Raw genomic sequence first — 54,530 nt, 5'->3', positions numbered from 1 at the left:
GGCCGCAGTCGAGCGCCATTCCCTCCGCGACGCGGGCGACGTAGTCGGCACCGATTCGGTACCAGTCGGCGAAGTCCTCGGCCGTTCGCAGCGTCGCGAGTCGGAAGACGGTCACACCGCGAGTAGGGACCGCCGCGACATGAACGGACGCATTCGGCGAGTAGGGGCCGCCGCGACGTGAACGGACGCATTCGACGAGTGTCGACGAGCGCGACTGTCCGGACGGTCGACCGGTGCGCGAAACTATAGCCGACGCCGTGGCACGAACCCCGATGACGGATTCACGAACGAACGCGCTCCGGGAGACGGTCGACGCCGGCGGCGTCGCGCTCGGCGTGCTCGACGGTCTGTACAGCCCCGACGTGGTCGAACTCTGCGGCGACCTCGGCGTCGACTTCGTCTGGCACGACCTCGAACACGCCGGCCCGAGTCCGTGGGACGCGACGACGCTCTCGAACCTCCTCCGCGCCGCGGACGCGACGGACACCGAACTGCTCGTTCGCATCCCGGTCACCGAACCGGCGCTGATGCGCAAAGTGCTGGACGCCGGGGTCCGCAACGTGTTCCTCTCGCGGGTCCGGTCGGCGGCGGAACTCCGCGAAGCGGTCCGCGCCGCGCGCTTCGAGTACGACGGCGAACCCGGTCAACGCGGACTGGCCGCACCGCGAGCGAGCCGCTGGGGTCTCGCCGACGACTACCCGACGACCGAGGACCAGGAGACCTTCGTCGGCGTCACCGTCGAGAACCAGCGAGCGGTCGACGAGATCGAGGAGATCCTCTCGGTGCCGGAACTCGGCTTCGTCTTCGTCGGCCCGTACGACCTCTCGGTCGACACCGGCCACCCCGGCGAGGTCGACCACGAGGAGGTGCAGGCGCGCGTGGAGACGATTCGAGACGCGACGCTCGACAGCGACGTGGCGCTCGGCGGCCTCGGCTTCGGGATGGACGACGTGAACGAGAAAGCCGAACAGGGTTACCAGATTCTCAACGTCGGCAGCACGATGGCCGGCGTCTCGGAGATGGTGTCGTCCCGACTCGACGCCTTCGAGGGCGAGCGGTAGCCTCGGTTCGGCCGCGCCTACCCCTCGTCGGCCAACTGGTCGGCGAGTCCCCACTGCTCGGCGCGCGCCTCGGCTTCCGCCCGCGCTTGCTGTCGAATCGCGTCGAGTTTCGCCTCGTCTTCGAGGAACGCCTCCACCGCGCTCGAACCGCTCTCGCTCCGCCGCAGCCACTCGTCGGGCGCGGCGTCGCGGGTCCGCGCAGCGAGGTCGGGTGCGTCCGCCAGCGTCTCCGCGGGCGACCCCGGCGGCACCCGTAACTCGTCGGTCTCGTGGGCCTCCGCGAGCGCCGACGCCGGGAGTTCGAAAGCGTCGACGCGAAACGGACCGGGGACCGCGAGTTCGACGAGCGCGTCGGTGCCGCCGCGGTCCGTCTCGGCGCTGTACGCCAACGCGGGGACGCCGGCCTCGAGCGTGAGGACGCCGCGCGTCTCGCCGCCGAGCAGCAACGCGTCTTGGGGTTCCAGAACGAGGTAGCCGGTCAGTTCGCGCGCCAGCGCCGCCGACAGCGCCTCGCCCGCGTCGGTGACGACCCGGGACCGAACGAGGTCGCCGCGGGGGATGGAGAACCGGTCGTCCGAGCGGTCGCCCGGCGCGGTCATGGCGTGTCGGGGACGACGGCGCTGCGGAAGCGGTCCGCCACGTCGCCTTCGTCGCCCGCGCGGACGTCGATTCGGTCGGCGGCGGCGCGGTAGGCGGCCGCCGAGGTCGATTCCGGCGCGTGTGCTAAGAGGGGTTCACCGGCGCGTCTGGCCGCGCGGACCGCGTCGCTGTCGGGGACCGTCGCGAGCGTCTGCCCGCCGAAGTACTCGCCCGCGCGGTCGACGATGCGGTCGATTCCGGCGTCGTCGCGAACCTTGTTGAACAGCACGCCCGCGGTCTCGGTTCCGTACGAGCGGGCGTACTCCTGTACCTTCAGGCCGTCCGAGAGCGCCGGCACCGTCGGTTGGAGGACGACGACGATGCGGTCGGCGAGGACGATGGGGAGAACCGCGCTCTTCGAGCCGAGCGCCGCGGGCGAGTCCAGAAGCAGCACGTCGGTGTCGGCGGCGAGGTCCGCGACCACGTCCCGGAGGCGCGCGGGGTCGGCCGCCTCGAACGCCGCGAGGCTCGTCCCGCAGGGGACGACCGACATCCCGAACCGCTCGTACGTCGCCTCCGAGACGTCGGTCCCGGTCTCCTCGACCAGCAGGTCGTGCAGCGTCACCTCCACGTCGTCGAGCCCGGCGTGAAACAGCAGGTTCGCCATCCCCGTGTCGGCGTCGACGACGGTGACGTCGTGTTCGGCGGCGAGCGCCATCCCCAAAGCGAGCGTACTCGTCGTCTTGCCGGTGCCGCCCTTCCCGCTGGCGACGGCGAACGCCTCGACCATGCGTTTCGTTACCCCTCTCTCCTAATTTAAAATCTCCGTCTCTCGCCGAGACGTCGACGACACCGGTCGGACGCTTCGGGTCGAACGAGAACGCCGGCACCGTCACCCGCCCGAACGCCTATGTCCGCGTTCGACGAACCCACGTCCATGCTCGAAGAGAGAGCGGACGGTGCGAGTCGCGGTCGGACCGTCGCCGTCCTCGGAGCGATGGTGTTCGTCGGAGTGGCCGTCTTCTGGTTGTGGCGCGAACACGCGCCGCTATCACGTCGCGTGCGGCGGAGAGGAGACGCGTCGGAGTCACACCGCGGCCGAAAACCGAGGCTCGCGCCGCCGTTCTAACTGTTGGCGACGAGTCGAACAGTCATCCAGTTCGGAGTAACCCTTTCGTGACACGGCGTCGCACGTACACGGGATGACAGACCACACGGAACCGAACGCCGTCGTCCGCATCTGCGTCGGGAGCGCCGGAGACGACGCGAGAGCGACGGCCGAGGCCGCACGGGCGGCCGCTGACGACGTGCGCGTGGTCGACACCGGCCCGACCGGTGTCGGCGGCGACGCGCCGCTCGTACTGGCGACACGGAGGGGTGAGACGACGTTCTATCGCGGCTGCGGACCCGAGCGTGTGACGCGCGTCGTCGAGGCGCTCGAAGGAGGCGAGGTCGAACCCGGCGACGCCACGGTCGAACACGACGCCGAGCGCCGGACGCTGCCGGTTCCCGAGGACGGCCCGCTCTCGGTCGGCCGGCGACGCGTTCTCGCGCGCTGCGGGTGGGTCGACCCCGTCGACGCCGCCGCGGTCGACGAGTGGGCGACCGACGTGGCCGGCGACGCCGACGCGAACGACGCGAACGACGCGATAGAACTGGTCCGGAGCGTCGGCCTCCTGGGCCGGGGACGCGGCGACGCGACGCCCGACGGCCCGATAGCGACCGAGTGGGACGCCGCCCGCGAGACGGACGGCGACCCGGTGCTCGTCGTCAACGCCAACGAGAGCGACCGACGGAACGAGACGGATAGAACGCTCGTCGAGGGCGACCCCGTCGCCGTGCTCGACGGCGCGCTCGCCGTCGCCGACCTCGTCGGCGTCGAAGCGGAGGATATCGTCGTCTACCTCAACGAAGCCGACGCGCTGGCGGGCGACCGGATGCGCGCGGCCGTCGACTCGCTGGCCGAGGCGCGCGACCTCGACGAGGAGCCGCAGGTCGTCACGGGGCCGGACAGGTACATCGCCGGCGAGCCGACGATGGCGCTCGAAGCGCTGGAGGGCAACGACCGGCTGGAGGCGCGGCTCCGCCCGCCGTCGCCCGCGCGACACGGCCTGTACGGGCGGCCGACGCTGGTTCACACGCCGCGGACGCTCGCGCAGGTCCGCGAACTGCTGCTCCGCCCCGAGAACTTCGACGCCGGCGACGCCGACCCCGGAACCCGTCTCGTGACCGTCACCGGGGACGTGGACGCGCCCGCGACGGTCGAACTGTCGACCGGCGGCTCGCTCTCTTCCGTTCGGGACGCCGTCGAGTTCGCGGGCCCGCTGAAGATGGCCTGCGTCGGCGGCCAGTTCGGCGGCTTCACGCGTACGCTGGAGCACACCCCGAGCGCCCCCGCGCTCGCGGGTGCCGAACTGGGGACGGAGGGCGTCGTCGAACTGTTCGACGACTCCCGCTGCGCGGTGGCGACGGCGGGCGGACGCTCGCGGTTCGCCCGCGACGAGAACTGCGGCCGCTGCGTCCCCTGCCGCGAAGGGTCGAAACAGCTACTGAACAAACTGCGAGGCGTCTACGACGGCGAGTTCGACGACGACGGCCTGCGAGAGCTGACGCGGGTGATGCGGACGACGAGCACCTGCGCGTTCGGGTCGTCGGCCGCGCGCGCGATCACGACGGCGATGGACCAGTTCGAGACCGAGTTCCGTGCACACGCCGACGGGCGCTGCCCGAGCGGCGCGTGCGAGGAGGCCTGAGATGAGTACCGACGAACACGAAGACATGAGCGACCACCCGAGCAGACCGGGGCCGGAGGAGTCCGCCCCCGCCGAATCGCTACCGGGCGTCCCCCGAATCGACGACCCGCGACCCGGCACGCCGCTGACCGAGGACTTCGTCACCGGCACCGCCAACGACCCGGAGGTAGGGTCGGCGGGACCGGAGATGAACACCGTCACCGTCGACGGCGAACCCATCGCGTTGCCGCCGGGGTCGACGCTGCTCGACGCCGTCGAGGCGCTCGACACCGAGGGCTACGTCCCGGCGCTCTGCAGCTACGACCGCGACACCGAGCAGGGCGACAACGTCGGCCCGCGCTCGGAGTGCCGGACGTGCGTGGTCGAGACCGACGAACACGGTCTCGTCCCCTCGTGCAGCTTCCCCGCCGAGGACGGCCTGACGGTCCGGACCGACGCCGCCGACGCGAAGGAGGCGCGCGACGTGAACCTCGACCTCGTGCTGTCGAACCACAACCTCCGGTGTACGACCTGCGGGCAGAACGGTCGGTGCGAACTGCAGGACGTCTCCATCGACAACGGGGTTCAGGAGCCGCGTTACGGCGTCTTCGACGACCGAGACGAGTACGAGCCGCTCGACGACACGTCGTCGGTCATCCAGATAGACCGCAACAAGTGTATCCTCTGTAACCGCTGCGTCGAGGCCTGCAACGACGTGCAGGTCGAGGGCGTGCTCCGAATCGAGGGGCAGGGACCGGATACCCGAATCGGCTTCCAGAGCGACGCGGAGACGATGGCCGACTCCACCTGCGTCTCCTGCGGCCACTGCGCGACGGTCTGTCCGACCGGCTCCCTGGTCGAGAAGGGACTCGCGGACACGACGACGCTCCCGTTCCCGGGGTTCACCCAGAAGAACTCCATCGGGAAAGTCATCGAACACGAGATGGCGGAGACGGCGGACACCTCGCCGTCGCCGAACCGCCGCGTCCCCGGCGAGTTCGAAGGACTCGACGACGGAGCGGACGCGGAACTGGCCGAGAAGTCCGGCGTGGCGCGCTTCATGGCGAAGGCGAAGCGGAGCGCGCAGTCGGCGGCGAGTCGCGTCGCCGAAGATTCGCTGGTGCGAGCAGAACACGTCGCCGAGGGAGCGGCGGCGAACACCCTCGAAGTCGGCCAACTGTTCGACGTCGCCAAGGTCGTCAGCACCGGCCGGATGCAGCGCGTCACGAAGGCCGAGACGACCTGTCAGTACTGCGCCGTCGGCTGTCGATTCGAACTGTACGGCAAGGACGGCGAGGTGCTCGGCGTCCGGCCGGCCGACACCGACGCCACCCCGGCGAACGACTTCTCGACCTGCGTGAAGGGGAAGTTCGGCTACGAGTTCGTCGACAGCCCGAATCGCTTGAAGACGCCGCTCGTCAAGGAGGACGGCGAGTTCCGCGAGGCGTCGTGGGACGAGGCGCTCGAGTTGGTCGTCGACCGACTCTCCGAGATACAGGCCGAACACGGCGACGACGCCGTCGCCGTCACCTCCTCCTCGAAGGCGACCAACGAGGAGAACTTCCTCAACCAGAAGTTCGCCCGACAGGTGCTCGGGACGCCGCACGTCGACAACTGCGCGCGACTCTGTCACTCCTCGACGGTGTCGGGACTGAAACAGACCGTCGGCTACGGGGCGATGACCAACAGGATAAACGAGGACGTCGGGAAGACCGACTGCTACCTCGTCACGGGGTCGAACACCACCGAGAGCCACCCCGTGCTGGCGACGCGCATCAAACAGAACGTCCGAGACGGTGCGGAGCTCATCGTCTTCGACCCGCGGAAGATCGGCCTCGCCGAGCACGCCAGCCAGTACACCCGGACGCAGCCCGGCCAGGACATCGCGTGGCTCAACGGGATGGTCCGCCACATCATCGCGGAGGACCTCCACGACCGCGAGTTCATCGAGGAGCGCACGACCGGCTTCGAGGAACTGAAGGCGAAGGTCGAGCCGTTCACCCCCGAGAAGGTCGAGGAGCTCGCGGGCGTCGCCCCCGAGGATTTGAAGCGCGCCGCCGAGACCGTCGCCAACGCCGACACCTGCATCTTCGGCTGGGCGATGGGGATGACCCAGCACGCCCACGGGACGCGGAACGTGCTCGCCATCACGAACCTCGCGCTCGTCACCGGCAACCTCGGCAAGCCGCGAGCCGGCCTCTCGCCGTTCCGCGGGCAGAACAACGTCCAGGGCGGCGGCGGCGACATGGGGCCCGCGCCCCACAACCTGCCGGGTTACCAGGACCTCACCGACGACGACGTGCTCGACAAGTTCGAGGACGCCTGGGGCGTCCGCCCGCCGTCGCAGATCGGCCTCTACCTGCCCGAGCAGTACGAGGCCATCCACGACGGGAACATCCGCGGGATGTTCGTGATGGGCGAGAACCCCGTGCTGTCGGAGCCGGACATCCGCGAGGCCGAGGAGGCCGTCGAGGAGCTCGACTTCCTCGTCGTGCAGGACATCTTCCTCACCGAGACGGCCGAGCACGCCGACGTGGTGCTGCCGGCGGCCTCCGCCGCCGAGAAGTACGGCACGTTCACCAACACCGAGCGCCGAATCCAGATGGTCCGCCCGGTCGTCGAACCGCCGGGCGAGGCGCGGACCGACATGGAGATCCTCTCGGAGCTCGCCGGTCGCTTCGGCTACGAGTGGGAGTACGACGGCCCGGCGGACGTGATGGACGAGATCGCGTCGCTCGTCCCCATCTACGGCGGCGTCAGCTACGACCGCCTCGAATCGAAGCCCGACGGCCTCCAGTGGCCCTGCGAGGACGCAGAGGACCCCGGTACGCCGTACCTCTACGAGGAGGAGTTCAACTTCGACGACGGCCTCGCACGGTTCGTCCCGGCCGACTACGCCGGCCCCGTCGAGATGCCCGACGAGGAGTTCCCGCTGATGCTCACCACGGGGCGGGTGCTCTACCACTGGCACACGGGGACGATGACCCGGCGCGTCGAGGCGCTGATGCACCACGTCCCCGAGAGCTTCGTCACCATCCACCCGAAGATGGCCGAAGACCTCGGCGTCTCCGACGGCGAGTACGTCCGCGTCGCCTCGCGCCGCGGCGACATCGTCGTGAAGGCGAACGTCGAGGAGACCTCCGACCCCGGCGTCGTCTTCATCCCGATGCACTTCGCGCAGGGGGCGGTCAACGAACTCACGCAGGCCGAACTCGACTCGACGTCGTTCATCCCCGAGTACAAGGTGACGAGCGTCCGCATCGCGCCGCTGGGAACCGACCCCGACGAGGAGCCGCTGACCCACGAGCGCCCCGACTTCGGGGCGGACGCCGACGAGGACCCCGAACGGGCCGGCGCGGACGATTAACTCGGCAACCCGAGCGCCGCGAGGTCGACGTGCTCGGCGACGAGGGCGGCGGCGCGGTCGTACGGCGACCGCGATTCGCCGTCCGTCGCCGGCGGTCGCTGCGTTCCGGCCGACGCGAACACCGAGTCCACGAACGCGCTTCTCGCGCGTTCGTTCTCGAAGAGGCCGTGGAGATACGTCCCGAGCACCCGTCCCGATGCCGCGCCCAGCGCCGCGGACGCCTCGCCGTCGCGCGAGAAGGGCGTCTCGACCGCCTGCGCGTCGGCGGCGGAGTCGACGGCGCGCGTCTCGCCGGCGTGAATTTCGTAGCCCGAAACCTCGCCGTCGACTCCCGAGAGCGGACCCGTACCGGTAACCGAGAGCGTCGACCGCTCGACGCGCTTGTCGGTCGTGAACGCGGTTTCGACCGGGAGGAGGCCGAAGCCCGCGAGTTCGTCGGGCGTCCCGTCGCCCGCGCCCTCGACGCCCGCGTTCGTGATTCGTTCGCCGAGCAGCTGGTAGCCGCCGCAGAGACCGACGACGGGGCCGTCGAACGCGGCGAGCGCCTCGTCGAAACCGGCCGCGCGGAGCGAGCGCAGGTCGTCGACGGTGTTCTTCGTTCCGGGCAGGACGATGGCGTCGGCGTCTCCGAGGTCGGCCGACGGCGGGACGTAGGCGACGCGGACGCCGGGCTCGGCCGCGAGCGGTTCGAGGTCGGTGAAGTTCGAGATTCGTGGCAGACGCGGGACGGCGACCGTCACGGTCGCCCCCGCCGGGAGTCCGTCGTCGTCGCCGACTGTCGTCCGCTCGCCCGCGGCGGGCAGCGAGACGCTGTCCTCCTCCGGGAGACCGGGGTCGTCGTAGGGGAGGACGCCGAGGACCGGGACCCCGGTGCGCGACTCGAAGGCGTCGAGACCCGGGTCGAGCAGCGAGACGTCGCCGCGGAACTTCGTGATAACCGCGCCGACGACGCGCTCGCGGAGGTCGTCGGGCAGGAGTTCGAGCGTCCCGACGAGGCTGGCGAAGACGCCGCCGCGTTCGATGTCGGCGACCAGAAGGATGTCGGCGCTCCGCGGCTTCGCCGCTCCGCCCCGGTTCGTCTCCGACGAGTCGCCCGCGAACCGAGCCGTCTCGACGTTCGCCAAGTCGCGGTGGTGGAGGTTGATCTCGGCGATGGAGCCGGCGCCCTCGGCGACGACCACCTCGTGGTCGGCGGCGAGGCGAGCGTGGGCCGCTTCGGCGGCGTCGCGGGCGCGCTCCCAGTGCTCCTCGTAGTAGCTTCCGGCCGCGAAGTGGCCGACCGCGACGCCGTCGACGACGAGTTGGGACTCGCCGTCGCCGCGGGGTTTCAAGAGGACGGGGTTGTGGTCCGTGGTCGGCGGAACGCGGGCGGCGCGCGCCTGCACGTACTGCGAGACGCCGACCTCGCCGAAGGCGTCGCGCCCGCGGGCGGCGTCCTCCCCGTCGACGACGGCGGGCGACCGGGGGACCGCACGCGCGTTGTTGCTCATGTTCTGCGCCTTGTAAGGTGCGACGGAGACGCCGCGGTCGGCGAGGTGACGGCAGAGCCCGGCGGCGACAGTGCTTTTCCCGACGTGGGAGGCGGTTCCGGCGACGAGGAGCGTTCGGGCCATCGTTCGACGTCTCGGGCGAGGCGGCGGCGGCCCAAGAACGTATCCCCCTCGTCGGAGGGGATACTGTGTCTTCTGTGCCACTAACTACTTAGGTGACAGCGTTAACGTGCTCACCTTCTCAGAAGTACCAATGAGTTCAGATGCGGTGGACCTGGCGGCCTGGGCCGGGGACGGGGTGCCGGACGACGACTCGCGAGACACGCTCTTCGCGACGCTCGCCCACGAACTTCGACGGGAGACGGTGTCTGCCCTCCTCGACGAGCGGGCGCCGCTGCAGGTAGCGGAGCTGGCGACTCGCGTGACCGAGGCGACGGCCGGGCGAGCCGAGGCGGACGACCGCACGCGCGTGTACGTCGCGCTCGTCCACAACCACCTGCCGACGCTCGAAGCAGCGGGGTTCGTCGTCTGCGACACCGACGCCGACTCGTCGACGGTGGAAGCGAGCGGGGAACTCGTTGCGTACCGCCGCGCGGTCGAGGCGGTGCTCTCGGCGGCCAGCGACCGGTCGCCCGACGACGCCTCCGGCGAACTGACGGCGCTCGCCGACCGCCGGCGGCGGGCCGTTCTCGCCGCGCTCGACGGCTCGCCGTCGCTCTCGTTGGCGGAACTCGCGTCGCGCGTCGTCGACCGTGAATCCGAGACAGACGCCGATGCGGACTCCATCGAGCGTCTCGAAGCCGAGGTTCGGACGGCGCTGCACCACGTCCACCTCCCGAAACTGGTCGGTGTCGACTTCGCTCGCTACGACCCCGAGACCCGGACGGTCGAGCGGGGCGACAGCGAGTTCGTCGACCGCCTCAGCGACGCCGCGTTCCCGTCGGTCGAGTGGTGATTTTGGCCACCGAGTGGTGATTTTGGCCACCGAGCGGTGATGCTGTCCGTCGAGTGGTGAACGGTCGCTACCGGCCAACATCGGCTCGGTGGCAACGGCATCTCGCCGGCCGAGGGAGATTTCGGTAGGTACGGTACGTTAGTACTCGGTCCCCCGCCGTGCCCGCTGCCCGGCGTCGATGGGGTGTTTCTCCTTGCCGACGCGCGTCACGAGGTCCGCGGCGTCGTAGACGTACTCGGGTTCGGTGTGGCTCCCCGTCAGCACCAGTTCGAGGTTCTCGGGTTTCGCGTCGACGAGGGCGAGCACGTCCGCCTCGTCGAGGAGTCCCTGGTCGACGGCGTACAGCACCTCGTCGAGGACGAGCAGGTGAACGCCGTCCTCGGGGGGGCCGTCGAGCGGGAGCGGCGAGTCGAGGTCGGCGTCGTTCGCGGCGGCGACGAGTTCCTGCGCGCGTTCGAGTCCGCCCCGCGCCTTCGCGCGGTGGTCGTCGTCGTCGCTGCCGTCTCTGAGGCCGTGCCAGCCGTAGTGGCCGGTGTTCTCGTAGCTGAAGCCGGGCATCGCCGCGACGGCGTTGTACTCGCCGCGGACGGCGTCGACGCTGTCCGCGCCGCCCTTCATGAACTGGAGCATGTGGACGCGGAAGCCGTGACCCGCGGCGCGGAAACCCATCCCCATCGCCGCCGTCGTCTTCCCCTTCCCGTCGCCCCACCACACCTGCACGAGGCCGAACTCCTCGGGGGCGCTCGGTTCGATGGTGCGGGCTTCGGGTGTCACGCCGCGGCCGGGGGTGTTCTTTCGCAGTTCGTCTTTCGAGGTGGTGTCGTCTGTCATCGATAATCGGTCATCGGTCGCCGGTCAGTTCGAGATAGAGCGCCGCGCTCCACGAGAAGCGGTCGCTTCCGCGCCCCGCGCCCGTCTCGGGGTTGAAGTACTCGCGGAACCCCTCGCGTTCGACGAGGCGGCGGCTGTCTCGGTCGATTCGGTCGGCGAAGTCGGTCGCGCCGTAGCGACGCAGGCCGTCGGCGACGAGCCAGTTCGTGTTTATCCAGACCGGGCCGCGCCAGTAGCGGTCGGGGTCGAACGCCTCGCCGACGTAGGAGGGGACGGCGAACTCGTGGGCGAAAAAGTCGTCGCGGAGCGTCCGACGGAGCCGTTCGAACTGCTCGTTCGTCGGAATCTCGCCGAACAGCGCGGCGAGTCCCGCGACGGAGTTCGCTTCGAGCTTCCGGTCGCCGACGCGGTCGTAGGAGACGAACGTCCCCGACTCCTCGTCCCAGAGTCGGTCCCGAATCGCCTCGCGGGACCGGTCGGCCTGCTCGCGCCACGTCGTCGCCGCCGTGTCGTCGCCGCGGGCGACCGACAGCGCCGCGAGGTCGTCGCAGGCGCGGACGAAGATGGCGTTCGTCAGCGCGTCTTCGACGAGGAACGGACACGACTCGCGGAGGGAGCGTTCGTCCCAGTCGGCGGCGCGGGCCGAGCGCACGAGCGAGACGTAGCGGTCGTAGTCCCAGTCGCTCGGTCGCTGGTCGGCCAACTCGTCGGACTTGCGGTCCTCGCGTTCGTACTCGACTTCGCCGGGGTCGAACGCCGCCAGCGGCTCGGTCCACGCGGGCGAGTCGTCCATCCCCGTCTCCCACGGGTGGCGGACGTAAACGACTGCATCGTCGAACGACCGCTCGCGGACCCACCACTCCAGGTGGCGTTCCAGCGCCGGATAGACGCAGTCGAGAAAGTCGTCGTCGCCGGTCGCCTCGTAGACGCGCCGGGCCGCGGGGACGACCATCGGCGGTTGGGTGATGCCGCTGGTGGCGACCCCGTCGACGTCGACGCCCCACTCTTCTGGCCCGGGGAAGTAGCCCTCGGCGTCGGTGTGGAAGACGATGTGCGGGAGCAAGCCGTTCTCCCACGTCGCCGCGCAGAGCGACTTTAGCTCCTCTTTCGCCGCCTCCGGTTCGACGCCCGCGAGGCCGAGCGCGATGAAGGCGGAGTCCCAGTTCCACTGGAAGGGGTAGAGCGTCGCCGACGGGATGGTGTAGCCCTCGGCGCGGTTCGACCGGAGCACGTCGAGTGCCTCGGTTCGGCGCGTTGCCGTGTCGGTCGTGCGGTCGTCTCTCATGAGTGCGTAGTGCACACCGTCCCGCGAGTAGCTATCGGTTCCGACGACCACGTTCGACCTCATCAGGGGAAAGTCAAGTAGCCATTTGACAGTACAGAAGAGGTTTATCACCTCCCCAAGACGGTCGGGCATGGACCTCCACCGACGCCGCCTACTCGGACTCTCCGCCGCCGGATTAGCTGGGTTAGCCGGCTGTGCGACGTTCGCCGCCGAATCCGCCGACCCTGCTGACCCCGCCGACCCCGCCGACCGAGCGACCTTGACGCCGCAGGACGGAGACGAAACGCCGACCGACGACGAGGAACGACCCGCGTACGCCGAAGGTATCCCGGATCTCGACTGGACGGACATCGTCGACCTCGAAACCGCGCCGCTGACGCTCGCACTCTCGTCGACGAGTTACAGCACCCACGACGAAGCACAGGTCTTCCTCTGGTTCGAGGAGACGGCGACCGAGGAACATCCCGCGAAGATTCGCGCGCGACTCGTGAACCAGAACGACTTCCCCAACACCTTCAGACTGCCAGAGACGCCGCCGTTCGGGCAGGTGAATCGGTTCAGCGACGAACCACGAAAGCCGGGCGAAGAGTACGCCGGCCACGAGGGCAGGAATCGAGTCGAACTCGTCCTCGCTCCGACCGAGAACCACGAACTCGTGGAGACCGCCACGAAGTACGAACTCGCCGACGACGGTACGTGGCGACTCGCGTCGGACTCGCCCAGAATCGAGTTTCCGAAGACGGTTCAACTCGAACCCGGCGAGTACGTCGACGGCGAGTACGTCCTCGTTGGGCGACCGCAGGGCGTCGAGTACGGCCGCCCGACCGGCACGTACAAGTTCTGGTCGCTCGACGACGGCTTCGAGATTACCGCGTGGGAGACCGACTCGCCGGGCCCAAACGAAGAATCCCGCTTCGCCGGAACGGACCTCCCGCCGCTCTCCGAGGAGTCGGAAGTCGCGTGGTACCACGATGCAGACGAGTCGACTCCCTCGTACGTACTGCCCGAACGCGAAGAGACCGACCTGCCCACAGCGGTTCGGTTTACGTTCGTCAACCACGACCGCGAGTCGACATCTTGCGGGCACTGGAACCTGTACAAGCTGGTCGATGACGAGTGGTTTCACATTGGACCACGAGCACACTTCACAATCTGTCACAGTCTTCGGGCCGGCGGCACGGTCACGTGGACGCTCCAGGCGTTCCACGGAGAATCAATTCCGCCCCACGAGAGCCGAAGTCTGAGTATCGGCCACATCGGCGGCGGGACGTACGCTGCGGTCGCGGGCTACGGTCACGCGACGCCAGAGAGCGGTGCACTACTCGAAATCGATGCGCCGAACGTGGAGATTACGCCGACCGACGACGTGGAACGCGAACGCGACGGTGAGACGATGACACTGACTGCCCCCGAGTACGGCGCGGCCCACGAACACACGGTGGACGCGACGCTCACCGTCACCGAGACGGAGAAGGAACCCGACCGGACGCTCGTCGCCGAGCAAGTGATGCAGGAGCCGTATGGCCCACTTCGCAATGTCGTCGCGGAGTTCGAGCGCGGAGACAACGTCGAACGCGTCGTGATGCGGACCGACGGTTACGGGGCCAAGGACGTCCTCGGGCCCGAGGAATCGCGTCAGCGTATCCGAGTCCGCGGAACGACGTACGAACTAGTGGCGGAGCGAGACGAGGAGTAAAGACGGCAGAGACGGCGTCAATCACCGGACGCTTCGCCGCTGCCGAGTCGTCGCCACCTCGTCGACGAACCGGTCGAACGTCCCGCTCTCGGGGTGGACGTGCGCGTAGGTGCCGAGCGTTCGATACTCCATCAGGCCGTCGTGGTCGCCGTCGATTCCCTTCCCGCGAACCACGTCGAACGCGTACCGGGCGTCGGTCGCCGGGTCGGCCTCCGAGTAGTGGAACTCGTGAGCGCGGAGCGTCCGCCCCTCGGGGCAGGTGAGCGCCTCTTCCTTCCCTCGGAGTTCGACGTGGTCGAGCGCCTGATACCGGTCGCGCATCGTCACGTCGGCGGGCAGGATACCGGCCATCTCGTGCGTCTCGCCGTCGACGGTCGTCAGCGACTCCGAGAGGGCCATCAGCCCGCCGCACTCGCCGAGCACCGGCAGTCCGTCGGCGGCCCGGTCGGCGAGCGTCGACAGCGCGGGGCCCGCCGAGAGGTCAGCGGCGTGCAGTTCCGGATAGCCGCCGGGGAGGTAGACGCCGTCGCAGTCGGGGAGGTCGTCGCCCGCGACGGGTGCAAACGTCACGACCTCGGCGCGCTCGCGGAGTCGCTCGCGCGTCGCCGCGTAGACGAACCGGAAGGCGTCGTCGCGGGCGACGGCGATTGTGGGCCGGCCGTCGGCGTGAGCGGCGTCGTCGGCGCGAGTGGACGCGTCGTCCTCGGCCTCGACTGACGCGAACCACTCCGGTTCTCGCGCCGCGTCGACGAGCGCCTCGACGCGGATACCCTCGGCCGCCGCGTCGAGCGCCTCGGCCGACAGCGGCGACTCGTCGCCCATCTCCAGCCCGAGGTGACGTTCGGGGATTTCGAGGCCCTCGCGCGGCGGAATCCGGCCGAAGTAGGTGAGGTCGTCCGGGAGCGCCTCGCGGATGCCCGCCTCGTGTCGTCCTTCGTGCGCGCGCGAGGCGAGGACGCCCGCGACGTCGGTATCGAACCCGGCGCGCGCGGCGTACTCGCGGAAGCCGAGCGCCGTCGCGGCGACACTCTCCATGCCGGCGCTGGCGTCGACGACGAGGACGACCGGCAGGTCCAGCGTCTCGGCGACGCGGGCGGTGCTGGTGTCGCCGTCGTAGAGACCCATCATCCCCTCGACGACGCAGATGTCTCCACTGCCGCGGGCGTAGTTGCGGCGCATCCCCGACTCGCCTTCGAGCCACGGGTCGAGCGTCCGCGAGGCGCGCCACGTCGCCGCCTCGTGGTGACTCGGGTCGATGAAGTCCGGCCCGGCCTTCGCCGGTTGGACGACCCGTCCGGTCCGCTGCAGCGCCCGACAGACGGCGAGCGTCGCGACGGTCTTTCCGACGCCGGAAGCGACTCCGGCGATGACGACTCCGTTCATATTCTACTCTAGTGGTTTTACTGCAACTGTATTTGAGTTGTTCGGTGGAGTACCGTTCAGGGGGGTCTGTTCGGTGGAGTACTGCTCGCGTGAGGGTTCTTCGGAGGGGCGGTTTAGGGAAGAATCGACGGCGACTGTCGGGCGCACCGAGATGCCTCACCCTCCCCAGCCGACTCCTTCGCTCGCGCTCCGCGCTCGCTCAGTCGCCCCTCGCGCATTTCTCGGGCGGACGGAACCGCCCTCCGGCGCGCGCCCGAGCGCCGGTTTGTCGGCGCGACCACTCGCGTGGGGGGAGCCGGACGCGTCTGTGTACCCGACGAGGTCGGGGGAGGTCCGAGGCGGGCGTGGCGGTGCGGGCTCTCGGTGTGCTTGGAAGCTGTGTCCGACTCGGTGAACGTACTCTCGAACTCGGTTCAGTCCCGAATGTTATGTCGTTTCCCCGTGAACTCGGTGTCGTGCAATTGAACGGACAGACGGCACTCGTCACCGGCGCGGCATCGGGAATCGGCAGAGCCACCGCTTCGAGACTCGCGGAGGCGGGCGCGCACGTCGTCGTCACCGACGTCGACACCCGCGGCGGCGAGGAGACGGTCGACCGAATCGAGAGCGACGGCGGGAGTGCGGCGTTTCACGAACTCGACGTGCGCGACCGCGAAGCGTTCGTCTCCGTGGTCGAAGCCGTCGACGAGGAGTCCGGTCTCGACGTGCTCGTCAACAACGCCGGCGTCGGTCACGTCCCGAAACCGGTCGAAGACCTCACCGAAGCCGAGCGCGAGTTCGTCTTCGACGTGAACGTCACCGGCGTCTGGAACGGTTGTGCCGCCGCCTTGCCGACGATGAAGGCCCGCGAGTCGGGCGCTATCGTCAACGTCGCGTCGCTCGCGGGCGTCATCGGGTCGCCGCACCTCGGCGCGTACTCGCTGTCGAAGGGCGCGGTCGTCAACTTCACGCGCACCGTCGCCGTCGAGGCAGGTCCCCACGGCGTCCGCGCGAACGCCGTCTGTCCGGGATTCGTCGAAGGCGGCCTCGGCGAGCAGTATTTCGACTCCTTCGACGACCCCGAAGCGGCGCGCGAACGCTCCCGGCGGGGCTACGCGCTCCGCCGCCTCGGCGAACTCGACGAAGTCGCCGACGCCATCGCCTTTCTCGCCAGCGACCAAGCCTCCTTCGTCACCGGCGAGTCGCTGATGGTCGACGGCGGCTTCTCGATTCAGTGACCGCGTCACTCGACGGCCGCCTCCGGTTCGAGAGCTCCAGACTCGCTTACGCCTCCGTCGCGTCGTCCTCCAGCGACTTCCAGAAGAACGTCGCGGCGACGACGGCCGAGAAGCCCCACACGAGCGTCTGCGCGGGTTTTCCCTCGATGACGAACAGTCCCGCGACGACGAGCGCGAGGAAGAACCAGACGACGTGGAGGAGACGCGTGACGTCATGGCGGTAGTCCGTGCTGAGTCGCCGCCGGTCAAATCCGTTTCGCTGAGCGGTGACGACTCGGTGGACGTCCCGACCCGCGCTCACTCGATTTTCGAGACGTCCGCCCGTTCGTCGGTGACGACGCCGTAGGGTGCGTCGTCGACGCCCGTCGGCATCGCCTCGTCGGCGTAGCGCGACTGCAGCGACGCGACGACGGCGTCGCGCACGCAGGCCCGCGTCGCCGCGCCGACGTCGGTCGAACTGCCCGAGAACCGCGACGGGTCGCCCGACGGGTCGCAACCGACGACGACGGCGTCGCTGGTCGTGCCCGGGACACCCGCCACCGCGAGCAGCGTCGCCGCCTTCGCCTCCGCGACGACCGTCAGGAGGTTGGTCAGCGCACCGGGTTCGAGCGCGCGCCTCGTCCCGACGAGGAGGTTCACCGTGCCGGGACGGGGCGGCGAGTCGGCGTCTGCGTCTCGGCCTGTCGTCGCATGAGTCGTCGCGGGAGTCGTCGCCGTCACCGGCAACGCCGCCGGATTCGACACGCCCGCAGTCGCCACGACGTCGACCGAACCGAGTCGGGCTCGCCGCGCGTGGCGCATCTCGACGCCCGTGAGAAGCGTCGGTCCGGGGTCGTCGAAGCCGACCGCATCGCGTCGCTCGCGGGCGAACGCCGCGAGGTCGGTCCGCGAGAAACCGTCGGGGACGGTGACGTTGTACGCGGCGGCGGCGCGCGACTCGCCGCCGTCGAAGCCCGACGAGAGCCAGCGCGCGTTCGGACGCGAGAAGCGGAGCACGCCGTCTCTGACCGTCGCCTCGAAACGGGGGTTAGACATCCGCCAGCGCGTCGAGCAGTCGATCGTTCTCGCGTTCGCGCTTGACCGCGACGCGGACGTGCGAGTCGAGGCCGCGGAACGTCGTCGCGTCGCGGACGGCGATGCCCTCTGCGCGCGCGGCGTCGACGACGTTCGACACCTCGCGCCGCCCGACGTCGAAGAGGAGATACGGCGCGTCGGAGGGGTAGACGTCGAACTGCCGAGAGAGCGCCGCGCGCATCCGTTCGCGCTCGCGCTCGACCCGTTTTCTCGTCTGCTCGACGAACTCGGTCTGTTCGAGGCAGTGCGCGCCGACTGCCGCGGCGGGCGTTCCGAGCGACCACGCCATCCGCGCGGTGTCGAGTCGCTCTCTGAGGTCGCCGGTCGCCGCCGCGAACCCGACGCGGAGCCCCGGAAGACCGTACATCTTCGTCAACGAGCGGGCGACGACGACGCCCGGTTCGCCGGCCATGCTCGAAAGCGAGGTGAAGTCGAGAAACGCCTCGTCGACCAGAAGCGTCGTGTCCGTCTCCCGACAGCGGGCGGCGAACGAGCGGAGTCGGTCGGGGTCGGCCGCCTCGCCGGTCGGATTGTTCGGCGTACAGACGACGACGGCGGCGTAGTCGACGGGGTCGGCGTCGAGCAGTTCGTCGTGGTGCAGAAAGCGCGGGTCGCCGCCCTGCAGGCGAACCTCGCGGGCGTACTCGCCGAAACTCGGCGCGGGAATCAGCACCCGGTCGCCGGGGCGCACCGTCACCGAGAGCGCGAGTCGAATCGCCGCGAGCCCCCCCGGCGTCGGAATCACCGACCGCGGTTCGCAGCCGACGGTTTCGGCCGCCGCGGTGCGGAACTCGCAGTAATCGGAGGGGTAGCGCCGAGCGACCGACAGCGCCGCGTCGTAGACGCCGACGACGCCCGGCGGGCGCTCCGGGTTCGTGTTGGCGCTGAAATCCAGAACGGTCGGGTCGTCGACGCCACCGTGCGGCACCCGCTCGACGGTTTCGACGGCCTCAGGGTCCATGTGCACCACCCGCGGCGTCGACCACCTTAACTGTTTTTTCGGCGACGCGTTCCAACTCGCCCGCGCGGTCGGCGAGCAGCAGCGCGCCGCCCATCCCCGCGCCTTCCTTGCCTTCCCCCGCGGCGTACCGCGAGAGCGCGTCGTCGCGTTCGCCGAACCCCGGGTCGGTGACGACCAGTTCCGCGTCGAGCGAGTCCGCCGCGGCCGTCAGTGCGGGAACGTCGTCGGCGAGGTAGCTCGTCGTCGCCAGCGTCAGCGGGCCGGTGACGCCCTCGTGTCGGACCACGGCGGCGGCCGCGAGCATCTGGGTTCCGCCGCCGAGAGTCACGTCCTTCCCGGCGTCGAGCGCGCCCGCGACGAGTCCGGCGACGACGGCCAACACCGGATCGCCCATCGCCCGCACCGCCAACAGCGGTTCGTAGGCGAACTCGCCGATGTCGATGCCGCTGGCGTCGAGTCCCTCCGCGACGACCGACGATTTGAGCTCCATCGGGTTCTCGGGGAACGACGAGGAGACGGTCCACTCCTCGCCGAGCGCGCGGAGCGTTCCGAGTGCCGTCGTCGTCCCGCCGGGAATCGTCTCGCCGACGACGAGCTCCTCGTCGGGCAGCGTCCGGCCTAGCCGGCGGGCGGCGAGAAACGACCCGGGGGCGGTCGGCACCGGGTCGGCCTCGCGGACGTCGCGGCCGCGCTTCGCACCGACGCTCACCGTCGGCGCGCCCGTCGGCACCGAGAGCCCGGCGTCGACGGCGAGGAAGTCGAGGTCCAAAAGCTCCCGAACCGCCCGCGTCACGGCCGCCGGCGTGGGACACCCCGTCGGACTCACCGGCAGTTCGGGCGCGCGGACGAGCGAGCCGTACTCGACGAGTTCGAGGTCGGCGCTCGGCGTGTGCGCCAGAAGCTCCGAGTCGGCACCGGCGGCGCTGATGCCGTCGATTTTCGCGGTGTCGGTCGCGCCGGCGACGAGTATCAGTCGCACAGCGCCTCCGCGAGGGCGATGTCCGGCGGGCGGTTCACGTTCACGGCGAGTCGGGCGTCGTAGCTCACGTGTACAGTCTCCTCTCCGACCGCGACGACGTTTAGCCCCGTCGGAGCGAGATTTCGTCCGTCGGAGTCGAACGTCGTGTCCGCGCTCGCCCCCAGACGCCGTTTCAGCGCCTCGGGAACGCAGACCGTGACCGAGCGAGCGTCGCCGCTCGCTTCGTCGGCCGTCGCGACTCCGAGCGCGTCGTCCACGTGCTCGGCGGCGAGAAGCGGCAGGTCGGCGGCGACGGTGACCACGGGTCTCCCGACGCGTTCGAGCGCGTACTGGAGGTCCTCGACGTAGCCGTCGCCGGGCGCGTCGAGAATCCGCAACTCGTCGGCGTCGGCGGCGTCGGAAGCGTCGGCGGCGGCCGCGAGGTGCTCGCGCGTCTCCGGCGCGTGCGGCGAGACGACGGCGCGAATCACGTCGACGCGACTCGCCGACAGCGCCGCGAGCACGCGGTCGACCATCGGACTCCCCGCTATCTCGACGAGCGGCTTCTCCGTCTCGCCACCGAGTCGCGAGCCTCGCCCGCCGCACATCAGAAGAGCGTCGAAGCGGCTGTCCACGCGACCACCCCCGCGTGGAGGCCGACGACGCGCCCGAGTTCGTTCGTCGCGCCGAGGGCGTCACCCGACACCCCGCCGACCGCACCCCTCGCCCACCGGCGGACCAGCAGCGCGACGGCCGGTCCCGACAGCAGCGCGCAGACGAGTGCGGGCGTCGCCGACGACGGCGCGACCAGCACTGCGGGGAGCGCGACGGCGGCGACGGGCAGCAGTCCGGCGGCGTCGTTCTCGGCGACGACGGCCGAACCCAGTCCCTCGTGAACGGGCGTGCCGAGACAGGCCAGAAGCGCCATCCCCGCTTTCGCGCCGACTTCCGCGGCGACGACGATGCGGAGGGCGACGGCCGGACTCCCCGTCGCGGTCGCGAGGCCGAACGCACCGAGCGCGAGCGCGACCACCGAGAGCGCGAGCGCGAGCGCGCCGCCGACGCCGGTCTGCGAGTCCTTCAGCGCGTCGAGGCGACGCGCTGTATCACCGTGGACGACCGCGGCGTCGCCGACGTCCGCGAGGCCGTCGGCGTGGGTGATTCCGGTCACGAGGTAGAGCGTCCCGAGATACATCGCGGCGACGGTGCCAGGTTGCGAAACTGCGGAGAGCAGGGTGAACGGGAGCGCCGCCAGCGCGCCGACGAGGTAACCGACGAGCGGAAATATCGCGGGCGTGGCCCGGAACGCGTCCCACTCGCGTTCGCCGCCGCCGACCGGCAGGCGCGTGAGGAACGCGACGCCGCCCCGCAGCGCGCTCAAACCCACGCTGCCACCTCCGATGCGAGGACGACGACGGGGACGCGGTCGGCCAACAGCGTCGCCGCGAGCGCGAGGCCCCAGGCGAACCCGCCCGCGACGGCGACGACGCGGATGCCGTAGTCGGCGTCGGCGGGCGTCGGGAGCGCGACGTTCCGGTTCAGCACGTAGACGTCCGGTTTGTCGAGGCGGACGTCCAGCACCGCCGCGAGCGTCGCCATCGGCCACCCCGAGTTCGGCGACGGAGGGGCCCGAGCCCACTCGCGTGCACGCGAGAGCGCACCCACGTCGCCCGCGGCGGCGGCGACGAGAACTGCGCTGAGGCGGGCCGGGAGCCACATCACCGCGTCGTCGAGTCGCGCTGGCGCCCAACCGACCGGCTTGTGTCGATAGCCGAGCATCGAGTCGAGCGTGTTCACGGCCTTCACCCACGCCGCCCCGGCCGCCGCGAGCGGGAGCGACAGCGGCGCGAGGAGCGCGAACGCCAGAAGCGGGGCGACGAGCCCGTCGGCGAGGTTCTCGGCGACGCTCTCGACGGCCGCGCTCCGCAGTTCGCCCGAGGAGAGGTCGGTCGGGTCGCGTCCGGCGAGCGCGCGAAGGTTCCGCCGAGCCGTCTCGGGGTCGGTGTCGCTGTCCTCGACGACGCCCCCCGCCGCGTCCAAGAGCATCCGGAGACTCGTCGTCGAGAAGAGCGCGAACCCGGCGGCGACGAGCGCGGCCGTCGACCCGACCAACGCCGCGAAACCGACGACGCCCGCCGTCGCCCCGGCGGCGACGAGCGGGAGCGCGAACGCCGCGGCGACGCCGACGAACTTCGGTCGCTGCCACCGTCGGTCGACCGGCGCGACGAGTCGACCGAACAGCGCGACCGGATGGCCGCGGGACGGCGGTTCGCGGAGCGTCCAGTCGAGGGCGGCCGCGAGTACGACGGCGCCGCTCGCGGCCGACAGCATCACTCCGCCCCCGTACTCGGGCCGTCGCCCGCGGGCGTTCGCTCACCGTCGCCCGTGGGCGTCCGTTGGAACCGTTCGACGAGCGCGGCGAGCGGCGTCTCGGCGACGTCGACGAACTCGCCGCCGAGGGCTTCGACGCCGCCGTCGGTCCGGGCGTCGTCGCCGACGTGGAGGAGGCTCTCGGGGGACGCGTCGAGCGCCGACGCGACGGTCTCGAACGCCCGCGCGTCGGGTTTTCGCCAGCCGCAGGCGACGCTCGTCACCGTCGCGTCGAAGGCGTCGTTCGGGACGGCCGACCGGATGAGCGTCCGGCGGACGAGTTCGGGGACGCTACAGTTCGACAGCAGACCGACGGGGCCGCGTTCGGCGGCGGCGGCGACGGCCTCGACCGCGTCCGGTCGGGTCCGCACCGCGGGGTCGAAGGCGTTGACGACGGCGCGGCGCGAGGCGTTGTTCGGCGCGTCGACGCCGCGGCTACCCAGCGCGGCGCTGACGTGCGCCGGGAGGGGAACCTCCGCGCCCTCGGGTGCGTCGATGTGGACCTCGCGGTACGCGTCGCCCCAGTCGTCGGGGACGGCGACGCCGGCGCGTTCGAGTTCGATGGCGACGGCGGCCGCGGGGTCCGACGGGTACTCCGCCTCGACGAGCGTCCCGAAGAGGTCGAACGTGACTGCCACTGCACGGTGATTGGCCAAATCGAACTTGAAGATACTGGTGCGAGGGCCTCGACCCGTCCGACAGGAACGACTGACAGACACGAGACGGATACAGACTCACGCCGGACACAATATTCCGGGTCAGAGTATGTGAATCTTAATCAACAGCTGCGGTACTACGTTTACGAGACAGATGTCCGGGAGAGCCAGGACGCGCCGGGTGGCGACGTGGGTCGTCGTCGCCGCGGTCGTTTTTTCGGCGGGGACGGTCGGAGCGACGACAGCGGAGACGCCGGACGGTTCCGGAGACGCGGTCGAACTCTCGGAGTGCACGTCGATATCGTCCGCCGGGACGTACGTAATCGGCGGAGACCTCCGAGCGAACGGGTCGGAGCCGTGTCTGCGCGTGACCGCCGACGACGTCCGAATCGTCGGCGACGGGCACGCGCTCTCGGGTGACGGCGACGGCGTCGGCGTCGTCGCCGACGGCGTGACGAACGTCACCGTCGAGAACCTCACCGTCACCGGGTTCGAGGCGGGCGTTCGCTTCCGCGGCGTCGACGGCGGGTCGCTCCGCGGCGTGGCCGCCGTCGCAAACGCCGACGACGGCGTCCAACTCCGTTCGACGACCGGCGTCCTCGTCGTCTCGACGCGCGCCGACGGGAACGTCGACGACGGCATCGTCCTCGACGACGCGGACGACAACCGCATCGAGAGCAGCGCGTTCCGTCGCAACGGCGGCGACAACGGCGGCGACGGCGTCCTCCTCCGGAACGGGTCCGACGACAACGTGATCCGACTCAGCGTCGCCGACGAGAACGTCGACGACGGCATCGACCTGGACAACGCCAGCGGCAACCTGCTGGAGTCGAACCTCGTCCGCGAGAACGTCGGGTTGGAGAACGCCGACGGTATCGAACTGCGCGACGCCGACGACAACGTCATCCGCCGCAACACGGTCCGGAACAACCTTGACGACGGCATCGACCTGGCCCGCTCGGACGGCAACGCCGTCTCCCGGAACACCGTCACCGGAAACCGGAACGACGGCATCCCGGTCGGCGTCGCCGATAACAACCGCATCGTCGGGAACGTCGTCCGCGACAGCGGCAGCGACGGTATCCTCCTGCGGGGCGAGGCGTCGAACAACCTCGTCCGGTCCAACACGGTGACCGACAGCGCCCGCGACGGGATTCTGCTCCGCCTCGGCGCCCGCGGGAACCGCATCGTCGGCAACACCGTCACCGACAGCGCCCGCGACGGCATCGTGCTCAGAAACGCGACGGCGAACGTCGTCCGCGGGAGCGTCGTCCGCGACAACGCCGACGACGGCATCGAGATCGACTACGGCGGCGACCGGAACCTCGTCCAGCGCAACGACGTGTTCGACAACGGAGCCGAGGGCATCAGACTCCACCGGTCATCGGGGACGCGGCTCCTCGACAACCGGGTGTGGCGCAACGGGGCCGACGGCATCAACGTGACCGACGCCCGCGGCGCGGTGCTCGTGCGCAACGTCGCCAACGGGAACGCCGACAACGGCGTCGAACTCACGCGCGTCACGGCGTCGGCCGTCGTCGAGAGCACGACCAGAGAGAACGGCGCGAACGGCATCAGACTCGACCACGTCCGGCGCGTCGTCGTCGCGCTGACCGACGGCGACGACAACGGCGACGGCGACGTGACCGTCGTCGAATCCGCGAACGTGTGGACTATCGACCGCTCGGACCCGCGGTCGGAGCCGGCGGTGCTCGAAGCGCTGATTCGGCGGGTGACGGGGTTGGACGTGTCCGTGTAGCGAGGGGAAGCGAACGCGACGCGGCTACCGGATGACGTTCGATTCGAGGTCCCGCGGGAAGAACGTCAGCCACTCGGTGCCGCGTTCGGTGACGGCGACGGTGTCGGAGTGGCGGTAGCCGAACTCGTCGGTGTAGATGCCGGGTTCGATGGTGTACACCTGTCCGGGGGCCATCTCGGCGTCGGCGGGGTCGTCCTGCGCCTCGTCCCAGCCGCGGTCGATGTACGGCGGTTCGTGGCCGCCGAGGCCGATGTTGTGGCCGACGTGGTGCTGGGCGAGGTCGGTCACGCCCTGCTCTTCGAAGTAGTCCCAGACGACCTGGTCGACGTGGCTGATGGAGACGCCCGGGCCGAGTGCCTCGATGGCGATGGTCTGCGCTTCGAGCATGAGTTCGAAGTAGTGCGCTTGCTCGTCGGTGGGCTCGCCGACGAACATCGTCCGCTCCAGTTCGGAGTGGTAGCCGTCGACGTTCGCGGACGCGCCGGTGATGAGCACGTCGCCCTCGGAGAGTCGCTCGTTCGGGGTGTGGCCGTGCGGGAGCGCCGTCTCGGCGCCGCTGATGTAGCCCGCGTGGACGGGGCCGTCGCCGCGGACCCGAACCGAGTAGCGGTCGCCGAGCGTATCGAGCATCGCGCGGGAGGCGTCCGTCGACGCCCGCTGGCTGACCGTCGCCGGATGCGCGCCGACCTCGGTGTAGTCGGCCAGGTAGCGGTGGCCGAGGTTCGCCCACTTCGCCGACTCGCGGATGAGGTCGACCTCGGCGTCGGTCTTCTCCCAGCGCATCCGGTCGACCCAGCGCTGGGACTCGACGTCGAGGAACTCCGAGAGCTTCGGCCCCTCGTAGCCCATCACGCCGGGCGCGCCGTCTCCGTCGGCGGCGACGGCGTCGACGCCCATCCCGCGGAGCATCGAGACGGCCGTCTTCAGCGGTTCGCCGCCGGGGTAGTCGAAGTAGTGGTGGACGGCGTCGATTCGTGGATTGGGTTCGACGCGCTCGACTTCGAGTCGCGGCACCGTGATTTCGATCCGGTTCGGCGTCACCGCGAGGACGACGGGTCGTTCGGTCTGGATGTGGTGGAAGCCGGTGAGATACTCGATGCTCGTCGCGCCGAACCAGACGCCGGCGTCGGCGTCGGTGTCGGCGAGCGCGCCGCGGATGCTGTCGAGGCGCGCTTCGAACTCCGATGGAGGAAGTCTGGTCGCCATGCAGCCACCTTCTTTTCGGCCCTCAAAAGGGTGGGGATGGGTGACGCCGCCTTCCGGAATCTCCCGCCTCAGTTCGCGTTCGTGTTCGACTCGTCGTCGACGACGTCCTCGGCGATCTCCTGCAGTTCGCGGTCGGGGTTGTACTCGTTCTCGCCGCCGGCTTCGCCGGTGACCTCGCCGTAGACGGCCTCTCGGACCTCCTCTGCGGACTCGTACTCCTCGTCCTGTCCGAGTCGGTCGAAGACGCTCCCGAGCGACTCCGTCTCGTTCGGCATGTCGTCGGGCTGACCGCCGTACTCCTCGGCGAGTTCCTCGCCGCGAACCGGGAACTTCTGACCTTCGAGGTGACGGTCCATCTCGTCCATGATGTTCTCGACGGTGTCCGCGCGCTCGTCTTTCCGCTGCCGGGAGCTCTCGATGACGCTCTCGTGGCTCGGGTCGGTCCGGGGGTTCTCGTCGGGTTCGTCGGCCATGGCTCACGGTACGGCGCGGAGTCAAAAAGGCGTAGTGGCGGGGGGCGGCGAGCCGACGTCGCGGGTTAGAGGTCGACGCTCACCCAGTCGCCGTCGCCGCGGGCGGACTCGTAGGCCGCCTCGGTGACCGCCGTGACGCGGAGGCCGTCCATCGGCGTCGCGGGTGGGGCCGTCCCCTCCCGGATGGCGCGGACGAACGACTCGGCTTTGTTCGGGTGCGACCGACCGCCGAGATACGGCGTATGCGTCGTGCTGTCGGCGTCAATCTCCGTGAGTTGGCGGTCCTCCCACTCGCGGCCGTCGAGATACACCGCGCCCTCGTCGTCCCAGATGTGGATGTGTTCGCGCGTGCACGGGGTCTTCCCGTACACCGAGACGCTGGCGTTGGCTCCCTCCTCGAACTCGATCCACAGCTCCGCGCGCTCGTCGACGCGCTCCTCGTCGTCGACGAACGTCATGTCCGCGCGGACGGCCGTCGGCGTGAGGTCCGTCGTCCAGAGGATGGCGTCGAGGATGTGGCTCCCGGTGTCGTAGAGGTAGCCGCCGCCGCTGAGGTCGGGGTTCGCGCGCCAGGTCCCGCTGAAGCGGTCGACCCAGTCCTGGCTGATCTCGGCGGTTATCCACCGCGGCGTCCGCTCGGACTCCGTCCACAGCTCTCGCGCTTCGACGAACGCCGGATTGAGGTGGCGCTGGTAGCCGACCATCAGCACTTCGTCGGCGTCGAGCGTGCGCTCGTAGAGGTCCTTCGCCTGCTCGAAATCCGTCGTTAGCGGCTTGTCGCAGAGGACGTGGAGGCCGCGTTCGAGCGCGGCGACGACCTGGCCGTAGTGGAGCGTGTGCGGCGTGCCGATGAGAACTGCGTCGAGGTTCTCGCCGTCGAGCATCTCCTCGTACTGTTCGTAGCGCGCCTCCATCGGCACGGAGAACTGTTCGCCCGCGTCGGTGCGGGCGGACTCGGCCACGTCGCACACCGCCGCGACCCGGGCCTGCGGGTGGTGGTCGAACTCGTCGCCGACGGTCGTGCCGATGTAGCCGAGACCGACGATACCTACTCGAATCGGGACGTCGCTGTGTGTCTTCTCCGACATCGTGACCTGACTGAGTACGACGACGAGTACGATAGTCGTTGGGACAGTTCCCGGAGTTGTCGGGACTCCGTGACGACACCGGCCGGCCGGCTACCAGCGGTGGTGGACGTGGTCGCGGACGTACGCGTCGTACACCTCGCGGACGCGTTCGTGCTGCCGGGCCGACGGTTCGGGGAGGTCGGCGGCGGCGACGTTCTGGCGGACGTGTTCGGGACTGGTCGACCCGGGGATGACGGTGCTCACGGCGTCGAACGAGAGAATCCAGCGGAGCGTGAACTGCGCGAGCGTCGCGTCCTCCGGCACCGCCGGTTCGAGTTCGTCGGCGGCGCGAACGCCCGTCTCGAAGGGGACGCCGGCGAACGTCTCGCCCACGTCGAACGCGTCGCCGTCGCGGTTGTAGTTGCGGTGGTCGTCCTCGGGGAACTCGTCGTCGACGGAGAGCGTTCCGGTGAGCAGTCCCGACGCCAGCGGCACGCGGACGATGACGCCGACGCTGCGTCGGGCGGCCTCTCGGAAGAACAGTTCGGCCGGTCGCTGTCGGAACGGGTTGAAGATTATCTGGACCGTCTCGACGCCGTCGTACTCGATGGCTTTCAGCCCCTCTTCGACCCTCTCGACGCTGACGCCGTAGTGGTCGATCTTTCCGGCTCGCTTCAGGTCGTCGAGCGCCTCGAACACCTCGGGTCGATAGTACACCTCCGTCGGCGGGCAGTGCAACTGGAGCAGGTCGAGCGAGTCGACGCCGAGATTGTCGCGGCTCCGGTCGACGAACCGTTCGAGGTTCCCGTGCGTGTAGCCGTCGGCTCCGTGCGGGTCGAGACGCCGACCCGCTTTCGTGGCGACGGTCACGTCGTCGCGGGCGTCTGCTTCGTCCAGCACCTCGGCGATGCGCCGCTCGCTCGCGCCGTCGCCGTACACGTCGGCGGTGTCGACGAAATCGACGCCGGCGTCGAGCGCCGCACGGACGGCTTCGCGGCCCTCCTCCTCGCTCACGTCGCCCCAGTCGCTGCCGATGTTCCACGTTCCGAGTCCGATTTCGGTCACGTCGTAACCGGTGGTGCCGAGTTCGCGGTGTCGCATGGTGTACCTGCGTGATAGTATCCGAACGCCGTAAGTGTCCGTACACCGGCATCGTCCGGCGTCGACTGGGCCCGACGGCGCGGCGGACGAACTGTCACGCTGAGGCACCGAACCCAGTGCTCAGGTGTACACGCATCTAACAGACGTCGTGGACCGATACGACACCGCCGAGGGCGACGAAGTTCGAGTGGAGTCCGAACACGGCGACCGTGTCGTCGCCGAGGACCTCTCACTCGCTGTTCGTCGTCGCCCGAGCGAGGGGTGGGTCGACGGCGTACTCACGACGAGTGCGCACGCCGACGTCGTTCACGAACTGTTCGCACTGGAGGAACCGTTCCGGATTCGGCTCGACCCCGCCGGGAGTGAGCGCCCGACGACGTTCGAGGGATGTCTCTTTCTGAGTTCGAGCGGTAAGTGGACGACCCCCGAGGGCGTTCGACGGAGATGACGCCGTTCGAGAGCCGTGGAAAGGCTGCTCGCTCCTCCCTCGTGAGCGAATCGAGAACCCCAGTCTCGCACTGTTCGCGGGAAAAGTCCGCTCTCTCCGTCCTCGTGAACGTAGTGAACGAGGGCTCGTGGCGAGCGAAAGCGAAGCCGCGGTGATTTGAACGAGCGAAGACGTTCCGGGCCGCTCACTACGTTCGCTCTCGGCCTGTGACTTCCGTGCTCAAATCGGGGAGAGCAGTCCTTCACATTCAGCACCGGTTCGCTCCGCTCTCGGCGCTGAAGTTCAGTCCGCTCTCCCCGATTTGAACGGGGGACAAGCCGATCTACAGTCGGCTGCTCTGCCAGGCTGAGCTAAGAGCGGTGCCCTGTCGTACCGCATTCTCGGGTATAACGATTGCTGTTCGGCGCGATGTACGTGAACGAATGACGAGGATTGGGCAAGATTGAAATAGTGTCGCATAATTCCTCTCAACGAAGATGAGTAAAGTCACGTTCCGCGCGGACGACGACCTCGTCGAGCGACTGGAGGCGTTAGACGCCTCCAAGAGCGAGGTCATGCGCGAGGCGCTTCGTGCGTACCTCGACGCGTCGGAACGTGAGGCCGGTGCGGACGCGGGGTCGGTCGCACCGGTGTCCGAACGTATCGACGAACTCGTCCGCGAGCGCGTCGACGAACTCGTCGGTGAGCGGCTCCGACAGGCCGAGAACCGTCGACCACAGGACGTCAACGTCAACATCAGCCTCGACGGTGCGAGCGACGACGACTCGGAAGAACGTAAGACAACCGTCGACGGAGCGGAGACGGCGGACGAGAAGTCCTGCAGCCAGTGCGGCGAAGAGCTGTCCGACGGACAGATGTACTGCCCGAACTGCGGTGAGAAAGCGTCTCGCCGATTGTTCTGCGACTGCGGAGACGAGGTCCGTTCGGACTGGGCGTTCTGTCCGGGGTGCGGTCGACGGACTCCGGCGGCGGACGTTCTCGAACGGCGGTGACGGCTCGCTAGGACCGCGTAAACACCGTTCTACGGCCGTGTCTTACATTCGCCGTTACATTTATATCCCATCGGTCTGTGCTTACGTTCGCGTAAGACGGTCGTCTTACGCTCCGGAATCGGTGGGGCAAAGTCGCCCTCCTCGTGCGATTTCGGCGCGTGATGACACTGTCGGGCATGTGCCCGACCGTCTTACCGGGGGAATGCAAATATGGAGCGTGTGACACTACGAATTCCGAAGCAGCAGATCGAGGAAGTCGAACAGATGGTGGAAACGGGAGAGTTCCCGAACCGCAGCGAAGCCATCCGTTCGGCCGTCCGCGAGATGCTCAACGAGCAGGCCGAAGAACGCGACGCAAAACGTCCCGAGCGCACCAAGCGCAGCTGGGCGAAGGTGTAATCGAATGCAAGATATCGTTCAAGACGCACTCGAAAACGCCGAAGCCGAGCAGCGCGACATGGAGGCGCAGAGCGACGACGACGAGTTCGGCGAACCCCGTATCGTCATCGTCGGCTGCGGTGGTGCTGGGAACAACACCATCAACCGCCTCTACAACATCGGCGTCGAGGGCGCCGACACCGTCGCTATCAACACAGACAAACAGCACCTGAAGATGATCGAGGCCGACACGAAGATTCTCGTCGGCAAGTCGCTGACCTCCGGCCTCGGTGCCGGCGGCGACCCTTCGATGGGCGAACGGGCGACCGAGATGGCGCAGGGAACCATCAAAGAGGTTCTCGGCAAAGCCGACCTCGTGTTCGTCACCGCCGGGATGGGCGGCGGCACCGGCACCGGTGCCGCTCCCGTCGTCGCGAAGATCGCCAAAGAACAGGGCGCCATCGTCGTCGGCATGGTCTCGACGCCGTTCAACGTCGAGCGTGCCCGGACGGTGAAAGCCGAGGAAGGGCTGGAGAAACTCCGCAACGAGGCGGACTCCATCATCGTCCTCGACAACAACCGCCTGCTCGACTACGTCCCGAACCTCCCGATCGGCAAGGCGTTCTCGGTGATGGACCAGATCATCGCCGAGACCGTCAAGGGGATTTCGGAGACCATCACTCAGCCGTCGCTCATCAACCTCGACTACGCCGACATGTCCACCATCATGAACCAGGGTGGCGTCGCCGTGATGCTGGTCGGGGAGACGCAGGACAAGAACAAGACCGAAGAAGTGGTTCGCGACGCGATGAACCACCCGCTTCTCGACGTGGACTACCGCGGGGCGTCCGGCGGGCTCGTCCACATCACCGGCGGCCCCGACCTCACGCTCAAGGAGGCCGAGGGCATCGCCGACAACATCACCGAACGCCTCGAAGCGAGCGCCAACGTCATCTGGGGCGCGCGCATCCAGGAGGAGTACAAAGGGAAAGTCCGCGTCATGGCCATCATGACCGGCGTCCAGAGCGCGCAGGTGCTCGGCCCGACGACCCAGAAGCAGGCCGACCGCTCGCGCGCCAGTCTCGACGGGAGTTCGGGCGGTTCGGAGTTCGAGACGAGTCAGAACCGACAGCGTCGGACGAGCACGAATCCGAACGGTTCGTGGCAGTCCGACGGCGGACAGGACGAGGTCGAACGCAACAACGGCCTCGACGTCATCCGCTAACTGCTCGGCGACTTCGACCGTACGCTGTTCTCAGAAACCCGAATGTAGGTGGTGAGCGACGCCTCGTGAGCGGGAGAGAGCGGGAAGGGAGCGAACGTTTTCAGCGAGTTCCGCTCAGTCGTAGTTCGGGGCCGCGCCCGGTCTCAGACCGCCTGAACCGCCTCGACGAGCTTACACTTGCGACAGACCGTCCCGCCCGTCTTCGACCCGCAGCGCTCGCACTCGTTGAGTTCGACGTCCTCGTCGCCGTCGCCGCGGTACTGCTCGGCGGCCATCTGCGCGAGTTCCTCGTAGCCGGCCATGATGGAGTGGCGCGTCCCGGGGTGGTTCTCTTCGAGTTCGAGGAGCAACTGCTGTATCTCGCCGCGGTAGGCTTCGCTCGCGTGCGGGCACTCGGTGATGTGCGCCGGGAGGTCCTTCAGGTGCGCGTACAGCGCGACTTCCTTCTCGGGGACGTCGCGCAGCGGTTTGGCTCGCGGGACGAAGTTCTCCGAGAGCGCGCGCTTCTCGAAGTCGCCGATGCTCGCGTCGAAGTGTTTCGCCACCTGGGTCACGTCGCCCTCGAGGAAGTTCATCAGCGCCGTCTGCGCCTCGTCGTCTAAGTTGTGACCGGTGAGCAGTTTGTCCGCGCCGAGTTCCTCGGCGTACTGTTCGAGCAGGTCGCGTCGGAACACGCCGCAGTACGCGCAGGGAGCCATGTTCTCGGGGTCTTTCTCCACCACGTCGTCCATCCGAACGCCGAGTTCCTCCTCGTAGGAGACGACCTCGTGGTGCAGCGAGAGGTCCTCGCAGAGTTCGACGCAGGCGTCGAGGCTCTTGTCGCGGTAGCCCTCGATGCCCTCGTGGATGGAGAGCGCGACGAGTTCGATTCGGGGGTCCGGCCCGAACGTCTCGTCCAAGATGTGCGTGAGCACGACGCTGTCTTTGCCGCCCGAGAGACCGATAACCCACGTATCGGGGTCGTCGGGACTGGCGTCGCGCGGGACGAGGCTATCCTCGCGGACGCGTCGCCGGACGCGTTTCTCGACCGAGGCGCAGAAGTGGTTCTCGCAGAGATGCGCCCCCGAGTAGTTCGCGACCATGACGGCGTCGCGGTCGCACTTGTCGCACTCCATTTTCGTGTCTGTTGCCGTCTCGCGCGTATGATCGTTTCGTCTCCGCGGTCGAGGGGCGACGACTCGCCGAACCCACATCCGAACTGACTTCCCGCGACCCTCCGACCGACGCCCATGAACGAATCGCTCCGAACCCGCCTCGCGCGCCTCGGGTTCAACCTCCACCCGACGTATCGAAGCACCGGCGGGAGAGTCCGGTACATCGAGCGCGATTGGAGTCGCGTGCAGGTCGAACTCCCGCTGACGTGGCGGACGAAGAACGTCTACGGCACCACCTTCGGCGGGAGCATGTACGCCGCCGTCGACCCGGTGTACGTCATCATGCTGAATCGCCGCCTCGGCGACGGCTTCACCGTCTGGGACCGCGCCGCGAGTATCGAGTTCAAGAGACCGGGCGACCGGACGCTGTACGCCGACTTCCGCCTCCCCGACGAGGAGATAGAGGCGATTCGAGACACCCTCGACCCCGGCGAGTCGACCGACCGCGAGTACGACCTGCGGTTGTTCGACGCCGACGGCGACGTGTACGCCGAGGTCTCGAAGACGCTGTACGTCCGCCGCGACGAGTGAGGGCGCGTCGGACCGAAGCCCGCGAGGGACCGCCCCGAGCTATTTTGCGCTGACTGCGGTACACATCGTATGACGAACGTCGCAATCACCGGAGCGGCGGGAAACGTCGGCAGAGAGGCGCTGCGCGCGTTCGAGGACACCGATCACGAGGTGACCGCGATAACCCACCGCGAGCACGACGACCTCGACAGCGTCGTCCTCGACGTGACTGACGCCGAGGCGTTCTCGGATGCGCTCGCAGGACAGGACGTGCTCGTCCACCTCGCGGCGAACCCGTCGCCGACCGCCGACTGGGAGGGTGTCTTCGAGACGAACATCGACGGGACGCGCAACGCCTACGAGGCGGCCGTCGAGAACAGCCTCGACCGCGTCGTCTTCGCCTCCTCGAACCACGCCGTCCACCAGTACAACGTCGACGACCCCGACGACCCGGAGTCGATGACCGACCGCGTGCGGACCGTCCGCCCGGACGACCCGACGCTGCCCGACTCCTTCTACGGCGTCTCGAAAGTCTCCGGCGAGGCGCTCGGGCAGCTGTACGCCGCGCGACACGACGTAGACGTCGTCAACCTCCGCATCGGCTGGTTGCTCGAACCCGACGACCTCCGGGAGAGGAATTCTGACCCGGAGGTCGACTCGCAGTTTCTCCGTGCAATGTGGCTCAGTCCCGACGACTGTCGGCGCGTCGTTCGCGACGCGGTGACGGCGTCGCTCGACGGCGACGGGCTCGGTGACACCGGCGGCGAGGCGGTGACCGCCCACGGCGTCTCCGCGAACGACGACCGCTACCTCTCGCTGACCGAGACGCGGCACGCGCTCGACTACCGACCGCGGGACAACTCGGCGGCCGAACTCGACGGGTAGGGCCTCGGGAAGTCGGAAACCGTTTTCCCCGCGGCGCGCCGACGTTCCGGCGATGGAGCGACAGGAAGCTCTCGACCGCGTCGAAGCGCTCGTCGACACGGTCGAGTCCGAACCGATGCCGGTGCCCGTCCGCGAGATTTGGGTGTACGGCGACGTGGCGCTCGGACTCGACCCCATCGACCGTCTCGACGTCTACCTCACGAAGGATATCATGATGCGCGGCGACGCGGACGCCGAGCGGGCGGCCGACCTCGAAACCCGATTCGGCGTGAAGGGAATCGGCAAGAGCGTCTCCGCCGACTGGGCCGAGCAGTTCCCCGAACACGTCCGCGCCAACGACAACGGCTACGCCGCCCCCGAGAAGTGTCTCGCCGCGCACCTGCTCGACGACGGCGAGCCGATTCACCTCGAAGTCTGTAACGCGAGCTTCGACGACAACGTCACCCAGCGGTTGAGAGGTGCCGTCGCTCGCGGCGCCTACGAGGAGATTCTCGACCCGCGCGGCGTCTGTCTCTGGCTGGACGGCCAGCGCGGCGACGAGACGCTCGAAAAGCTCCGCGGCGGCGAACTCCCGTTCCCGACGCTCTCCGGTGCGCTGGAGATGCTCGGGATGGACGACGAAGAGGCGCAGACCGCCGCGACGCGGATGCGCGAGTACCGCGCCGAACAGACCGGCACGACGGTCCGCGGCGACGTCGTCTGAGCGCTCGACCGGTCGAGAGAGCTGACAGTCCGACGTTCTATTTCCCTCGGCGGTGACGTTTCGCTCGATGAGTCGAGACCGCACGTCGAGACGACGGTTCGTCCGCATCGCAGGCGCAGCGAGCGTCGCAGCTACAGTCGGTCTGGCGGGGTGTTCGTCGCCGGGCGAGGAGGAAGACGACGAGGGCGGGGAGAACGGCGGTGGCGGCGAAGGCGGCGAGGGCGGAGAGAACGGCGGTGGCGACGAGGGCGGCGAAGAGGACGACTCGCTCACCGGACCGAACGCCGACGAGTAAACCGACCTTCGGGTCCTGTTCCGCACTCACACCCGTCCGACGGTCACGTCGAACGGGACGACCTCCGCGCGCCGGTAGCTCCCCCGCTGCATCTGGTCGACCACCGACCGCCCCATCTCGCGCCACTCGGCGCGGAGCGCGTCGAACTCGGCGTCCGAGAGCGTCCGCCGGAGCTCCGCCTCGTAACGGTCGAACCCCTCGCCGGTCGCCTTCAACCGGGCGCTCTCCACGTCGGCCTCGTCGTACGGCGGTTCGACGACTTTCCGCTGGTGGTGGCGGCGCGTCCGGATTTCGGAGAGCCCCGCGTCGGCGAACAGTTCCGAGACGCGGCTCCCGAGCGAGACGTCCGTCCGGACGCCGTCGAGATACGCCTCTCTGACGCTGCGTTCGAGCGTCACCTCGCGGTCGACGGTGGAGTCGACGCCGACCGAGGCGTTGTCCGGTTCGACCGCGGCGACGAGCTCCGACGACGCTCGTTCGAACTCCGAGACGGCCGCGTCCGGCTCCGGAAGGTTGCTCAACAGCGCCTGACAGACCACGAGGTCCGCGGCGTCGTCGACGACGGGGAGGCGCGTCGCGTCGCCGGCGACGACCGAGAGTTCGGTCTGCTCGCGGGCGACACGGAGTAACTGAGGGTCGGCGTCGACGCCGACGACCTGCGCGTCCGGCGCTTCGTCGGCGAGGACGCGGGCGAGTTCGCCCGTGCCGCAGCCGACGTCGAGAATCCGACGCCGGTTCAGCAAGTCGAGGTCGGCGAGCGCCTCGCGCGACCCGCCCCACATCCCGTCGCGCGTTCGACTGAGGTACTCCGCTGAGAACCGGCGCATGCTCCGGTGTTCACGAGCGCCGGTGATAAGCGGGGGGATTCGGGGTGGAAAATCGGCGGGAAGTCAGTTCTCGCGCAGTTCCTTCACGCGGGCGATGTCCCACTCGAACCCTTTCTCGGCCTCGTTGGGCGTCTCCAGCACCAGCGGCACCTCGGCGAGGTCCGGGTGGTTGACGAACGCGTTCATGCCGTCTTCGCCGATGTAGCCCTCGCCGATGTGGGCGTGTTCGTCCTTGTTCGTCCCGCACTCGTGTTTCGAGTCGTTCAGGTGGACGCACTTCAGGTGTTCGAGGCCGATTTCGTCGTCGAAGGCGGCGACGGTGTCGTCGACGCCCTCGGCCGTCGAGAGGTCGTAGCCCGCGGCGAACGCGTGGGCGGTGTCGAGACAGACGTCGATGTCGAGGTCGGCCTTCTCGATGACGGTGGCGAGGTGCTCGAAGTCGCCGCCGAGTTTGGTGCCGCTGCCGGCGTCGCTCTCGACGAGCACCGTCACGCCGTCGGGCACGTCGAGTTCGTCCAGCGCCGACGCCGCGTTTTCGAGGCCCTGCTCGACGCCCGCGCCGGTGTGCGCGCCGAGGTGGACGTTGACGTACTCGACGCCGAGTCGGGCCGCGGCGTCGACCTCCTTCTGCATCGAGTCGATGGATTTCTCGCGGAGTCCGTCCTTCGGCGTGCAGAGGTTGACGAGGTACGACGAGTGGATAACCCACGGGCCGTCCAACTCGGCTTCTGTCTCTTCGCGAAACGTCGCGGCGTCTTCGTCGGTTATCTCTTGGTGCTTCCATACCTGCGGTGAGTGGGTGAATATTTGTCCGCAGTTACCACCCACCTCCTTTTGACGGAATACAGCGTTTGCTATATTTTCGTGAGGAGGGGTCACCGAGTCACTAGTCGCTTTTGAGCTAGATATTGAGACGTGTGCTCCAACTCGCATATCAGCGCGGAAGAATTCGGCGCACATAGGAACTTCGGAGTCGCGGTGTCGGCGCTCGTCGACCCACTACCGAGACGCGAACAGCTAACGCATTGGAATCTAAGAGAGTCGTATGGCCGAACACGTAGGCGTCGAGGTGGGCGAGTCCGCCCCGGACGTCACCGGGCAACTCGTTCGACCCGACGGAGAAGTAGACGACGTGTCGCTCGCGGCGCTCGCGGCAGAGAAACCCGTGTTGCTGTCCTTCTACACGGCGGATTTCAGTCCCGACTGTATCGAAGAGTGGTGTTCGTTCCGCGACTTCGACTGGTTCTCGACCGGCGAGCGGGTGCAGGTCGTCGGCGTGAGCAAATCCGGCGTGCGGACGCACCGCCAGTTCATCAACCGCCTGAACCTCGGCTTTCCGCTGTACTCCGACGGCGACCTCGACATCGCGGAGGCGTTCGACGTCGCGTACCGCGCGTTCGGCATCTCGCGCCGGGCGCGGCGCTCCTGTTTTCTCCTCGACGAGTCGATGACGGTTCGGTACAGGTGGGTCGGCGACCACTGGTTGGACCCGACGCGCGACACGCCGCCGGTCGGAGAGATTCACGAGGCGATTCAGGCGGAACTCGGCGGCGACGAAGAACAGACGTTCGGGTTCTGAGTCCTACTCCGACGACCGCGACTCGGCGCGCCGCCGAACCCAGTCGTCGGATTCGTACTTCTCGCGCGCACGTTCGCGGGCGCGCTCCAGTTCCTCGTCGGTCCACTCGCCTTCCTCGGCGTCGACCCACTCGCCGAGGGCGTCTTCGAGCGCCGAAACGGCCTCGTCGCGGGACACGTTCGTCAGTTCGTCGATACCGGTGACCCGTTCGCGGAACGTCTCCGCGTCGATTCCGGGGTCGGCGAACACGCCGAGGTGTCGGTCGGCGAGCACGCTGTACGTCAACGAGCCGTGCTGGATGACGGCGTCCTTTCGGCGGTACTGGGCGTTGCCGCTGATTTTGCGGCCGCCGGCGACGACGTCGTGGGCGGGGTGCAGTTCCCGCAGGTAACACGCCGGTTGGTGGATGGCCGGCAGCTGCTCGTCGGCGAAGTCGGCGTCGACGCCCATCCGCCCGAAGCCGTCGAGGACGGGCGCACAGAGCAGGTGATAGCAGTCGAGCAGTCGGCTCGGGAGCTCCTCGGCCGGCGCGGTGATGGAGTAGGAGATGTCGCCGAACTCGTCGTGGTAGATGCCGCCGCCGCCGGTCTGGCGGCGCGTGACGGTGATTCCCTCGCGTTCGCAGAACTCCCAGTCGACGGTGTCGGGCGCTTGCCGGTAGCCCAGAGAGAGCGTGCTCGGCTCCCACCGGTAGACCCGGACCGTTCTCGGGCCGCCGTCGGCGGCCGTCTCGGCCGCGATCTCGTCTAGCGCCATGTTCATCGGCCCCGACCGGGACTCCTCGCGGACGAGTCGCCACTGCCGGTCGGCCGACGGCGCGTCGTCGGTCATAGGCGGCGGTAGGCGGGAGTGAGAGAAAGTGGTTACGACGCGCGGTGAGGGAGAGAATCGTCGGGCGGCGAACTCACGGCCCGAACTGTTCGGCTGCGTAGGCGGCGAGATGGCCGTGTGCGCGGCGGAGGCGCTCCGAGAGTGCCTGATGGCTGATGTCGAGGTCGGCGGCGAGCTCCGACAGTTCGGCCCCGCGCGGAACCTGGTAGTAACCGCCGTCGAGCGCCGCGCGGAGCGCCTCGCGCTGGGAGGCGGTGAGACCGAACGTGTCGTCGACGTCCGACCCGTTCCGGGCCGTGTCGAACTCGCGGATGCGCTGGACCGAGAAGCCGGCGGCCTCCTCCTCGGTGATGCGCAGCGTCCGCGAGAGCGAGTCGCGGTGCGGGAACAGGATGCGGAACGTCCACACGTCGTTGCGAGCGGAGGCGTTCATGATGGTCGCGCCCTCGTCGTCGAGCAGTCGGGCGACCGGTTCGAAGCCCTCGGCCCAGTCGAGTCGGTACAGTCGCCGTTCTCCCTGCTCTTTCAGGAGCGCGGCGTCGGTGAGCGTGTGGTCCGTGGCCAACGCCCGGTCGAGCGCGCCCCAGTCGTCGCAACGCATCCAGACGAACGCGAGCAGCCGGTCGGTTCCGTGGGCGGCGACGGACTCCGCTTCGATTTCGAGACCCGGGACGCTGGCGAGCGTGCTCCGGAGAGGAAACTGCTCTGTCGGATGTTCGAGGGTTGCGACGACGCTCATACCGGTTTCGAACGCGCTGGAAGGGGATTAGTAATGGCTCAGAAATTCGGGACGGTTTCGATTACCGAGAGCTTTCGCCGCTGGAACAGTCACGCGTTCGAGTGTAATCTCAGCCTGTCCCGTCGTCTCCGGTCGGTGTCTCGGGCGTCGGCCGGACTCCCGAGTACGGCCGCGCCCCCCGCGAACCCCGTAGTTGCTCCTCTCGGCGGCGCGCTCGCTCGCGCGTCTTCTCGTCCCACTCCGAAAGGAGCCCGTACTCCAGCATCGTCTCCATGCCGGCGAGCGCCGCGCGCAGTTGGACGCCGAGAAGCGGGATGTCCGCCACGGTGACGATGAGGTCCGCCTGTATCATCACCCCCTCGGTGAGCAACACGTCCAGGAGGTCGACGACGGCGTCGTCGTCCCGGCGCGTCGGCCGCACCGCTACCGGCCTCCCGCCTCGGATTCTCGACCGCCCGACTCGGAGCCGGCGTCGTCCGAACCCTCCTCGCCGAGCGACGGCGCGAACGTGTACGGCGGCCACGGGCCGGTGTACTGCACGCCGGTCGTCTCCGGGTTCGCCTCGACCTCGTCGAGCACGTCGCCGATGGGAATCTCGTTCTCCTCGGGCGCGAGCACGGCGACCCGAAACGAGGGGCCGGAGTCCGAACCGTCGTCGTCCTCCAGCGACACCGCCGGTCGACCGAGTTCCTCCATCTCCTCGACCAGCGGGTCGAGCCGCTCCGCGAGCGTCGCTACGCGCTCCTCGCGTTCGGCGTACACGAGGTCGGAGAGTCGCTTGTCGTACTGCTTCTGGACGAGAAACGACGTCCCCTCCGAGGAGTCGCCGAGCGTCTCGGCGAGTTCGGCCAGTCGGTCGTCGGACGACTCGACCGCCTCGGCCAGCGCCTCCTCGTCCCAGCCGACCTCGATTCGGTACTCCCACTTGCCCGCGAACGCGTCGAGATGTCGTCGCTGGGTCGCCGCGGTCTCGGCGAGCCACTCTCGGACCGCCGCGTCGCCGCCCTCGACGACGGTGCCGAAGCGAAGCGGCAGCGGCGTCCCGAACGCGTCGCCCGCCGCGTCGACGACGTGCTGGTGGCGGAGCAGCGACCGCTTGACCGCCGAGAGGTCGTTCGGGTTCGGCGTCCGCTCGCAGCGGTGGACGACCGCCCCGATTCCGTCGGCCGTGACGAGGTACGCCTCCGCGCCGTCGACGGCGTTCGACTCGCTCCAGTCGGCGTCGGACTCGCCGTCGTCGACGGCGACGACGCAGTAGAGGTAGCGGCCGTCGTCGACGGTCGTCCCGGGGTCGGCGGCCGGCGCGCTCATCGAGACTCGACCCCCAGTTCGCCGTCTCGGAGGTCGAGCAGCGCGTCGTTGACCAGCGCGTCGAGGTCGCCGCGCAGGCGGTCAACGTCGTCGCCGACGCCGACCTCCTCCTTCAGCCGGTCGATCTCGCCTTCCAACTGCGCGAGGTGACTCCCGAGGCGCTCTATCTCCTCGTCGGTGAGCGACCCGGACTCCATGCGCCGAATCGCCTCGCGTTCGAGCGCGTCGACCAGTATCTCGACGACGGCGACGACGAGCGCGAACAGGCCGTCGGAGGCGTCCTCGCCGTCGATATCAACCGTCGGCATCGTCGCCCTCCGGTTCGACGGTCGCTTCGGTCGCTTCGCTCGTTTCGTCGGAGTCCTCCGCTTCGGTCGTTTCCTCGGCGTCGGCCTCGTCGTCGCCTGTTTCATTCGCTTCCTCGCCGTCGGCCTCGCTCGCTTCCTCGCCGTCGGCCTCGCTTCCGCCCGCTGCGTCGATGACCGGCGCGAGCGGACCCTCCTCGTCTTCGGGGAGCGCGTCGCGACCGGACGCCGCTGCGACGCGCCGCATGTCGGTTCCCTCGGGGAACTGCAGGCCGTACTCGGCGGCCGTCTCGAACGAGGCGATGGCCGCCCGCAGTTCGATGCCGAGCAGTTCCGTCTGACCGACGGAGACGACGATGTCGGCGTTGATGACGATGCCCTTGTCGAGAAGCATCTCGACGACGTCGGCGAGACTGTCGCTCGTCCGCGTGGGGCCGGCGCTACTCATTTTTCCACCTCCTCGTCGAACCGTCGTCCGTAGATTCGGTCGAGCCCCTCCATGTCGGAGTGTCGAACCCGCGTCGGCACCGTCGAGAACCGACTCGCCCCGGTGGCCGGTCGTGACGACGGGATGAACGACCGAGCGGTCGGGTTGCGCGAGTTCGACGTCGAACTCGCGCGCTGGCGGAACCGCTTCTCGTTGTACTTGCGCATCCGGTCGAGCTCTCTGTGGGCGACGAGGATACCCCGGCGGAACTCCTCGATGGCGTCCATCAGCTCCGACTGGATGACCGCCTGCGACACCTCCGTCTTCACCATCGACGTCTCCTCGTCGCCGCCGAACAGCGAGTCTTCGAGGAACTCGTCGTCGCCGTCGCCGTCGCCTTCGTCGTCGGTCTGTACCAGTCCGTCGTCGGTGAACGCGTCGACGGCCTCCTCCAGTTCGGCGTACTCCTCGCGCGTGCGTTGGAGGTCCGTCTCGGTCAGGAGCGCGCTCAGATTGACGAGTTGGACGAGCTTCGAGACGTTCACCGCCGCCTTCGGGTTGCCGTCGGCGAGCGCCTCCGGCAGTTCTTCGAACGAGACGGCCTCCGGTAGTTCCTCGACGTCGACGTTTTCGAAGAACGTCTCGACGTCTATCGCCGAGAGGAGTTCAACCGCTTCGACGGCGACGTCGACGAGCAGGTCGAGGTCGGTCGCTATCCGTTCGCCCGCGGCCGCCTCCTCGTCGCCGTCGTCGCCGGTGAGTCGGTCGAGAATCTCGACGGCCGTGTCGTAGAGGTCGTCGACGTCGGCGAGTGCGTCCACCGGGTCGGGCGCGGACACGGCGTCTGCCTCTTCGCTCATGTTTCCTCCCGGAGTTCGAGTCGCGCGCGAAGGACGTGGTTTCGCACCGCCGTCTCGGCGAGTCGCATCGGCGCGTCGAACGCCACTCGGCCGACGAGTCGGTCGTCGACGGTGACGACGAGCGTCCGTCCCCCGCCGCGGAGCTCCGCGTCGATTCGCGACGCCGAGACGCCGGGAACGTCGGCGATGACGTGGTAGCCGTCGTCGTCGACGCGGCTGTCGAGGTGGACGTTCGAGGGGTCGAACGTCTCCTCGGAAGGCGCGTGGTACGTTCGCTCCGTCCCGTCGTCGGGTCGGTCGGAGATACCCGTCCGAATCGAGTAGCCGAAGTCGAAGTCGGCCGGTCCGGAGCGGCCGCTTCCGGTGCCGACGCGTCGGCTCTCGCCGTTGCGGTCCATCGCCGCGAGCGTCTCTAAGAGCGACTGGACGCGCGCGACGATGCCGCGCGACGGCCACTCTTCGGGGTCGTCGCCGTGTCTGTCGACTGGGTCGTCGGTCACGTCTGTGCCACCTGTACGTTGCCGCTGAGCAGTTTCTGTTGCATCTCTTCGGCCAGTTCGAGGTCCTCTCGGAGCCGTTCGCGCCGCGCTTCGTACGTCTCTCTGTCCAGTTCGCCGAGTTCGTACAGCAGTCGCGTCTCCTTCAGTTCGTCCTGAATCGCGCCCACGTCGTACACTTCGTTGACTGCCATCGTGTGCAGCGTGTCCGCGATAGTCAGAAACGGCTTCATCAACAGTCTGTCGAGGATGAACATCACTGGGCCTCGATTTCGATGTCGACGAAGTTGTACGGGGCCCACGGCCCCGTGTACTGTACTTTCAGTTCTCCCTCGTACGCCTCCGTCAGGTCGCCCATCGTCTCGTTGAACGCCTCGCGGTCCTCGTGGGCGACGAGGTAGGAGTCGTTGACGACGAGACGGTCGCTGAACAGGTCGTTCTCGGCGCGCTCGTCGCTGACTTCGCCGAGGCGCTCGGTCACGTCCTCGCGGACGGCGTCGCGGTCCACGTCGACGCCCTCCTCGGTGACGAGTTTGACGCCGAGTTCGACTTTCCCGTCGACGTTCATCAGCGCCCGGCGGAACGCGCGCTGGCCGCCGCGGAGGACGCCTTTCAGCGCGCGGCCGTTCTTGAACGTCATCCCGAAGCGCATCGGGACGACGGTTCGGTCTTCGATGAGCGCCTGGAGGACGTCGTCGTGGAGGCGGGCGTTCTCGTCGGTCTGCTCGGGTTCCATCGTCTCGATATCGGAGACGATGGCCGAGTACCGCCGGTAGTCGACGGTGTACACCGTGGTCGCGTCGTCGACGCCCGGGATGTCCTTCTCGAACGACCCGTCGTCTGTCACCCCGTACGTGTAGAGATACGTTCCGGTCATGGGAAATTCGACTGCCGCTGCCGTCAGTATCGGTTCCAATCCAGTGTACCCTTGTGCCGGCAGGTGCAGGGTGTTTATACGCGGGCGACCGAGGGACGCGATGGACCGTAGACACCTTCAGCCAGACGGATATGTACACCCTGCATTTGCAGGCCAAGTGGCTAACCGTGTCGTCACTGTTTCTTCGGTACGATGCAGAATACTCCAGACAGTACGAGTCTCGCGGAAGTGCTCGACCGCATTCTCGACAAAGGAATCGTCATCGACATCTGGGCGCGGGTGTCGGTCGTCGGTATCGAGATTCTCACCGTCGAGGCTCGTATCGTCGCCGCTTCGGTGGACACGTTCCTGCACTACGCACACGAGATATCGAAGATAGAGCAAGCGACGTCCGGGGAGGGCGACTACGACATCAACGAGATCGAAGTCGACACGCCCACGCATCCGAACGAACCGACGACGTAAGTCGGCGCAGCCGCGCCGACGGACGGTCCGGGCAGGACCCACGGCAACGACTGCGGAATCCGACCGGAGCCACCGATGCCAGAGTTAAACCCAACCGAACACACAGTCGACGAACTCGAAGACGAACTGGAGGAGATAGACGACCAGACGGCGCTGCGCGACGCCTACGAGGCCGAACAATCGGGAGAGGACCGTTCGAGCGCCAAAGAAGCGATTCGTCGGCGGTTGGACGAGGTCGCCGAGGGAGAACCGCAACCGGAGGCTGACGGCTCCGGGGACGGCGAAAACGGCCAAAGCGGCGAAAGCGACGAAGGGAGCGGTTCGTCGTCGGACGGCGGTGAAACCGCCGACATCATGTCGGTCAAGGACTCGGTGCGAAACGTCGCCACCGAACTCATCGGTCACGAACTCGACGGCGTCACGGAACTCCGCCGAGTCGACGACGGCTGGGAGGGCGTCGTCGAGGTCGTCGAACGGCCGTCGGTGCCCGACACCCAGGACATCCTGGGCTCGTACGAAATCCAACTCGACGACGGAGGTACCGTGACAGGCTACCGCCGCGTCGACCGCTACCGCCGCGCCGACACCGACCGCGAGGAACAGGTCTAGGCCGATGGCGGATTCGGCGACGCTCGCGCTGTTCTGTTGCTGCGGACTCCTCTGTCTCGACGCCGCCCACGACGCGCAGGGTCGCTATCGACTCGGCTTTCTCGCCGGGGCGACGGCGATGTGGCTCGCCGCGCTGTCGGCGGCGGGCGTCGACGCCGCTTTGACCCCTCTTTTCACGCACCTGCTCGTCGGTAGCGTCGTCGTCGGCACCGCAGTCGCCTCGGCGACGGGCGTCGCCTACGTCGTCCGCGGACGACGAACGCGAACGGCGTGACTGCACACGAACGGGGTGCTCGCGAACGAGGCGTCGACTCGCCGTTCGACATCGGTTCGAACGCTGCGTCGGACTGCTGTTTTCTCCCGTCGGCAGCGTCGTGTCGTCGAACGGACTCCGTCGGAGCGCGGCGGACGAACGTCCCGCGACCACCGACCGCGGGGATGAAATCGACTCTCCGTAACGACGCACGGTCAGTCGGTGCCGACTGTCGGAACACCGGTTGCCCCGGGACCGGAGAGGACCGCGCCGCCCGTTTCGATATCGCACTCGGTAGTTTATCGAATCGGGATACGCCGACACGTGGGCCTTTTAGGCGACGACACCCCACCGAAGGGTATGGTGAAGAACATCGCGAGCGTGATGGCGGACCTCGACCCCGAGGACTTCTATCTCCTCTCGGGTGTCGAGCAGGGGATGCGGTTCGGGAAGTGGGTCAACCGCGAGAAGCTACCCGAATACTCGGGGCTCACCGCGGAGGAGGTCGACTACCGCCTCGACCGCTGCATGCGGCGGGACCTCGTCGAGAAGCGGACTATCCAGTACGAGGGGTACCGTCTCACCTTCGAGGGGTACGACGCCCTCGCGCTTCGAGCGTTTGCCCAGCGCGACACCGTCGACGGCGTCGGTTCGCCGCTCGGCGTCGGCAAGGAGAGCGACGTGTACGAGGTTCAGTCGTACAAGCCGCTGGCGCTGAAGTACCACCGCGAGGGGTACACGAACTTCCGGGAGGTGAACCGCGAACGCGACTACACCTCAGAGAACCAGCACGTCTCGTGGCTCTACACCGCCCGGAAAGCCGCCGAACGCGAACACGACGTTCTCCGCGACCTCTACCCCAGCGTCCCCGTGCCGCGACCCGTCGACCAGAACCGCCACGCGGTCGTGATGGAGAAACTCCCCGGAGTGGAACTCGCGCGCGCGAAGCTCCCGGACGAACAGGCCGTCGGCGTGCTCGACCTCGTCCTCCGGGAGCTCGTCGTCGCCTACGGACTCGGCTACGTCCACGCCGACATGAGCGAGTACAACGTCTCGGTCAGCGAGGACGGCATCACCATCTTCGACTGGCCGCAAGCGGTCGACACCGACCACGACAACGCCGCCGAGTTCCTCGAACGCGACGTGCGAAATCTGGTCGGCTACTTCGAGCGAAAATACCCCCAATCGATGCCCGAATCGGTCGATATCGACTCTGTCGCCCGTGCTATCGCCGACGGCTCGTTCGAGACGGTACGGGAGTACAGCGGAGAGTAAACCGATTGCCGCGATATAGAATTGGTGCGTAGGAGAGAATCTCCGAAAATTCCCTTCGAGAACGGAGAATCGGTGAGAGAGTATCGGCGGGTGGCCCGACCACCGGAATCCGTTTGTAGGGAAACACCGTAGAGTAGCCCCCAGAGGTGAGTTCTCTGTCGAGAGTTTCTGCACGTCGGTTCGGGACGAGGCCGCTGGGAGCGCTGCTGCTCGTCTTCTTGGCGATGACCCTACCGCTCCCGGAATCGCCGTTTCTGCTCGGTGCCGCGCTCGCAATCGTTCTCTGGCTGGCGAACGCGTATGCGAACTCGCAGCGCGAGTAAGCGCAACCGACACTGCTTCGGGCGGGATTTCTACGGTTGGGTTCGCGTCGGCGACAAGAACGATACGCTCGGCGCGCGTACGGAGCCTGTGCCCTCCGGACTCACCCAGACGGCGCTGGACCTCGTCGCCCAGTACGGCTACCTCGCCATCTTCGTCTTCACGTTTCTGGAGTCCTCGATGCTGTTTCCGCTGCTGCCGAGCGAGGTCGTGCTCCCTGTGGGCGCGGGGCTGATAGTCACCGGGCCCGCCTCGTTCGCCCTGTTCGTCGCCGCGACGACCGCCGGCGTCGTCGTCGGTAGCGTCGTCGCGTACCGCTTTTTCGGCGAGAAGGGTCACGACGCCCTCGAAGCTCACGGCGGCGCAGTCGACGTCTCCGAGCGACGGCTGGCGTTCGCCCAGCGGTGGTTCAAGAAGTGGGGCGAGAGTTCGGTGCTGTGGGGGCGACTGCTTCCCGTCCTCCGGTCGGTCATCTCGCTGCCCGCCGGATTCGCCGGGATGCGGATGTGGAAGTTCCTCTTCTACACCGCCGTCGGCGGGTTGATGTTCAACGTCGCAGTCGCCGCCGTCGTCTACTACGGGCGACAGCAGTCGGTGTATCACGTCGCGAGCGAGATACTCCGGACCCAGTTCGGTCGACTCCTCGGGGTCGCCAGCGCGAACCCGGCGCTGTCCGCTGTCTTCGTTCTCGCCGCCGTGACTGTGGCCGTCGTCACCTGGCGCACAGTCGAGCGAGCGGCGAACGGGACTCGGTGAGGGCTCCGTCCGGCCGGAATCTCGTGCCGGCCGGCGACGCGGACAGTTTGGTCAACGATTATGGGTACCGAGTCCATACACGGTAGCACATGACGGACGTAGCAGTCATCGGCGGCGGTCCGGCGGGGCTGAGCGCGGCGCTCTTTACGGCGAAGAACGGCCTCGACACCGTCGTCTTCGACACCGACGAGACGTGGATGCACAAAGCGCACCTGTTCAACTACCTCGGCGTCCGAAGTCTGGCGGGCGACGAGTTCATGTCTATCGCGCGCGGGCAGACCGAGGACCGCGGCGCTGAGTTGCGCGAGGAGAAGGTCACCGGCGTCGAATCGGCCGGCGAGGGCTTCACCGTCGCGACCGAGGACGACGACGTCGACGCGCAGTACGTCGTGTTCGCCACGGGCGCGAAGAAAGACCTCGCGGAGGAACTCGGCTGTGAGAAGAGCGACAACGACACCATCGACGTCGACCTCAGCATGGAGACCAGCGTCGAGGGAGCGTACGCGACGGGCGCGATGGTTCGCGACCAGGAGTGGCAGGCGGTCATCTCGGCGGGCGACGGGGGCGCGGCGGCGCTGGACATCCTCTCGAAGGAGAAAGGCGAGCACTACCACGACTTCGACACGCCCGGTGACGTCCCGTCGTTGCGCGACGAAGAGGCGTAGCGAGACGGCATCTCCGCCGTGCTGGACGCGCTCTCGGTGGTCGAGGTCGAGACGCTCGCGGCGTTCGTCCCGGCGTCGCTCGCGCTGATTCTCGCGCCCGGCCCCGACACGATCTACGTGCTGTCGCAGTCGGTCGGGGCCCGCCGACGCGTCGGCGTCGCCGCCGCCGCGGGCGTGAGCGTCGGCGTTCTCGTCCACACGGCGGCGGCGGCCGTCGGACTCTCGGTGTTGCTCCGCGAGTCGACGCTCGCGTTCCGACTGGTGAAGTATCTCGGGGCGGCGTATCTGGTGTATCTCGGCGTCCGGACCCTCCGCGGGATCGACGCCGAACGTTCGGAGCCGCCGAGTCACGACGTCGACGCCGGCCCCGTCGAGAGCGTGAGCGGCGTCGACGGTACTCGTCGCGATGCGCTGTCGACACGCGCCCAGAGCGGCTTCCTCCGAGGTGTCGCGGTCAACGTCTCGAACCCGAAAGTCGCGCTGTTCTTCTTGGCCTTCCTGCCCCAGTTCGTCGGCGGGAGCGGAACGACGGCGCAGTTGGCCACACTCGGGAGCGTGTACGCGACGTTGACGCTCGCGTATCTCGGCGGCGTCGCGCTGTTCGCCACGCGAGTCGGCGCGTTGGTCGGCGACGGCGGGGGTGGACGGGCGTTCCGGTGGCTCAGCGGCGGCGCGTTGCTCGCGCTGGGCGGGTCGTTGTTCGTCGAGACGAACGCCTGAGAACGACGGGTACCGACTCGAACCGCGCGGAAGCGCCGGGTCGCGCTTACCCGTCGTCCGCGTCCCGAACCTCCGCGCGTTCGAGCGTCACGCTCTCGGCTTCGACGTCTTCGACGAACGCCCCGCCGCCGCCGACGGTGACCAGCCCGTCGGCCGTCTCGACGACCAACGTGTTCTCGACCGGGAAGGAGTTGTTCGAGGGCGCGGCGAGCCCCTGCCGAACGTCGACGACGTGGCCGACGAGTTCGTCGGAGCCGTCCCGGCCGCGGGTGCGGCGGCCGCGGATTCTCGCGCGGAGGGGCGTGTTCGCACGCAGGTGCAGCGTCGTCTGGAGGACGGTCTGACGGAAGTTCGTGTACGTCGCCGGCAGCGACACCGGTTCGGTGACGTACACCTGCTGGGCCATCGGCCAGTAGTTGCCGAGAAACGAGCCGACGATGACCGGGCCGAGACGCGGTTCGGTGAAGGCGATGGCGCGCGTGCCGCTGTTGGTCCGGGCGATCATCTCCGTCGGCGCGACGAGTCCGGCCCGCTGGTCAGCGGTGAGCATCGTCGGCATCGGTTCGGTCCACGCGCGCGCGACGCTGGCGACCCCTTCTAGCTCCGTCTGCAGGCTGCTATCGGCGTCGGCGACCACCAGCAACACGAGCACCCCGCGGTCGACGGCGGCGCGGAGCGAGTCGGCGACCTCGTCGAGGTTCGACGCCGGAATCGATAGCGTCACCTCCTCGTCGGCGTCGTCGATGAGCGAGCGAATCCGTTTGAGCACTGTCACGCGCGATTTGATGACCTCGAACCGCTCGGTCTGCGGGGCGACCTGCGAGTAGCGCGCCTCCAGCGCCGGGCGCATCGTCTCGATGTTCTTCGTCAACGACTCGATGACTTCCTCCGGCGGGTTCGCCCGAATCGTCGTCGGCACGACGTGGTCGTTCACCGAGACGAAACCGCGGTCTTCGAGTTTCTCGCTGATGCTGTAGACGTAGCGTTTCGAGACGCCGGCGGCGTCGGCGACGGTGCTCGCCTTCGCCTCCCCGTGTTCCAAGAGCGTGAGGTACGTGTCTATCTCCTTGTCCGAGAGACCGAACTGTTGGAGCACGTTTCCGAGTGCGGCGTCGTCCATACGTGTATGAATCCGGGAGGGGTACTTAAGACACGGTGGTAGAATCGCCGCGAGAGAGTGGGTTTCGGGGGTTACCGCCGAAACCGGAGGTCGCGCGGGGACTGACCCCGAGTCGGAGTCACGCGGCGCGGAGAACGACGGCGTCGACGACGGTGAGGTCGTTGCCGGCGGCGACGGCTTCGCCGGTCAGGAGGTCCCTCGTCTCGACGGCCTCGTCCAACGAGACCGTCGCGGCGTCGGCGCCGAAGTTGAGCACGACCACGTACCGACCGTTCTCGTCTTCACGCGCGTAAGCGGTCACCGCGTCTGCGTCGCCGGCGACGACGTCGTACCCGACGGCTTCGACGCTGCCGTCGCGCAGCGCCGGCGTCTCCGCTCGGAGCGACGCGAGCGCGCGGTGGAACGCCGTGAGGTCGGCGTCGCCGTCGTGCCAGCGCATCGGGCCGCGCTGCTCGGGGACGCCGCGCTCCTGCCCGTAGTAGATCATCGGTGCGCCGGGGACGGTGAACGTCGCCGCGGCGGCCGCGCGCAGCGACGCTTCGCCGCACTCGTCGACGTAGCGGCCCTCGTCGTGGTTCTCGACGTAGCGGAGGTGAACCGCCGAGTCGGGAAAGCCCGCCCACGTCGCGTCGTCGAGCGCGTCGAGCACGGCGTCGGCGGTTCTCTCGCCCGAACCGACGTCGCGGAGCGTCTCGTACAGCGTCGTGTCGTAGTGCATGTGGAACTCGCCCTCGTGGTAGTCGGCGTCCCGCGGGATGGTCTCGTCCAGGAGCAGGAAGTCGTCGGGGACGCGGTCGTTGACCTCCTTCCAGAAGGCGTGCGAGACGCCCCACGCCACGTCGCAGCGGAAGCCGTCGACGACGCCGGCCCACTCGTCGACGACGTCGAGCATCCACGAGCGGACGGAAAGCGAGTCGTAGTTCAGATTCGGGATGCGCTGCCAGTTGAAGTAGTACTCTGGAATATCGTCGCCGTCTCGGAGGCTAGCCCAGTCGACGTCGACGACGTTTCGGTCGGCGTCGACGCGGCGGAAGTGGTCGGCGTACTCCTCGACGCCCGCTGCGTGCAGCTGGAACGCGGGGTGGTCCCGCGAGGTGTGGTTGACGACGAGGTCGAAGACGACCCTGATATCCGCTTCGTGACAGCGGTCGACGAGCGACTCGAACGCCTCGCGCGACCCGAGGTCCGAGGCGGTGTCGAAGTAGTCGGTGATGTGATAGCCGTGCGTCGTCGGACTGGCGAGCACCGGCGTCAGCCAGAGACAGTCGACGTTCAAGGATTCGAGGTACTCGACGCGGCGCTCTATCTCGGCGAACGTCGTCGGGAGCGTCTCGCCCGCGAACGAGCGGACGAATATCTCGTACACCGTCGGCGTCTCGGCCCACTCGGGCGGGTCGTTCGGCCGGGTGGCGGCGACGGACTCCGAACCGGTCGCGTCGAGGACGACGGTGTCGCCGATGCTGCGGCGTTCGCCGGCGGTGACGGCGTGGATTCGGGCGCGATGCGGAAGCGCGTCGATGGGGACGCGAAGCTCTCGGTCGTCGATTTCTACGTCGCCCTCCGTGAGCTCGTCGCGGCCGTCGAGGTGGAACTCGACGGGGAGGTCGCCGTCCGAAAAGTCGCTGTCGGGGGCGCTCCTCGGCGTCGCGGTGACGACCGCCTCGTCGCCGTCGACGCGCGCGTCGAGTCGGATACGCGGGCGTCCCGGGCCGTCGACCTCGACGCTGGTGCGGACGCCCTCCGCGAGGTCGTCCCCGACGGAGAAGGCGGCGGTGTGTTCGCCCGGCAGCAAGCGCGCGTCGAGCACGTAGTCGTCGCCGACGCGGCGCGGGCGCTCCGTCGCCATCAGGTGGTTGTTGAACGGTCCGCTAACCGAGATGGGGGTGTCGTCCAGTTCCGACTCGGGGAGCGGGAGGTCCTCGGCGGCGACCGAGAACTGCGCGGCGCGACGTTCGTCGGGGAACGCGCGAACCGTCAGTTCGTGGACGCCGTCGGGAGCGTCGAGTTCGACGGTGTACGCGCCGGGGGCGTCCGGGTGGAAGTGGACGACGGGGCCAGTCTCGTCGGCTTCGTCGCCGTTCGCCGCCGGATAGCCCGCCGGCGTGCCGACGGGGATGCTCGCGCCCGCGTCGAACGCGCTCTCCTCGGGCGCGGCGGCGACGGTCCAGCGGTACGACGCCGTCGGGTCGGGGTTTCGCGGGGCGAGTTCGACGGATTCACCGACCGAGACGAAACGCGGCGGACCGGGATGGTGCATACAGGGGGAGACGAGTGAGAGCGTATCACTGTTGCGCTTCGCTCGAAAACTGTGAACAACAATTACACCAAGAGTTATTACCCCGGCGCGGCGTCACACTCTCGATGCAACTCCGCGACGCCCTCGACGACTACAAACGACACGAGGGTCACGACACGCGATTTCCGGGCGAGCGCCGGTCGACGACGGGTCTGTTCTCCGGATTCGGCGGCCGGCTCGTCCACGTCGAGCGCGACGGGTCGCTCCGGGACTTCGGCTACCCGCTGACCGGGCGTAACGGAATCGACCGAAGTCGTCTCGGTCTCCGCGTCGACGACGAGGTCCACTGGTTCGCCGCCGACGCGACCGTCTCGCAGACGTATCACGACGGGACGGCGCTCGTCGTCACCGAGCGCGAGACGCCCGCCGGAACGCTCACGCAGTACGACCTCACCATCGACGACGCGCACGTGACGCACCTCGAACTCGACGGGGAGGGTGAAAGCGTCGAACTCGTCGCCTACGTGGGTCTCGCACCGAACGCGCAGGACACCCGAATCGGCCAACTCCGCCACGAGAACGCCGTCGAACTGTACCACACGACCGAGCACGACTTCGTCGGCAGCGCGACCGGTTTCTCGGACCTCCACGGGCAGGTGCCCGCGCGCTTCGCCGAGGTACTGGACGAGGTGGCGGTCGACCTCCCCCGTCCGGTCTCCGAGGACCGCTACGAGGAGGACCGACTCAGCGGCGACCTCGTCGCGTTCCTCCCGTTCGAGTCCGGCAGCACGACGCTCGTGACGCTTCTGACCGACGAGCACGCGACCGACCGCGAGGCGGCGCTCGGTCGGTTGGACGAACTCACGGCGGCGTACGTCGACGCCGACTCGCTCCGGCGGACCGCCGACGCGGAGGCGCTTCCGGTTCCCGACGACGCGCCGAACCCCGAGGCGGTGGCGGGGGACGTCCGCGTTCTCCGACTGCTCTCGGCGGAGACCGGCCTCCGCATCGCCGGCCCCGACTTCGACCCTTACTACGCCCACTCTGGAGGATACGGCTACACCTGGTTCCGCGACGACGCCGAGATTTCGCTGTTCGTCGACGAGGCATCGGAGTACGTCGGACTGGACCTCGACTCGTGGACCGACCGCAGCGTCCGGGCGTACCTGCTCACCCAACAGCGCGACGGAACGTGGCCGCATCGCGTCTGGCCCCGCGACGGCACGCTCGCGCCCGGCTGGGCGAACGGCCGCCTCGAAGCGGGCGACGGCCTCGACTATCAGGCCGACCAGACCGGCAGCGTCGTCACGTTCCTGGCGTCGGTCGTCGACGACGTGGACGCCGACCTCCGCGAGAAGCTCGTGGCGGCGCTCGACGACGCCGTCGGCGGTCTCGACGACACGCTCGCGGCCGACGGCCGACCCATCGCTTGCCAGAACGCCTGGGAGAACATGAACGGCCGGTTCAGCCACACCGCGGCGACGTTCCTCGAAGCGTACGCTGCCGTCGCCGACGCCGACCTCTCCGCGGAGACGACGGCGCACGCGGAGGAGCAGGCCGACCGCATCTACGAGGCGCTCGACGACCTCTGGGTCGAAAACCGCGACATCTACGCGCTCCGCGAGTGCGAGGAAGCCGACGAGGTGGAAGGACTCGGGGCGGGCGACCTCGACCCCCGATACGACTCGGCGACGCTGGCGCTGGCGGCCGCACACCGCCAGTACGCCCGCGTCGGCGAGGTGGACGAGAAGCGGCTCGACCGCCTCGCCTCGCACGTCGAGAACACCGTCGAGGGACTCTGGTCGGACCCCGACGAGAGCGAAGTGCGCGGCCTCGTCCGCTACGAGGGCGACGGCTGGCGACAGCGCGAACAGGATCACGAGAAGATCTGGTCGGTCTCGACGGCGTGGGGTGCACACGCCGCCGCGTGCACCGCGGCACTGCTCGGTGCGTACGACGATAACCGGACGGAAGCGTTCGAGGCGATGACCGAGGAGTTGCTGTCGCTCGTCCTCCCGGACGGACCGCTCTGCATGGAGACGGGCTACCTGCCCGAACAGGTGTTCGACGACGGCACGCCCGACAGCGCGACGCCGCTGGGGTGGCCCCACGCGCTCCGACTGGCGACGGTTGCGCTGGCTGACCAACTCGGCATCGACGTAGGTGCGCCTGCGGCGACGCTCGCCGACTGAACTACGGCTACGTTCGCTATCTGAACGTCGCAACTGCGTTCGCCGACCGAACGGCACGGCTACGATAGGTTCTGTTTTTGGCGAGTCGAGAAACGAAGAGAACTGGACTCCGAGTACTTCCGAAGCTACGCCGACGGGGTCGTAACCGTCTCCGTCTGCTCCCGATACGTCAGCGATTCGCCGGTGCTGTCGTCGAAGAGATGGATGTCGTTCTCGTCGAACGTGATAGCGACGGTGTCCTCGGGTTCGGGTTCGACGTCGGAGTCGACGCGGGCGATGAAGTCGGCCGCGAGGTCCAAGTAGAGGTAGTTGTCGCTGCCGATGGGTTCGACGACTTCGACGGTCGTCCGAATCCCCTCTGCGGCGTCGGCGACGTACACGTCCTCCGGGCGGATGCCGAACGAGAGTCGGTTGCCGTCGGCGACGCTCGGGTAGTCGGCGGCGTCGAGGCGGTAGTCGAAGCGGCCCGACTCGTCTTCGAGACGGACGCTGTTGCCGGAGACGCTCGCTCGAACCTCGATGAAGTTCATCGACGGCGACCCGACGAACCCGCCGACGAACTTGTTGGCGGGGTTCTCGTAGACGTCCTTCGGCGCACCGACCTGCTGGAGTCTGCCGTCCTTCAGGATGACGATACGGTCACCCATCGTCATCGCCTCCTCCTGGTCGTGGGTGACGTAGATGGAGGTGGTCGCGAGGTCGTTCTGGAGGCGCTGAATCTCGGTGCGCATCGTCGTTCGGAGTTTGGCGTCCAGGTTCGAAAGCGGTTCGTCGAAGAGGAACACGTCGGGTTCGCGGACGATGGCGCGACCGAGCGCGACCCGCTGTTTCTGCCCGCCCGAGAGCTCGTTCGG

At 68.4% G+C, this 54,530-nt stretch carries 60 protein-coding genes and 1 tRNA gene (2 of these 61 running past the window's edge); 25 read left to right on the top strand and 36 right to left on the bottom strand.

Features of this window, described 5'->3' with window-relative positions; all coding sequences use genetic code 11:
• On the bottom strand, positions 1-115 hold the 5' end (the start) of the coding sequence (locus FCF25_RS09855) for a hypothetical protein (RefSeq protein WP_137048499.1). It extends 647 nt beyond the left edge of the window; the window shows 115 of its 762 coding nt (coding positions 1-115); its start codon is at positions 113-115; the stop codon falls past the left edge of the window.
• A gap of 157 nt (positions 116-272) precedes the next feature.
• On the opposite strand from FCF25_RS09855, the gene FCF25_RS09850 reads away from it, so the two are divergent.
• On the top strand, positions 273-1,061 hold the full coding sequence (locus FCF25_RS09850; protein WP_117592632.1) for an HpcH/HpaI aldolase/citrate lyase family protein: 789 nt from the start codon (positions 273-275) through the stop codon (positions 1,059-1,061).
• A gap of 17 nt (positions 1,062-1,078) precedes the next feature.
• Here FCF25_RS09850 and FCF25_RS09845 read toward each other — a convergent pair whose 3' ends face one another.
• The gene (locus tag FCF25_RS09845; RefSeq protein ID WP_117592634.1) at positions 1,079-1,660 is read right to left on the bottom strand and encodes a hypothetical protein; all 582 of its coding nucleotides are present in this window, start codon (positions 1,658-1,660) and stop codon (positions 1,079-1,081) included.
• Positions 1,657-2,430, bottom strand: a complete 774-nt coding sequence (locus FCF25_RS09840; RefSeq protein WP_117592636.1) for an AAA family ATPase — start codon at positions 2,428-2,430, stop codon at positions 1,657-1,659. The genes FCF25_RS09845 and FCF25_RS09840 overlap by 4 nt, the downstream gene beginning before the upstream one ends.
• Positions 2,431-2,577: 147 nt before the next feature.
• On the opposite strand from FCF25_RS09840, the gene FCF25_RS09835 reads away from it, so the two are divergent.
• The 3 genes from FCF25_RS09835 (at position 2,578) to fdhF (ending at position 7,739) form a co-directional block, all read left to right on the top strand.
• Positions 2,578-2,769, top strand: a complete 192-nt coding sequence (locus FCF25_RS09835; protein WP_137048498.1) for a hypothetical protein — start codon at positions 2,578-2,580, stop codon at positions 2,767-2,769.
• A gap of 73 nt (positions 2,770-2,842) precedes the next feature.
• The gene (locus tag FCF25_RS09830) at positions 2,843-4,393 is read left to right on the top strand and encodes an NADH-ubiquinone oxidoreductase-F iron-sulfur binding region domain-containing protein (protein ID WP_137048496.1); all 1,551 of its coding nucleotides are present in this window, start codon (positions 2,843-2,845) and stop codon (positions 4,391-4,393) included.
• 1 nt (position 4,394) lies between these two features.
• Positions 4,395-7,739 carry a formate dehydrogenase subunit alpha gene (gene fdhF, locus FCF25_RS09825; protein ID WP_137048494.1) on the top strand — a complete coding sequence of 1,115 codons (3,345 nt, stop codon included), beginning with the start codon at positions 4,395-4,397 and terminating at the stop codon, positions 7,737-7,739.
• Here the strand turns inward: fdhF and FCF25_RS09820 are convergent.
• Positions 7,736-9,352 (bottom strand): cobyric acid synthase, encoded by a 1,617-nt coding sequence (locus FCF25_RS09820; RefSeq protein ID WP_137048493.1) that lies wholly within the window; start codon positions 9,350-9,352, stop codon positions 7,736-7,738. The two genes, fdhF and FCF25_RS09820, sit on opposite strands and share 4 nt — an antisense overlap.
• Positions 9,353-9,482: 130 nt before the next feature.
• On the opposite strand from FCF25_RS09820, the gene FCF25_RS09815 reads away from it, so the two are divergent.
• Positions 9,483-10,184 carry a hypothetical protein gene (locus FCF25_RS09815; RefSeq protein ID WP_137048491.1) on the top strand — a complete coding sequence of 234 codons (702 nt, stop codon included), beginning with the start codon at positions 9,483-9,485 and terminating at the stop codon, positions 10,182-10,184.
• A 138-nt stretch (positions 10,185-10,322) separates the two neighbouring features.
• Here the strand turns inward: FCF25_RS09815 and FCF25_RS09810 are convergent, their stop codons facing one another.
• Entirely contained in the window at positions 10,323-11,015 is a 693-nt protein-coding gene (locus tag FCF25_RS09810; RefSeq protein ID WP_137048489.1) for a cob(I)yrinic acid a,c-diamide adenosyltransferase, read from the bottom strand.
• A gap of 10 nt (positions 11,016-11,025) precedes the next feature.
• On the bottom strand, positions 11,026-12,300 hold the full coding sequence (locus FCF25_RS09805) for an amylo-alpha-1,6-glucosidase (RefSeq protein ID WP_137048487.1): 1,275 nt from the start codon (positions 12,298-12,300) through the stop codon (positions 11,026-11,028).
• Between the two features lie 130 nt (positions 12,301-12,430).
• On the opposite strand from FCF25_RS09805, the gene FCF25_RS09800 reads away from it, so the two are divergent.
• Positions 12,431-13,996, top strand: coding sequence for a hypothetical protein (locus FCF25_RS09800; RefSeq protein ID WP_137048486.1), 1,566 nt, complete (start codon positions 12,431-12,433; stop codon positions 13,994-13,996).
• Positions 13,997-14,017: 21 nt separating this feature from the next.
• Here the strand turns inward: FCF25_RS09800 and FCF25_RS09795 are convergent, their stop codons facing one another.
• Entirely contained in the window at positions 14,018-15,379 is a 1,362-nt protein-coding gene (locus FCF25_RS09795) for a cobyrinic acid a,c-diamide synthase (protein ID WP_137048484.1), read from the bottom strand.
• Positions 15,380-15,834: 455 nt separating this feature from the next.
• Between FCF25_RS09795 and FCF25_RS09790 the strand changes: the two genes are divergently transcribed.
• Positions 15,835-16,596, top strand: coding sequence for an SDR family NAD(P)-dependent oxidoreductase (locus tag FCF25_RS09790; protein WP_137048482.1), 762 nt, complete (start codon positions 15,835-15,837; stop codon positions 16,594-16,596).
• A 46-nt stretch (positions 16,597-16,642) separates the two neighbouring features.
• Here FCF25_RS09790 and FCF25_RS09785 read toward each other — a convergent pair whose 3' ends face one another.
• From FCF25_RS09785 to FCF25_RS09750, 8 genes are read right to left on the bottom strand one after another with little or no spacing between them, the layout of a single operon-like run.
• Positions 16,643-16,897, bottom strand: a complete 255-nt coding sequence (locus tag FCF25_RS09785) for a hypothetical protein (RefSeq protein ID WP_137048480.1) — start codon at positions 16,895-16,897, stop codon at positions 16,643-16,645.
• Positions 16,894-17,631 carry an adenosylcobinamide amidohydrolase gene (locus FCF25_RS09780; protein ID WP_137048478.1) on the bottom strand — a complete coding sequence of 246 codons (738 nt, stop codon included), beginning with the start codon at positions 17,629-17,631 and terminating at the stop codon, positions 16,894-16,896. Before FCF25_RS09780 ends, FCF25_RS09785 begins: the two co-directional genes overlap by 4 nt.
• Positions 17,624-18,631: a threonine-phosphate decarboxylase CobD gene (gene cobD, locus FCF25_RS09775; protein WP_137048476.1), complete on the bottom strand. Its 1,008-nt coding sequence runs from the start codon at positions 18,629-18,631 to the stop codon at positions 17,624-17,626. The genes FCF25_RS09780 and cobD overlap by 8 nt, the downstream gene beginning before the upstream one ends.
• Positions 18,621-19,610 carry a nicotinate-nucleotide--dimethylbenzimidazole phosphoribosyltransferase gene (locus FCF25_RS09770; protein WP_137048474.1) on the bottom strand — a complete coding sequence of 330 codons (990 nt, stop codon included), beginning with the start codon at positions 19,608-19,610 and terminating at the stop codon, positions 18,621-18,623. The genes cobD and FCF25_RS09770 overlap by 11 nt, the downstream gene beginning before the upstream one ends.
• Positions 19,601-20,224 carry an NTP transferase domain-containing protein gene (locus tag FCF25_RS09765; RefSeq protein WP_394347876.1) on the bottom strand — a complete coding sequence of 208 codons (624 nt, stop codon included), beginning with the start codon at positions 20,222-20,224 and terminating at the stop codon, positions 19,601-19,603. The genes FCF25_RS09770 and FCF25_RS09765 overlap by 10 nt, the downstream gene beginning before the upstream one ends.
• Positions 20,197-20,976, bottom strand: a complete 780-nt coding sequence (gene cobS / locus FCF25_RS09760) for an adenosylcobinamide-GDP ribazoletransferase (protein ID WP_137048472.1) — start codon at positions 20,974-20,976, stop codon at positions 20,197-20,199. Before cobS ends, FCF25_RS09765 begins: the two co-directional genes overlap by 28 nt.
• Positions 20,967-21,920 (bottom strand): adenosylcobinamide-phosphate synthase CbiB, encoded by a 954-nt coding sequence (gene cbiB, locus FCF25_RS09755; RefSeq protein WP_137048470.1) that lies wholly within the window; start codon positions 21,918-21,920, stop codon positions 20,967-20,969. The genes cobS and cbiB overlap by 10 nt, the downstream gene beginning before the upstream one ends.
• On the bottom strand, positions 21,920-22,597 hold the full coding sequence (locus tag FCF25_RS09750; protein ID WP_117592665.1) for an HAD family hydrolase: 678 nt from the start codon (positions 22,595-22,597) through the stop codon (positions 21,920-21,922). Before FCF25_RS09750 ends, cbiB begins: the two co-directional genes overlap by 1 nt.
• A 172-nt stretch (positions 22,598-22,769) precedes the next feature.
• Between FCF25_RS09750 and FCF25_RS09745 the strand changes: the two genes are divergently transcribed.
• The gene (locus FCF25_RS09745; protein ID WP_137048468.1) at positions 22,770-24,374 is read left to right on the top strand and encodes a right-handed parallel beta-helix repeat-containing protein; all 1,605 of its coding nucleotides are present in this window, start codon (positions 22,770-22,772) and stop codon (positions 24,372-24,374) included.
• A 24-nt stretch (positions 24,375-24,398) separates the two neighbouring features.
• Here FCF25_RS09745 and FCF25_RS09740 read toward each other — a convergent pair whose 3' ends face one another.
• The 4 genes from FCF25_RS09740 to FCF25_RS09725 all read right to left on the bottom strand — a co-directional run bounded on the left by FCF25_RS09740 (position 24,399) and on the right by FCF25_RS09725 (position 28,221).
• The gene (locus tag FCF25_RS09740; protein ID WP_117592669.1) at positions 24,399-25,580 is read right to left on the bottom strand and encodes a Xaa-Pro peptidase family protein; all 1,182 of its coding nucleotides are present in this window, start codon (positions 25,578-25,580) and stop codon (positions 24,399-24,401) included.
• Between the two features lie 68 nt (positions 25,581-25,648).
• On the bottom strand, positions 25,649-26,053 hold the full coding sequence (locus FCF25_RS09735; RefSeq protein ID WP_137048466.1) for a hypothetical protein: 405 nt from the start codon (positions 26,051-26,053) through the stop codon (positions 25,649-25,651).
• Positions 26,054-26,118: 65 nt separating this feature from the next.
• Entirely contained in the window at positions 26,119-27,141 is a 1,023-nt protein-coding gene (locus FCF25_RS09730; RefSeq protein ID WP_137048465.1) for a Gfo/Idh/MocA family protein, read from the bottom strand.
• 90 nt (positions 27,142-27,231) lie between these two features.
• Positions 27,232-28,221: an aldo/keto reductase gene (locus FCF25_RS09725; RefSeq protein ID WP_137048463.1), complete on the bottom strand. Its 990-nt coding sequence runs from the start codon at positions 28,219-28,221 to the stop codon at positions 27,232-27,234.
• 148 nt (positions 28,222-28,369) lie between these two features.
• Between FCF25_RS09725 and FCF25_RS09720 the strand changes: the two genes are divergently transcribed.
• Positions 28,370-28,669: a hypothetical protein gene (locus tag FCF25_RS09720; RefSeq protein WP_137048461.1), complete on the top strand. Its 300-nt coding sequence runs from the start codon at positions 28,370-28,372 to the stop codon at positions 28,667-28,669.
• 286 nt (positions 28,670-28,955) lie between these two features.
• Here the strand turns inward: FCF25_RS09720 and FCF25_RS09715 are convergent.
• Positions 28,956-29,029: transfer RNA gene (locus FCF25_RS09715), tRNA-Tyr, on the bottom strand.
• Positions 29,030-29,145: 116 nt separating this feature from the next.
• Between FCF25_RS09715 and FCF25_RS09710 the strand changes: the two genes are divergently transcribed.
• From FCF25_RS09710 to ftsZ, 3 genes are all read left to right on the top strand, one after another.
• Positions 29,146-29,661, top strand: a complete 516-nt coding sequence (locus FCF25_RS09710) for a zinc-ribbon domain-containing protein (protein ID WP_137048459.1) — start codon at positions 29,146-29,148, stop codon at positions 29,659-29,661.
• Between the two features lie 210 nt (positions 29,662-29,871).
• Positions 29,872-30,060 (top strand): ribbon-helix-helix domain-containing protein, encoded by a 189-nt coding sequence (locus tag FCF25_RS09705; RefSeq protein WP_117592680.1) that lies wholly within the window; start codon positions 29,872-29,874, stop codon positions 30,058-30,060.
• Between the two features lie 4 nt (positions 30,061-30,064).
• Complete coding sequence (gene ftsZ / locus FCF25_RS09700; protein ID WP_117592682.1) at positions 30,065-31,264, top strand: cell division protein FtsZ; 1,200 nt, start codon at positions 30,065-30,067, stop codon at positions 31,262-31,264.
• A gap of 143 nt (positions 31,265-31,407) precedes the next feature.
• Here ftsZ and FCF25_RS09695 read toward each other — a convergent pair whose 3' ends face one another.
• Complete coding sequence (locus FCF25_RS09695; protein WP_137048457.1) at positions 31,408-32,379, bottom strand: TIGR00269 family protein; 972 nt, start codon at positions 32,377-32,379, stop codon at positions 31,408-31,410.
• A gap of 114 nt (positions 32,380-32,493) precedes the next feature.
• Here FCF25_RS09695 and FCF25_RS09690 point away from each other — a divergent pair, with 114 nt between their 5' ends.
• The 4 genes from FCF25_RS09690 to FCF25_RS09675 all read left to right on the top strand — a co-directional run bounded on the left by FCF25_RS09690 (position 32,494) and on the right by FCF25_RS09675 (position 34,811).
• Positions 32,494-32,949: a DUF4442 domain-containing protein gene (locus FCF25_RS09690; protein WP_137048455.1), complete on the top strand. Its 456-nt coding sequence runs from the start codon at positions 32,494-32,496 to the stop codon at positions 32,947-32,949.
• A 69-nt stretch (positions 32,950-33,018) separates the two neighbouring features.
• Complete coding sequence (locus tag FCF25_RS09685; protein ID WP_137048453.1) at positions 33,019-33,813, top strand: NAD(P)-dependent oxidoreductase; 795 nt, start codon at positions 33,019-33,021, stop codon at positions 33,811-33,813.
• A 52-nt stretch (positions 33,814-33,865) separates the two neighbouring features.
• Positions 33,866-34,516, top strand: coding sequence for a hypothetical protein (locus FCF25_RS09680; protein ID WP_117592690.1), 651 nt, complete (start codon positions 33,866-33,868; stop codon positions 34,514-34,516).
• 67 nt (positions 34,517-34,583) lie between these two features.
• Positions 34,584-34,811: a hypothetical protein gene (locus tag FCF25_RS09675; protein WP_137048451.1), complete on the top strand. Its 228-nt coding sequence runs from the start codon at positions 34,584-34,586 to the stop codon at positions 34,809-34,811.
• 26 nt (positions 34,812-34,837) lie between these two features.
• Here the strand turns inward: FCF25_RS09675 and FCF25_RS09670 are convergent, their stop codons facing one another.
• Positions 34,838-35,638, bottom strand: a complete 801-nt coding sequence (locus FCF25_RS09670) for a methyltransferase domain-containing protein (RefSeq protein ID WP_174786375.1) — start codon at positions 35,636-35,638, stop codon at positions 34,838-34,840.
• Between the two features lie 63 nt (positions 35,639-35,701).
• Positions 35,702-36,571, bottom strand: coding sequence for a deoxyribonuclease IV (locus FCF25_RS09665; protein ID WP_137048449.1), 870 nt, complete (start codon positions 36,569-36,571; stop codon positions 35,702-35,704).
• A gap of 112 nt (positions 36,572-36,683) precedes the next feature.
• Here FCF25_RS09665 and FCF25_RS09660 point away from each other — a divergent pair, with 112 nt between their 5' ends.
• A complete protein-coding gene (locus FCF25_RS09660) occupies positions 36,684-37,217 on the top strand; it encodes a redoxin domain-containing protein (RefSeq protein WP_137048447.1) in 534 nt (177 codons plus the stop codon).
• Between the two features lie 3 nt (positions 37,218-37,220).
• Here FCF25_RS09660 and FCF25_RS09655 read toward each other — a convergent pair whose 3' ends face one another.
• The 10 genes from FCF25_RS09655 to FCF25_RS09610 form a co-directional block, all read right to left on the bottom strand.
• Complete coding sequence (locus FCF25_RS09655; protein ID WP_137048445.1) at positions 37,221-38,048, bottom strand: biotin/lipoate A/B protein ligase family protein; 828 nt, start codon at positions 38,046-38,048, stop codon at positions 37,221-37,223.
• 73 nt (positions 38,049-38,121) lie between these two features.
• Positions 38,122-38,787 carry a helix-turn-helix domain-containing protein gene (locus FCF25_RS09650; protein WP_117592703.1) on the bottom strand — a complete coding sequence of 222 codons (666 nt, stop codon included), beginning with the start codon at positions 38,785-38,787 and terminating at the stop codon, positions 38,122-38,124.
• A gap of 109 nt (positions 38,788-38,896) precedes the next feature.
• Positions 38,897-39,208: a gas vesicle protein GvpM gene (gene gvpM, locus FCF25_RS09645; RefSeq protein ID WP_117592705.1), complete on the bottom strand. Its 312-nt coding sequence runs from the start codon at positions 39,206-39,208 to the stop codon at positions 38,897-38,899.
• A gap of 2 nt (positions 39,209-39,210) precedes the next feature.
• The gene (gvpL, locus tag FCF25_RS09640) at positions 39,211-40,098 is read right to left on the bottom strand and encodes a gas vesicle protein GvpL (RefSeq protein ID WP_137048444.1); all 888 of its coding nucleotides are present in this window, start codon (positions 40,096-40,098) and stop codon (positions 39,211-39,213) included.
• On the bottom strand, positions 40,095-40,406 hold the full coding sequence (locus FCF25_RS09635; RefSeq protein WP_137048442.1) for a gas vesicle protein K: 312 nt from the start codon (positions 40,404-40,406) through the stop codon (positions 40,095-40,097). The genes gvpL and FCF25_RS09635 overlap by 4 nt, the downstream gene beginning before the upstream one ends.
• The gene (gene gvpJ, locus FCF25_RS15975) at positions 40,393-40,851 is read right to left on the bottom strand and encodes a gas vesicle protein GvpJ (RefSeq protein ID WP_137048440.1); all 459 of its coding nucleotides are present in this window, start codon (positions 40,849-40,851) and stop codon (positions 40,393-40,395) included. Before gvpJ ends, FCF25_RS09635 begins: the two co-directional genes overlap by 14 nt.
• The gene (locus tag FCF25_RS09625; RefSeq protein ID WP_137048438.1) at positions 40,848-41,690 is read right to left on the bottom strand and encodes a hypothetical protein; all 843 of its coding nucleotides are present in this window, start codon (positions 41,688-41,690) and stop codon (positions 40,848-40,850) included. Before FCF25_RS09625 ends, gvpJ begins: the two co-directional genes overlap by 4 nt.
• The gene (gene gvpH, locus FCF25_RS09620) at positions 41,687-42,190 is read right to left on the bottom strand and encodes a gas vesicle protein GvpH (protein ID WP_137048436.1); all 504 of its coding nucleotides are present in this window, start codon (positions 42,188-42,190) and stop codon (positions 41,687-41,689) included. The genes FCF25_RS09625 and gvpH overlap by 4 nt, the downstream gene beginning before the upstream one ends.
• Positions 42,187-42,444, bottom strand: coding sequence for a gas vesicle protein GvpG (gene gvpG, locus FCF25_RS09615; protein WP_117592716.1), 258 nt, complete (start codon positions 42,442-42,444; stop codon positions 42,187-42,189). Before gvpG ends, gvpH begins: the two co-directional genes overlap by 4 nt.
• Positions 42,444-43,064 carry a GvpL/GvpF family gas vesicle protein gene (locus FCF25_RS09610; protein ID WP_137048434.1) on the bottom strand — a complete coding sequence of 207 codons (621 nt, stop codon included), beginning with the start codon at positions 43,062-43,064 and terminating at the stop codon, positions 42,444-42,446. The genes gvpG and FCF25_RS09610 overlap by 1 nt, the downstream gene beginning before the upstream one ends.
• A gap of 192 nt (positions 43,065-43,256) precedes the next feature.
• On the opposite strand from FCF25_RS09610, the gene gvpA reads away from it, so the two are divergent.
• From gvpA to FCF25_RS09575, 7 genes are all read left to right on the top strand, one after another.
• Positions 43,257-43,529, top strand: a complete 273-nt coding sequence (gvpA, locus tag FCF25_RS09605) for a gas vesicle protein GvpA (RefSeq protein WP_117592720.1) — start codon at positions 43,257-43,259, stop codon at positions 43,527-43,529.
• A 75-nt stretch (positions 43,530-43,604) separates the two neighbouring features.
• Positions 43,605-44,138 carry a gas vesicle protein gene (locus tag FCF25_RS15970; protein WP_137048432.1) on the top strand — a complete coding sequence of 178 codons (534 nt, stop codon included), beginning with the start codon at positions 43,605-43,607 and terminating at the stop codon, positions 44,136-44,138.
• 4 nt (positions 44,139-44,142) lie between these two features.
• Positions 44,143-44,412: a hypothetical protein gene (locus tag FCF25_RS09595; protein WP_137048430.1), complete on the top strand. Its 270-nt coding sequence runs from the start codon at positions 44,143-44,145 to the stop codon at positions 44,410-44,412.
• Between the two features lie 339 nt (positions 44,413-44,751).
• Positions 44,752-45,666: a serine/threonine-protein kinase RIO2 gene (locus FCF25_RS09590; protein WP_137048428.1), complete on the top strand. Its 915-nt coding sequence runs from the start codon at positions 44,752-44,754 to the stop codon at positions 45,664-45,666.
• Positions 45,667-45,966: 300 nt separating this feature from the next.
• Positions 45,967-46,743 carry a DedA family protein gene (locus FCF25_RS09585; protein WP_137048427.1) on the top strand — a complete coding sequence of 259 codons (777 nt, stop codon included), beginning with the start codon at positions 45,967-45,969 and terminating at the stop codon, positions 46,741-46,743.
• 89 nt (positions 46,744-46,832) lie between these two features.
• On the top strand, positions 46,833-47,408 hold the full coding sequence (locus tag FCF25_RS09580; RefSeq protein WP_137048425.1) for an NAD(P)/FAD-dependent oxidoreductase: 576 nt from the start codon (positions 46,833-46,835) through the stop codon (positions 47,406-47,408).
• 18 nt (positions 47,409-47,426) lie between these two features.
• Positions 47,427-48,128, top strand: a complete 702-nt coding sequence (locus FCF25_RS09575; protein WP_137048423.1) for a LysE family translocator — start codon at positions 47,427-47,429, stop codon at positions 48,126-48,128.
• Positions 48,129-48,174: 46 nt separating this feature from the next.
• On the opposite strand, the gene FCF25_RS09570 is transcribed toward FCF25_RS09575, so the two are convergent.
• Together FCF25_RS09570 and FCF25_RS09565 are read right to left on the bottom strand one after the other, a co-directional pair.
• Complete coding sequence (locus FCF25_RS09570; protein ID WP_117592734.1) at positions 48,175-49,248, bottom strand: TrmB family transcriptional regulator sugar-binding domain-containing protein; 1,074 nt, start codon at positions 49,246-49,248, stop codon at positions 48,175-48,177.
• A 118-nt stretch (positions 49,249-49,366) separates the two neighbouring features.
• On the bottom strand, positions 49,367-51,505 hold the full coding sequence (locus FCF25_RS09565) for an alpha-amylase family glycosyl hydrolase (protein WP_137048421.1): 2,139 nt from the start codon (positions 51,503-51,505) through the stop codon (positions 49,367-49,369).
• A 104-nt stretch (positions 51,506-51,609) separates the two neighbouring features.
• Between FCF25_RS09565 and FCF25_RS09560 the strand changes: the two genes are divergently transcribed.
• On the top strand, positions 51,610-53,676 hold the full coding sequence (locus FCF25_RS09560; RefSeq protein ID WP_137048420.1) for a glucan 1,4-alpha-glucosidase: 2,067 nt from the start codon (positions 51,610-51,612) through the stop codon (positions 53,674-53,676).
• 125 nt (positions 53,677-53,801) lie between these two features.
• On the opposite strand, the gene FCF25_RS09555 is transcribed toward FCF25_RS09560, so the two are convergent.
• Positions 53,802-54,530, bottom strand: partial view of an ABC transporter ATP-binding protein gene (locus FCF25_RS09555; protein ID WP_137048418.1) — the 3' portion only. The gene runs 399 nt beyond the window's last position; 729 of the gene's 1,128 nt are visible here — the last part of the coding sequence; its start codon lies beyond the right edge, outside the window; the stop codon is at positions 53,802-53,804.

It is taken from the genome of Haloprofundus sp. MHR1, assembly GCF_005155585.1.
Taxonomy (GTDB): Archaea; Halobacteriota; Halobacteria; order Halobacteriales; family Haloferacaceae; genus Haloprofundus; species Haloprofundus halophilus.
The sequence above is the reverse complement of the archived record's forward strand: the minus strand, read 5'-3'. Positions and strand labels throughout refer to the sequence as shown.

Coding starts and splice junctions, on each gene's coding strand:
- FCF25_RS09850 (WP_117592632.1), top strand. CDS start 273: ATGACGGATTCACGAACGAACGCGCTCCGGGAGACGGTCGACGCCGGC.
- FCF25_RS09845 (WP_117592634.1), bottom strand. CDS start 1,660: ATGACCGCGCCGGGCGACCGCTCGGACGACCGGTTCTCCATCCCCCGC.
- FCF25_RS09840 (WP_117592636.1), bottom strand. CDS start 2,430: ATGGTCGAGGCGTTCGCCGTCGCCAGCGGGAAGGGCGGCACCGGCAAG.
- FCF25_RS09835 (WP_137048498.1), top strand. CDS start 2,578: ATGCTCGAAGAGAGAGCGGACGGTGCGAGTCGCGGTCGGACCGTCGCC.
- FCF25_RS09830 (WP_137048496.1), top strand. CDS start 2,843: ATGACAGACCACACGGAACCGAACGCCGTCGTCCGCATCTGCGTCGGG.
- fdhF (WP_137048494.1), top strand. CDS start 4,395: ATGAGTACCGACGAACACGAAGACATGAGCGACCACCCGAGCAGACCG.
- FCF25_RS09820 (WP_137048493.1), bottom strand. CDS start 9,352: ATGGCCCGAACGCTCCTCGTCGCCGGAACCGCCTCCCACGTCGGGAAA.
- FCF25_RS09815 (WP_137048491.1), top strand. CDS start 9,483: ATGAGTTCAGATGCGGTGGACCTGGCGGCCTGGGCCGGGGACGGGGTG.
- FCF25_RS09810 (WP_137048489.1), bottom strand. CDS start 11,015: ATGACAGACGACACCACCTCGAAAGACGAACTGCGAAAGAACACCCCC.
- FCF25_RS09805 (WP_137048487.1), bottom strand. CDS start 12,300: ATGAGAGACGACCGCACGACCGACACGGCAACGCGCCGAACCGAGGCA.
- FCF25_RS09800 (WP_137048486.1), top strand. CDS start 12,431: ATGGACCTCCACCGACGCCGCCTACTCGGACTCTCCGCCGCCGGATTA.
- FCF25_RS09795 (WP_137048484.1), bottom strand. CDS start 15,379: ATGAACGGAGTCGTCATCGCCGGAGTCGCTTCCGGCGTCGGAAAGACC.
- FCF25_RS09780 (WP_137048478.1), bottom strand. CDS start 17,631: ATGTCTAACCCCCGTTTCGAGGCGACGGTCAGAGACGGCGTGCTCCGC.
- cobD (WP_137048476.1), bottom strand. CDS start 18,631: ATGGACCCTGAGGCCGTCGAAACCGTCGAGCGGGTGCCGCACGGTGGC.
- cbiB (WP_137048470.1), bottom strand. CDS start 21,920: ATGCTGTCGGCCGCGAGCGGCGCCGTCGTACTCGCGGCCGCCCTCGAC.
- FCF25_RS09745 (WP_137048468.1), top strand. CDS start 22,770: ATGTCCGGGAGAGCCAGGACGCGCCGGGTGGCGACGTGGGTCGTCGTC.
- FCF25_RS09740 (WP_117592669.1), bottom strand. CDS start 25,580: ATGGCGACCAGACTTCCTCCATCGGAGTTCGAAGCGCGCCTCGACAGC.
- FCF25_RS09735 (WP_137048466.1), bottom strand. CDS start 26,053: ATGGCCGACGAACCCGACGAGAACCCCCGGACCGACCCGAGCCACGAG.
- FCF25_RS09730 (WP_137048465.1), bottom strand. CDS start 27,141: ATGTCGGAGAAGACACACAGCGACGTCCCGATTCGAGTAGGTATCGTC.
- FCF25_RS09725 (WP_137048463.1), bottom strand. CDS start 28,221: ATGCGACACCGCGAACTCGGCACCACCGGTTACGACGTGACCGAAATC.
- FCF25_RS09710 (WP_137048459.1), top strand. CDS start 29,146: ATGAGTAAAGTCACGTTCCGCGCGGACGACGACCTCGTCGAGCGACTG.
- FCF25_RS09705 (WP_117592680.1), top strand. CDS start 29,872: ATGGAGCGTGTGACACTACGAATTCCGAAGCAGCAGATCGAGGAAGTC.
- ftsZ (WP_117592682.1), top strand. CDS start 30,065: ATGCAAGATATCGTTCAAGACGCACTCGAAAACGCCGAAGCCGAGCAG.
- FCF25_RS09695 (WP_137048457.1), bottom strand. CDS start 32,379: ATGGAGTGCGACAAGTGCGACCGCGACGCCGTCATGGTCGCGAACTAC.
- FCF25_RS09690 (WP_137048455.1), top strand. CDS start 32,494: ATGAACGAATCGCTCCGAACCCGCCTCGCGCGCCTCGGGTTCAACCTC.
- FCF25_RS09685 (WP_137048453.1), top strand. CDS start 33,019: ATGACGAACGTCGCAATCACCGGAGCGGCGGGAAACGTCGGCAGAGAG.
- FCF25_RS09680 (WP_117592690.1), top strand. CDS start 33,866: ATGGAGCGACAGGAAGCTCTCGACCGCGTCGAAGCGCTCGTCGACACG.
- FCF25_RS09675 (WP_137048451.1), top strand. CDS start 34,584: ATGAGTCGAGACCGCACGTCGAGACGACGGTTCGTCCGCATCGCAGGC.
- FCF25_RS09670 (WP_174786375.1), bottom strand. CDS start 35,638: ATGCGCCGGTTCTCAGCGGAGTACCTCAGTCGAACGCGCGACGGGATG.
- FCF25_RS09665 (WP_137048449.1), bottom strand. CDS start 36,571: ATGCGAGTTGGAGCACACGTCTCAATATCTAGCTCAAAAGCGACTAGT.
- FCF25_RS09660 (WP_137048447.1), top strand. CDS start 36,684: ATGGCCGAACACGTAGGCGTCGAGGTGGGCGAGTCCGCCCCGGACGTC.
- FCF25_RS09655 (WP_137048445.1), bottom strand. CDS start 38,048: ATGACCGACGACGCGCCGTCGGCCGACCGGCAGTGGCGACTCGTCCGC.
- FCF25_RS09650 (WP_117592703.1), bottom strand. CDS start 38,787: ATGAGCGTCGTCGCAACCCTCGAACATCCGACAGAGCAGTTTCCTCTC.
- gvpL (WP_137048444.1), bottom strand. CDS start 40,098: ATGAGCGCGCCGGCCGCCGACCCCGGGACGACCGTCGACGACGGCCGC.
- FCF25_RS09635 (WP_137048442.1), bottom strand. CDS start 40,406: ATGCCGACGGTTGATATCGACGGCGAGGACGCCTCCGACGGCCTGTTC.
- gvpJ (WP_137048440.1), bottom strand. CDS start 40,851: ATGAGTAGCGCCGGCCCCACGCGGACGAGCGACAGTCTCGCCGACGTC.
- FCF25_RS09625 (WP_137048438.1), bottom strand. CDS start 41,690: ATGAGCGAAGAGGCAGACGCCGTGTCCGCGCCCGACCCGGTGGACGCA.
- gvpG (WP_117592716.1), bottom strand. CDS start 42,444: ATGTTCATCCTCGACAGACTGTTGATGAAGCCGTTTCTGACTATCGCG.
- FCF25_RS09610 (WP_137048434.1), bottom strand. CDS start 43,064: ATGACCGGAACGTATCTCTACACGTACGGGGTGACAGACGACGGGTCG.
- gvpA (WP_117592720.1), top strand. CDS start 43,257: ATGCAGAATACTCCAGACAGTACGAGTCTCGCGGAAGTGCTCGACCGC.
- FCF25_RS15970 (WP_137048432.1), top strand. CDS start 43,605: ATGCCAGAGTTAAACCCAACCGAACACACAGTCGACGAACTCGAAGAC.
- FCF25_RS09595 (WP_137048430.1), top strand. CDS start 44,143: ATGGCGGATTCGGCGACGCTCGCGCTGTTCTGTTGCTGCGGACTCCTC.
- FCF25_RS09590 (WP_137048428.1), top strand. CDS start 44,752: ATGGTGAAGAACATCGCGAGCGTGATGGCGGACCTCGACCCCGAGGAC.
- FCF25_RS09585 (WP_137048427.1), top strand. CDS start 45,967: ATGCGAACTCGCAGCGCGAGTAAGCGCAACCGACACTGCTTCGGGCGG.
- FCF25_RS09580 (WP_137048425.1), top strand. CDS start 46,833: ATGACGGACGTAGCAGTCATCGGCGGCGGTCCGGCGGGGCTGAGCGCG.
- FCF25_RS09570 (WP_117592734.1), bottom strand. CDS start 49,248: ATGGACGACGCCGCACTCGGAAACGTGCTCCAACAGTTCGGTCTCTCG.
- FCF25_RS09565 (WP_137048421.1), bottom strand. CDS start 51,505: ATGCACCATCCCGGTCCGCCGCGTTTCGTCTCGGTCGGTGAATCCGTC.
- FCF25_RS09560 (WP_137048420.1), top strand. CDS start 51,610: ATGCAACTCCGCGACGCCCTCGACGACTACAAACGACACGAGGGTCAC.